The 57,671-nt window shown below is 47.0% G+C and carries 28 protein-coding genes, 4 tRNA genes and 1 riboswitch (2 of these 33 cut by a window edge); of the genes, 14 read left to right on the forward strand and 18 right to left on the reverse strand.

Annotation, left to right across the window (positions count from 1 at the left end; genetic code table 11):
* The 4 genes from ACOJUN_RS18680 to ACOJUN_RS18695 all read right to left on the reverse strand — a co-directional run.
* Positions 1-1,726 carry the beginning of a hypothetical protein gene (locus tag ACOJUN_RS18680; protein ID WP_422133410.1) on the reverse strand. 4,799 nt of this gene lie to the left of the window's left edge, so 1,726 of the gene's 6,525 nt are visible here — the first part of the coding sequence; it begins with the start codon at positions 1,724-1,726; its stop codon lies off the left edge, out of view.
* A 370-nt stretch (positions 1,727-2,096) separates the two neighbouring features.
* Complete coding sequence (locus ACOJUN_RS18685; RefSeq protein ID WP_422133411.1) at positions 2,097-3,077, reverse strand: IS1595 family transposase; 981 nt, start codon at positions 3,075-3,077, stop codon at positions 2,097-2,099.
* Positions 3,078-3,163: 86 nt separating this feature from the next.
* Positions 3,164-11,677 (reverse strand): hypothetical protein, encoded by an 8,514-nt coding sequence (locus ACOJUN_RS18690; protein WP_422133412.1) that lies wholly within the window; start codon positions 11,675-11,677, stop codon positions 3,164-3,166.
* A 395-nt stretch (positions 11,678-12,072) separates the two neighbouring features.
* Positions 12,073-20,481 (reverse strand): hypothetical protein, encoded by an 8,409-nt coding sequence (locus ACOJUN_RS18695; protein WP_422133413.1) that lies wholly within the window; start codon positions 20,479-20,481, stop codon positions 12,073-12,075.
* A 1,404-nt stretch (positions 20,482-21,885) separates the two neighbouring features.
* Here ACOJUN_RS18695 and guaB point away from each other — a divergent pair.
* The 8 genes from guaB to ACOJUN_RS18735 all read left to right on the forward strand — a co-directional run bounded on the left by guaB (position 21,886) and on the right by ACOJUN_RS18735 (position 33,011).
* The gene (gene guaB / locus ACOJUN_RS18700) at positions 21,886-23,355 is read left to right on the forward strand and encodes an IMP dehydrogenase (RefSeq protein WP_422133414.1); all 1,470 of its coding nucleotides are present in this window, start codon (positions 21,886-21,888) and stop codon (positions 23,353-23,355) included.
* A 130-nt stretch (positions 23,356-23,485) separates the two neighbouring features.
* Entirely contained in the window at positions 23,486-25,063 is a 1,578-nt protein-coding gene (guaA, locus tag ACOJUN_RS18705; protein WP_422133415.1) for a glutamine-hydrolyzing GMP synthase, read from the forward strand.
* Positions 25,064-25,289: 226 nt separating this feature from the next.
* Positions 25,290-25,469, forward strand: a complete 180-nt coding sequence (locus tag ACOJUN_RS18710) for a hypothetical protein (RefSeq protein ID WP_422133416.1) — start codon at positions 25,290-25,292, stop codon at positions 25,467-25,469.
* Entirely contained in the window at positions 25,450-25,818 is a 369-nt protein-coding gene (locus ACOJUN_RS18715) for a hypothetical protein (protein ID WP_422133417.1), read from the forward strand. The genes ACOJUN_RS18710 and ACOJUN_RS18715 overlap by 20 nt, the downstream gene beginning before the upstream one ends.
* A 440-nt stretch (positions 25,819-26,258) precedes the next feature.
* Positions 26,259-26,768, forward strand: a complete 510-nt coding sequence (locus ACOJUN_RS18720) for a GNAT family N-acetyltransferase (protein WP_422133418.1) — start codon at positions 26,259-26,261, stop codon at positions 26,766-26,768.
* Positions 26,769-27,077: 309 nt separating this feature from the next.
* Positions 27,078-27,270, forward strand: a riboswitch (Lysine riboswitch).
* Positions 27,271-27,451: 181 nt separating this feature from the next.
* A complete protein-coding gene (locus ACOJUN_RS18725) occupies positions 27,452-29,047 on the forward strand; it encodes a Na+/H+ antiporter NhaC family protein (protein WP_422133419.1) in 1,596 nt (531 codons plus the stop codon).
* Between the two features lie 131 nt (positions 29,048-29,178).
* Entirely contained in the window at positions 29,179-29,607 is a 429-nt protein-coding gene (locus ACOJUN_RS18730) for a CesT family type III secretion system chaperone (protein ID WP_422133420.1), read from the forward strand.
* The gene (locus ACOJUN_RS18735; protein ID WP_422133421.1) at positions 29,604-33,011 is read left to right on the forward strand and encodes a DUF4135 domain-containing protein; all 3,408 of its coding nucleotides are present in this window, start codon (positions 29,604-29,606) and stop codon (positions 33,009-33,011) included. Before ACOJUN_RS18730 ends, ACOJUN_RS18735 begins: the two co-directional genes overlap by 4 nt.
* Here the strand turns inward: ACOJUN_RS18735 and ACOJUN_RS18740 are convergent.
* The 4 genes from ACOJUN_RS18740 to sctD are packed head-to-tail and all read right to left on the reverse strand — an operon-like array spanning position 33,008 to position 35,417.
* Entirely contained in the window at positions 33,008-33,382 is a 375-nt protein-coding gene (locus tag ACOJUN_RS18740) for a tetratricopeptide repeat protein (protein ID WP_422133422.1), read from the reverse strand. The genes ACOJUN_RS18735 and ACOJUN_RS18740 overlap by 4 nt on opposite strands.
* A gap of 28 nt (positions 33,383-33,410) precedes the next feature.
* Positions 33,411-33,650 carry a type III secretion system needle filament subunit SctF gene (gene sctF / locus ACOJUN_RS18745; protein WP_422133423.1) on the reverse strand — a complete coding sequence of 80 codons (240 nt, stop codon included), beginning with the start codon at positions 33,648-33,650 and terminating at the stop codon, positions 33,411-33,413.
* A 38-nt stretch (positions 33,651-33,688) separates the two neighbouring features.
* On the reverse strand, positions 33,689-33,949 hold the full coding sequence (locus tag ACOJUN_RS18750; protein WP_422133424.1) for a hypothetical protein: 261 nt from the start codon (positions 33,947-33,949) through the stop codon (positions 33,689-33,691).
* A complete protein-coding gene (gene sctD, locus ACOJUN_RS18755; RefSeq protein WP_422133425.1) occupies positions 33,924-35,417 on the reverse strand; it encodes a type III secretion system inner membrane ring subunit SctD in 1,494 nt (497 codons plus the stop codon). Before sctD ends, ACOJUN_RS18750 begins: the two co-directional genes overlap by 26 nt.
* Positions 35,418-35,915: 498 nt before the next feature.
* Between sctD and ACOJUN_RS18760 the strand changes: the two genes are divergently transcribed.
* Positions 35,916-37,652, forward strand: coding sequence for an AMP-binding protein (locus ACOJUN_RS18760; RefSeq protein WP_422133426.1), 1,737 nt, complete (start codon positions 35,916-35,918; stop codon positions 37,650-37,652).
* Positions 37,653-37,735: 83 nt separating this feature from the next.
* On the opposite strand, the gene ACOJUN_RS18765 is transcribed toward ACOJUN_RS18760, so the two are convergent.
* From ACOJUN_RS18765 to ACOJUN_RS18810, 10 genes are all read right to left on the reverse strand, one after another.
* Positions 37,736-38,152, reverse strand: a complete 417-nt coding sequence (locus ACOJUN_RS18765; protein WP_422133427.1) for a hypothetical protein — start codon at positions 38,150-38,152, stop codon at positions 37,736-37,738.
* Between the two features lie 385 nt (positions 38,153-38,537).
* Positions 38,538-39,983: a hypothetical protein gene (locus ACOJUN_RS18770; protein ID WP_422133428.1), complete on the reverse strand. Its 1,446-nt coding sequence runs from the start codon at positions 39,981-39,983 to the stop codon at positions 38,538-38,540.
* Positions 39,984-40,265: 282 nt separating this feature from the next.
* Positions 40,266-40,844, reverse strand: coding sequence for a DJ-1 family glyoxalase III (locus tag ACOJUN_RS18775; RefSeq protein ID WP_422133429.1), 579 nt, complete (start codon positions 40,842-40,844; stop codon positions 40,266-40,268).
* Between the two features lie 208 nt (positions 40,845-41,052).
* Positions 41,053-41,934 (reverse strand): patatin-like phospholipase family protein, encoded by an 882-nt coding sequence (locus ACOJUN_RS18780; RefSeq protein WP_422133430.1) that lies wholly within the window; start codon positions 41,932-41,934, stop codon positions 41,053-41,055.
* A 110-nt stretch (positions 41,935-42,044) separates the two neighbouring features.
* Positions 42,045-42,121 (reverse strand) — tRNA-Met (locus ACOJUN_RS18785).
* 47 nt (positions 42,122-42,168) lie between these two features.
* Positions 42,169-42,245: transfer RNA gene (locus tag ACOJUN_RS18790), tRNA-Met, on the reverse strand.
* 47 nt (positions 42,246-42,292) lie between these two features.
* A tRNA-Met gene (locus ACOJUN_RS18795) sits at positions 42,293-42,369 on the reverse strand.
* Positions 42,370-42,415: 46 nt separating this feature from the next.
* Positions 42,416-42,492, reverse strand: a tRNA-Met gene (locus ACOJUN_RS18800).
* Between the two features lie 147 nt (positions 42,493-42,639).
* Positions 42,640-44,592 carry an acetate--CoA ligase gene (gene acs, locus ACOJUN_RS18805; protein ID WP_422133431.1) on the reverse strand — a complete coding sequence of 651 codons (1,953 nt, stop codon included), beginning with the start codon at positions 44,590-44,592 and terminating at the stop codon, positions 42,640-42,642.
* A 206-nt stretch (positions 44,593-44,798) separates the two neighbouring features.
* Positions 44,799-45,479: a response regulator transcription factor gene (locus tag ACOJUN_RS18810; RefSeq protein WP_422133432.1), complete on the reverse strand. Its 681-nt coding sequence runs from the start codon at positions 45,477-45,479 to the stop codon at positions 44,799-44,801.
* Positions 45,480-45,814: 335 nt separating this feature from the next.
* Between ACOJUN_RS18810 and ACOJUN_RS18815 the strand changes: the two genes are divergently transcribed.
* The 5 genes from ACOJUN_RS18815 to ACOJUN_RS18835 all read left to right on the forward strand — a co-directional run.
* Positions 45,815-49,591, forward strand: a complete 3,777-nt coding sequence (locus ACOJUN_RS18815; RefSeq protein ID WP_422133433.1) for a PEP/pyruvate-binding domain-containing protein — start codon at positions 45,815-45,817, stop codon at positions 49,589-49,591.
* Between the two features lie 74 nt (positions 49,592-49,665).
* Positions 49,666-52,899 (forward strand): PEP/pyruvate-binding domain-containing protein, encoded by a 3,234-nt coding sequence (locus tag ACOJUN_RS18820; protein ID WP_422133434.1) that lies wholly within the window; start codon positions 49,666-49,668, stop codon positions 52,897-52,899.
* Positions 52,900-53,195: 296 nt separating this feature from the next.
* Positions 53,196-53,690, forward strand: a complete 495-nt coding sequence (locus ACOJUN_RS18825; RefSeq protein ID WP_422133435.1) for a hypothetical protein — start codon at positions 53,196-53,198, stop codon at positions 53,688-53,690.
* A 77-nt stretch (positions 53,691-53,767) separates the two neighbouring features.
* Complete coding sequence (locus ACOJUN_RS18830) at positions 53,768-57,463, forward strand: PEP/pyruvate-binding domain-containing protein (protein WP_422133436.1); 3,696 nt, start codon at positions 53,768-53,770, stop codon at positions 57,461-57,463.
* Between the two features lie 121 nt (positions 57,464-57,584).
* A protein-coding gene (locus tag ACOJUN_RS18835) for a DUF4116 domain-containing protein (RefSeq protein ID WP_422133437.1) crosses the window boundary here: on the forward strand, positions 57,585-57,671 show its 5' portion. The gene runs 3,576 nt beyond the window's last position; only the first 87 of its 3,663 coding nucleotides appear in the window; its start codon is at positions 57,585-57,587; its stop codon lies beyond the right edge, outside the window.

Consider the following 57,671-nt stretch of genomic DNA (forward strand, 5'->3'; position numbering starts at 1 on the left):
TGCCGCCCGGTGGTGGCTCATTGTCGTCAATATTGTTCTCACCATTTGATTTAGCACTTCGTTGACTTCTGTTGCTGCTTTGTTGCGCTTTTTGTTCAGAGGAAAAAGCCGGGCAGGATTGGAATTCAGGCAGTCCATTATTCCCCTGGACACCAGAAGCAGTCATTATGCCTGATGCAAACCCAATAGAGGGGAGTGACATATCTGGTTGATGAGGGATGGCAGGAGGATGAAAACCGTCGAATGCGTTGCTTGTTTCGGGCACCAAAGCCAATGGGTTTCCGTTTGTTTGATGGCTAAAAAAAGGTGATACACGACCGGAAAAGTATGAGTGGACAGGGTGGCCCGGAAACTCACGGTTTAAATAGGTCAACACATTGTTCAGTAACTCAGGCCGCCGTTTAACAAACTGGTAAAGTGAACCAGGGTCGCTCAGAATCTGCTCCCTTACCAGGGCACTGAGGCTTTTCGGGATGGGTGATGTGAACCCTGAGAGAATTCCCCGCCACTGATAGAGATTAAAGGGCGTATTGGTCACCGTGCTCATAAGCAGGGCAGCCAGGTTGAGATGCTCACTTTCTACCAGGGTGCCAATCTCTGGTCCATCCCAACCGGCGTAATGATCCTCGACATTATAAGGGGCATCAGCGAACCGCATCAGCAGCACCGGGTCACCTGCTCCCCAGAAATGGTATTTCCGATGTCTGTCGTTGCGGGCGATGAACAAAGAAGATCTCGACCAGGCCGGGTAGGTATCATTGCCGGGCGATACCTTTTCCAGTGCCCAGAGGTTAAAGTACTTCCCGGTCATGAGTGCCGGACCGGGGTTTATTGCAGTCTCGGGAATGCCAGGTTGATAAACCCAGTTTTGATCTGACCACTGATAAAGCCAGTGATTATTTTGGCAAGCGTGTATTTTTTCTTTGTCAGCTGGCTTGCTTTTATTGGGTTCTCCAAACAACTTATCGTGGGAAGAGAGGCAATCAATAGCCTGATTGACCCGCTTGATATAACTACTGTTCAAAGCGGTTTGCCCGTCAGCGCTGATACTGTCTTTTCTAGCCAGTTCGGGCAATAGCCAGGGTTTTGCGTGATTCAGCGGGAAATCAATAAGAACGCTCTGACACTTTTTATGCTCTGTAAGCGGATTGGTCTGGCAGATAATGGCCTGCAGGCGATTCTGCTGACTTTCTCGCCAGGGACGCAGGAAAAGGGTACTGGTATGGGTGTCGTTTAGCAGTTTCCAAAGCGACAGCCAGGCAGACAGAGAATCACCCTCGACGGCCTGAGTCTCTGACGATGATGTCGAGGGTGAGGCCGTAATCTGCCAGACAGGATGATTTTCGATACAAGTGGTTTGTATTGACAGTTGGCCTTTCAGCAAAGAGTGATCGATCATCACCGGATGAGGGTTGCAATCGGGGGCATCACCAAAAGCCCGGGACAGTGAGGGAAATCCGCGACTGAAATAAGGGTAGGGTACGGTTGAAGGAGGAAGCAGCTTTGCTAACAGAAACCCGGGCAGATGACTCAACCATTGATTCTGGAAAAAAAGGGACAGCTTTTTGGGGCTGCCAACGTCGTGTATTACGTGATAATGGTTACCCAGCTTGAGGTGGAAATTATTGGCTTTAAATCCGGCGTAGAGACCCAAAAAGCGGATTTCTGGTGCCTTGTGCCCGGGTTCATTCTGGTGGCCGGAGGTATGACCTGATTGTACGTTCATTTCAATCGCGAATAGCAGCGCAATTAAGTGAAGTTTTAACAGTCTTCTGTGACAAACAGGCATAGAGCTGCCGTAGACCCCATTTGATAATTTGTTAATCAGAGTTGACCTGTTAAATAACAGCTTTTATTGATACTGATTGAATAAATTGTTCTGATCTCTACGGAGACTGAGAAAAAATAGCAGTGGGACCAAAATGTAGCAAGAGTGGCTTTGTATCTGCGTGAATAGCTTTTAATGGGGTTTATGTAATTCTGCCGAACGCTGGGTTGTAGATCCCTTATTTGACTGGTTAGAAAACTATCGCCGTTTATAGAAAATAATGAGCGTAAACTGAACCCAAGTCTTCAATTTACACATTTGGTCTTGGCTAAGTTGCTTTTATCTGTTGTTTGAACCAGTGTCCCGCAATTTTTTCAGAAAGCCGTTCACCTGTTAGCTCGGTAGCCTCTGTCAGCACTCGCCGCCAGCCCAGATAATGTTTCAAGTATTTGGTCGCAATCCCGTGAAAAACACCATGAATCCATCCTTTCAAGTGGCTGTGGTAAGCATTCACATGCTGGATGTGGAACACACCTTCAATGACGTGCTGGCCGGCTGAGGTCACTAACTCTTTCAACGGCAGCTCCATGTCTCTGGCCAGCTTTTCGTGAGCCAGGCTGGCTTCAGCGCACAGAATGACTTTTGAAGACAGATGGCCTTCGAGGTGCTGCTGCATCTCCGATGCACTTTCATTGGCGAGGATGCCATCAACTGTTCGTGAGGAATGATCTCTTGCGACCAAAACGGGAATTTTGCGGCAATCCGTTTTTTTATCATTACCTCTTTGTCTTGCTGGTCTTGGTAGCTCTGATCTCTGCCCTTTGAAGGACTCACGCAAAAATGTTTCATCCAGTTCAACAATATCACCCAGATCATTTCCTTGGTCATCCTCCAGCACGACAAGGAAGCGGTGTCGCCAGCGGAAAGAGGTGCGCAGAGTGACGCCACATTCAGATGCTGCCACTCGCAGGGTAGTGGAGTGGCTCATTCCATTCAGATAAGTCTGCCACTTTTCAGGATGTCGAAGCCGGGCTAACGGGGTTGCTGTTAATGCATTAAATGTTTTGTGGCATGACTTGCAACGGTAGCGCTGCTTGCCATCACTGCTACCCCAGCGTTTTATCTGATCACTTTCACAATGAGGGCACCTCGGGTGCTCAGAGAATTTCTGTTGAATGGTGGTGCTCGGGTTCGGCTGATGCGTCTTGGTCTCAACCTCTGGAGAAAGAGCTTTGTTAAGAATATTCTTCTGATGGCTGGTCAATGTCGAAATGGCATCAAGAAATGACTTGAAGAGAGCATATTGCATAACGGCATCCCTTACAGCAGGAGACCGTTGTATTATAGTTCAAACAACAGATAAGGCTAACTTAGCCTTTGGTCTTTCTGGTAATCTTACGGGTCAGGTACTGAATAAAGTAATATTGCTTTTTGGTTATCATAATGCTTTTGATGGAAATCTGCTTTTTGTGTCTCTCCCAGAATAAAGGCGGAATTGGCCGAGATCCTGTGAAAAAAGGCCAGCCAGGAGGCAAGATCTCTATTATACGTTTGAAATGCAATGTTCATGGCCTCCCGGTTTTTATCGTACATAACCGTTAAGTCGGACGTTGCCAGAACTGCCAGGAAAGCACGTTTCATTGGTTCATTTTCGTCAATCTTCTTTGTCATTATCTCATCCCAGAACAGATCCCGTTCGTTATCAAAGTGATCATTAAGGGTCTCGTAAGCCCATAAGTAATAATGAACCAGGGCTGACTTTGTGCGATGTTTCTTCAAAAGAGCATTACTTATAGCCTCATAATTTGGGTGAGATTCCAGCCGGGGAAGGTTATAAACGAACTCATCGAAATAGGTTTCAGGTTTTGGTGTTTCCCGCAGTACTTCAAACGATGTTGCATAATCATATCGGCTTAGCTCATAGCTTGCAGTATTTTCTGAGAGTTGTTCAACATCAGAAGCTGCTGCCTCTGATGATATATCCAGTGCGTCTGATTCACCCAATACAAAAGATTTGACAAGTCTTAAATACTTTTTAATATTTTCTGACCTGCCACCACTTTTGATTTCACCATCCAGCCAAATACCATAGTGTTTCGGTCTTTTTTTAATGGAAAAATGCTTTGTTTTTTCCAGTGGTTTCAGAAGTATTCCTTCAATACTGTCTGGATCAATTATCCTGGGAAATAACGCTTTTTCAACTTCAGTGCCATCATTATTGAACACAAATTGGAGGTTATGGTTTACGGGGGTAATCAAAAATTGCTTTGTGATCAGTGCTGACCAACCAGCCTGAGGAATATGCAGAAGATTAAACCGTTCATTAGTAAATACTCTTATGGCTGCTTCGGCAGCAAAACTCACACCCATTAGAGAGCTTGATAACAATCCGGGCAATGTGTCCGTAACAATTTTGCCCGCTTCAATAAAGAGCTTTTCCCCTGGTTTTATGGTCGATGCGTATTGAATGACAAGCCCATTGGTCGAGTCTTTTTGCAGGGCTTCTGATGTTTCGGTCTGATAATGCTGGTAGTTGTTTAGCCGCATACTCACCAGTGATTCCAGATAACCACCATAAGGGAAGCCAAGTTGACGTGCTTTCCTGAAATGATCATGTGCACTGGGCAGAACTCTTTTGCGACTGGTTAATACTATCGGCTCTTGGAAAGATCTTAATTCTGCCTCCAGAAGCGTCAATCCAGCCAGGCAATGAAGCCAGCCTGACATCTGCAATGATTCGGAATCCATTTTATCTTCATACAGACTTAACTTCTGTTTTAATTTCTGATAGCCAGCTTGTTTGGCTTGTTCAATGGCAAGAAAAAAAGCACTTTCGTCTCCATCTGCGAACCTTTTCAAATTTTCACTGTTAAAGACAAAGTAGTCGATGAATTTTGATTGAACATTACGTGCAACAGCCTTTACTGGCTTATGCCATATAAAGAGCTTAAATATTTTGCGTAATTCTTCCCAATCACCTGAATCAATCTGGAGTTTTCGTGCATTTTCTGCATTTCCACCGATGAGCGTGATGATATGCTGATGTATCAGCGAAAGGGTGTTATAACAATACGACGTGTTATCCTCGGTAACCAGTTCACGAGAAAAACCAATTAACTTTGTCAGATGTTGTACATCATGACCAAAATGAAGGGATGTTAAGCGAGCCTGGTTAACGAAGGGGAGGGCTTTAAGATGGGGGAGAGTCGGCTCTGCTTCTGTTGATGCACCAACCAGATAAAAAGCAAGTTCTATAATATCTGCCAATGCCCGATTATGACGGTCAATATCTTTAGAGAGCGTCCTCTGAGCTTTTCTAAGGAATATGGGAATCTCCGGGTTTGCTTCAGAGCCGAATATAGAAAAGTTAATGATGTACAGAGATAAATCCAGGCAACCAAAATCCAACAGTTCCATTCGACCGGTTGCGAAGTACAGTATCAATCTTATTGTTGCTTCCGCCCTCTCTGCCGCTTTCACTTTAGTTGCCTCTTCAGCTGCCGCTGCCTCTTCAGCTGCCGCTGCCTCTTCAGCTGCCGCTGCCTCTTCAGCTGCCGCTATCGCTTTCTTTGTCGCTGCCTCTTCAGCTGCCGCTATCGCTTTCTTTGCTGCTGTCAGTTTTGCTTTTGCTTCCTGTGCTGCTTTTTGAGCTGCTTTTTTTGCTGTTAGTACTTGCACTTTCGCTGTTAAATCCACTGCCGATAAGGTTTTTGCTTTCACTTCCTCTAACTCTTTCGCTTCCTTGAACGCTCTCGCTTTCGTTTGCTCTTCATTTACGGCTAATTCTGCCGCTGCATTAGCCTCTTTTGCGGTAAGCACAGCTGCAGTTGATTCCGGTTTTACTAACACTCGTTCATACTGTATTTTTGAAAAATGTCGGGTATTTTTAAATTTCTGGCTCATTCGATTCAAAACAAAATCAACTGCTCCATCAGAGCCTTTTATTGAAAGCTGCTCCAGAAACTCTCTGAGTACACTTATGGAAGGTGTTACCCTTCCCGGCATCTGGCTATGGGGGTTTTTCAGGTATGTGTCTGGATCAAAGGCCAGTTTCAGTTCGAAAGTCCTTGGAATCAGCACCAGCCACTTGAGTAACATTCCGGCCTGAACCGCTGAGTCTGAGTCCGATTCGAATAAAATCTCAATAGACTGAGATACCCCCGAGAATGCAGAGAGATGAGCTTGCGTGACTGCGCTGGGGTTGCCTTCCATACCATGTTCAAAAAATAGCAAGAGTATCGGGGCATAAGGGAAAAAATGACTATTAGACAATACAATAGCCTCTTTTATCTTTTTGGCGTTGAGCTTGACTTCGGGACTAAAGGACAACTCAATAGTTTTGTTGTCATCCGACATTTTGGCCCCTAACATGGCCAGTGCTTTCAGAAAATAGTAATAACCCATTCCAAGCTTGTTTGTTGTATGGTCATGATTTCTTAATAAAACTTTTCTGAATGCAGTAATGTGCTTTTCCACCTGTTGCAAAAAAACTTCCGGGTTCTCATGAATACATTTGACTTCCTGAATAATATTGTTATCCAGTTGCAACAAATACTGTGTATGTAGTTGTTCATTGACTTGTTCTGTAGAGGGTCTGATGCCTGGCTTCAGCTCCGTTCGTCGTCTGGTGGCATTTATTGTTTTTTTTGCTTTTTCAGTATTTGTAACTGTTGCCGAAGTGAGTTGAGTTGAAGTGGCTGGTTTAGTGGCAGCCGGAACCGTCACCTCTTTGGTTTGAATGAAATCTCTTGACAGCAGCAAAGATCGAGCTAGAACCCAGTCTTTTATTAAATCAGATCTGGACTTTTCAATCGCTTTATTCCTTATTTTTTCATGATATTCGTAGAGCATTTCCTTTTCATTGTTTCTGTCCTTGCTCAATGAAGCTTTGAGATAGCCTTCCCAAAAGCTCATTTTCCAAAAAGCTATGAATTTGGGTTGATGACTTCTGAACGATTGTCCGGTACGCTCAGTGCCCATGAATACTTTCAGGTCAGTCATCGCCAGCACCTGCGGGAAACTCGTTATATCAATGAACTGAGATTTTTTCCTGGGGGCACCCTGAATCTGCAGGGTGTTGAGGGTGTAGATCCAAAGCTCACTATGTATCTGACCTGCCGCTGGTTCTTTTTTTCTTTCCAGAATCAGTTTCAGTGAAGCGATGGTTTGTTGCAGTTCCCGAGACCCGGGACGAACAGCTTTCAGGGCTGTTAATGTGGAGGGTGTATCCGGTTCTCTCAGGGCATTGAGTATGGCCTTCACTTCTCTGCCTTTGCCTGAGAGTTCTGACTCTTTGGCTAAACCCTGCTCAATCTTTGACAGGGCGGTAACATCTGTATCCTGATAGAGCTGTTCGAGAAATCCACCATTCAACAGGCCTTCAATCTTTACCTGGTTCAAGCTTGTCTCTCTGGAAGTCATACTACGCAACAATCGATTTACAGGTTCTATCTGAGGCCAGCCCGCCGGATGGTGGCTGTGCAATTGCATTGCGATTAATAATTGATAGGCAAGTGGTATACCGGCAATAGCTGCCGGTAACAATAGCTCGAAGGCATGTTCATAGATCTGAAGTGCTTCTGATTTTCCAGAGGGTAATTTTTTGTTCAAAATGAACAACGCCTGAACCAGTTGGGCATAGGGGAAGTGGTCCTCATAAGCCGCCTGCTCTAAACGCCTGCGTTGCTGACTGTCCGGGATATTAGTCAGATTGATGGTAATGACCGGCTGGTCTCCGGATGTATCAGCAGAAGCTCCGGAACTGGCCAGTATTTGCAGTGTTTTTGTCTTTCCTTCCTTCAGTTGTTTTTGTAGTGTATCGAGTTCTGTTTCGAGCGCAGGATTTTCTGTAGTGGCTTTGTTTTCTTCAGTGGCATCGCAATTTTGTGTCTTTATTGCTCTATTCAGCTCTCCTGAAAAGTTATAATCCACCTCCTTAAGCCAGTTTGATATTTCTACGGACCTGGACAATGCCGTTTCGAAATCGATCAGATTCGAGATTGGCTTTTGGGCGGTGGTTTCCTTCTTTCTTTTGTTTGAGCGTTCAGCATTATCACGTGCTGTTGTCTTGCTGTTATGAACTACTGTAGTGCTTTGATTATCAGGGCTGGCTTCTACTTTGATATCGCCCTCGTCTGGCGTAGTTGCAGTGTCGCCTGCTTTTGGTTGAACCGTTTTTTTCAGCTTTTGTCTCTGTTTCTTTTTCTTCTTACGGGAATTTAAAGCCGAATCATGGGTTATCGATTCTGCACCTTTGACATTAGCAGTACTGGCAAATGCAGCATGTGCGGCAATAGTTGTCTGTCCTGGTGCATTGTCTTTCAGAGGCTCATCGACAGTGGGCGTTGTTGTTTTGGCTTTGGCAGCAACTAAAGGATGTTGATTATTCGTATCATTTTCTGCCTTATTCTCTACCTTAATAGTGCTTTTCTGTTCATTGTCAGGTTTACGCCTGATATAAGGATGCAGAAATTCCGGTAACCTGGACGACTCTGAAAAACGGCTGAATACTGACTTTTGAATAATTGTCTGTATCTGTTGCTCAGTGTCACTTGATAGCAATATTTTTAATGCATTTTGAGCACTTTGCATCCGTCGCTTTGAATCAATACCCGGGTAGGTTTGATCAAGTTGTGTATCCTGCAACAGTTTTTCAACCATTGCGGGCAGGCTTTGCATAACCATTTTGGAGCCCGTGGCAAAAGGTTCTACACGTATGAAATCGAAATATCCTTCAGGACCGGCAGAAATATCGATCGATAAGATTCGCCATTTTTTTGCCTCGTAACTGGCGAACCGGATGGTATTTTCTTCATTTGTATCGGGAAAACAATTGATCTTTAAGGTGTGCAGGAGCCCTCCGTGCTGCAATTCTCCCGAGCTGGCTAGAACTAAGGTGTGAATGTTGTTGCGTCTAACAGCAGTGCCAGGCAGGACGCCTCTTAGCTTTTTCTCTATAGAAGCCGAAATGTTTTCCAGGCTTTTGATATCCGTGACTGCCAGGTCAATATCATTGGTAACAGGTACTTTGCCCAGTTCGGAGGGTTTAAGCGATGACGTAAGGTGTTGCCACCTGGCTAAACCACCGTAAACGAGAGCATCTTCAGTATCGGATATAATTTTTTCGGCTTCTGTATAGGTTTTTCTAAAAACAGGTGCGAGCACTATCAGTGCAGGAATTACATAGCGGATATCCTGTTTTTTTACTAAAAATGCACCCTCGGAATAATCTTTTAAATGAGTATCCAAAGACTGTATTTTGTCGTTTATTGCTGATGTGGAGAGATCCGGCGCTATAAAGGTAATATATTTGCTGGCAGAGTCTTCCCAGAAAAAAATCACTGCTCCAAGCACGTTTTTACTAATGTAAAACATTCCATCGGGGTTCTCTGTATCCTCGAAGGGGTAGCAAACAAGGCCTAATTTATTGTAAAACCTGAACTGGTTATTTTCGTGTCCTCCCCGCATGAATTCAGCAGGTGAAGTAAATGCCCGTTTTAGTGCTTCGCTGGCAAATTTTATGGATGGGTTTTCAAGACTTTCCCGGCATAATAAGACATCTTTCTGCCATTGTGGAAACAGATCCCATAAAGCCTTTTCAACCCAATTGGCTGCCAGCCAGTCACTTTCCTCAGTATTTAAGCGGGAGTTGGTCAGGAAGTGAGTGAACCATAGTTTGTTGTCACTGTGAGAAGACAGTTTTACAGCGTGATTGTTGTGAAACAGGAAGATATGGCGATCTTCAAGCCTTTCCAGAAGCCGACGAGGAGTATGATCGTGGTTTTTATCATGGTCATAGCAGCGATATTCCTGACCATCATGAACGATGACTTGTATCGAATTTTGCAAAGCTTTTGATGCCAGCATCATGTGTTGTTGGTCTTTCGGGTCAAAACCCCGGAGCATCTGGTTATATAATGTTTCACTTCCACAATCGGACGGTTTGCACAGACGGAGCAGGGTTTCAAATTTTTCCCTGGATGTGACACCAAGCTGTTCTGAAAGAAAGTCTGATCTATGGGCCATTCTTTCAGGCCGAAGTCCGGAGCGCCTGTACAAATAGAATAGATGTTTAAGCAAGGAGGCTGAGTACACTGCGTCTGCTGGTGTGACCGGATGCTTGCCGCCCGGTGGTGGTGGCTCATTGTCGTCAATATTGTTCCTACCGACAGAGCTGGCAGTTCGTTTACTTTTGTTGCCACTTTGTTCGGCTTTTTGTGCAGAGGGATTACTCGGGGAGGACTGAGATTCAGGCGGTCCATTATTCCCCTGGACACCAGAAGCAGTCATTATGCCTGATGCAAACCCTATAGAGGGGAGTGACATATCTGGCTGATGAGGGATGGCAGGAGGATGAAAACCGTCGAATGCGTTGCTTGTTTGGGGCACCAAAGCCAGTGGGTTTCCGTTTGTTTGACGGGTAAAATAAGGTGATACACGACCGGAAAAGTGTGAGTGGACAGGGTGCCCCGGAAACTCCCGGTTTAAATAGGTCAACACATTGTTCATTAACTCAGGCCGCCGTTTAACAAACTGGTAAAGTGAACCGGGGTCGCTCAGAATCTGCTCCCTTACCCGGGCACTGAGGCTTTTGGGGATGGGGGATATGAACCCTGAGAGAATTCCCCGCCATTGATAGAGATTAAAGGGCGTACTGGTCACCGTGCTCATAAGCAGGGCGGCCAGGTTAAGGTGCTCACTTTCTACCAGGGTGCCAATTTCAGGTCCGTCCCAACCGGCGTAGTGATCCTCGACATTATAAGGGGCATCAGCGAACCGCATCAGCAGCACCGGATCACCTGCTCCCCAGAAATGGTATTTCCGATGTCTGTCGTTGCGGGCGATGAATAAAGAAGATCTTGACCAGGCTGGACAGGTATCATTGCCAGGCGATACTTTTTCCAGTGCCCAGAGGTTAAAGTACTTCCCGTTCATGAGTGCCGGGCTGGGTTCTACCGCAGTCTCGGGAATACCCGGTTGGTAAAGCCAGCTTTGATCCGACCATTGATAAAGCCAGTGATTATTCTGGCAGGCGTGAATTTTTTCTTTGTCAGTTGTCTTGCTTTTATTGGATTCTCCAAACAACTTATTGTGGGAAGAGAGACAGTGAATAGCCTGATTGACCCGCTTGATATAGCCACTGTCTAAAGCGGTTTGCCCGTCAGTGCTGATGATGTCTTTTTTAGCCAGTTCGGGCAATAGCCAGGGTTTTGCGTGGTTCAGCGGGAAGTCAATAAGAACGCTCTGACACTTTTTATGCTCTGTAAGCGGATTAGTCTGGCAGATAATGGCCTGCAGGCGATTCTGCTGACTTTCCCGCCAGGGACGCAGGAAAAGGGTACTGGTATGGGTGTCGTTTAGTAGTTTCCAAAGCGACAGCCAGGCAGACAGAGAATCACCCTCGACGGCCTGAGTCTCTGACGATGATGTCGAGGGTGAGGTCGTAATCTGCCAGACAGGATGATTTTCGATACAAGCGGTTTGTACTGACAGTCGGCCTTTCAGCAAAGAGTGATCGATCATCACCGGATGAGAGTTGCAATCGGGGGCATCACCAAAAGCCCGGGACAGTGAGGGGAAGCCGCGACTGAAAGAAGGGTAGGGTATGATTGAAGGCGGAAGCAGTTTTGCAAACAGAAACCCGGGCAGATGACTCAACCATTGATTCTGGAAAAAAAGGGACAGCTTTTTGGGGGTGCCAACGTCGTGTATTACGTGATAATGGTTACCTAGCTTGAGGTGGAAATTATTGGCTTTAAATCCCGCGTAGAGACCCAAAAAGCGGATTTCTGGTGCCTTGTGCTCTTCATTCTGGTAGCCGGAGGTATGACCTGATTGTACGTTCGTTTCAATTATGAATAGCAGGGCAATTAAGAGAAGTTTTAACAGTCTTCTGTGACAAACAAGCATAGAATTGCCGTAGATCCCATTTGATAATTATTAATTTGTCAATCAAAGTTGACCTGTTAAATAACAGTTTTTATTTTTACCGACTGTATTGTTTTGATATCCATGGAGTCTGAGAAAAAATAGCAGTGGGTTCAGGATGTAGCAAGGATGGCTCTGAATGTAGTTTGGGTGTTGGTTTTGAACCGGAGATATTCACCATCCCGGTCAGTCAACGCTGGTAGTTCTTGAAAAGTCGGAGAATAAATATCTCCGGTCAGTTTATAAGCTATGAACCTGATGGTTTTGTACCTGTGCGAATAGACTCTTAGAGGTGATACGTTAATCTGCCGGATGCCCGGTGCCGGGTTGTCGAACCGAAGCATTTGGCCTTATTGGTACTCTTACTGGTTAGGTACTTAATATATTAATCCGGTTTGAGGTAATATTTCTTTTTGTATTGAAAAACGCTTGAAATGGAAATCTGCTTTTTGCTTCTCTCCCAGAAGGAAGGCGGAAGTGGCTGTAATCGAGTGTAAAAAGGCCAACCAGGAAGCAATATCTATATTGTATCGTTTGAATGCGGTAATCATGGCTTCCCGCTTCTCTTCATACATAACAGTTAGATCGGCAGTTGCCAGAAGTGCAAGAAAAGCTCTTTTCATTGGTTCATTTTTTTCAATCTCCTGTGTCATTATCCCATCCCAGAACAGGTCTCGCTCGTTATCACTGTTATCATTGAGGGTCTCATAAGCCCATAAATAATAGTGAACCAAGGCTGACTTTGTGCGATGTTTCTTCAAAAGAGCATTGCTTATAGCCTCATAATTTGGGTGAGATTCCAGCTGGGGCAGGTTATAAACGAATTCATCAAAACCGGTTTCAGGATGTGGTGTTTCCTGAAGTGCTTCAAACAATTTTGTATAGTCATAACGGCTTAACTCATAGCTTGCAATATTCTCTGAGAATTGATCACTATCAGAGGCTGTTGCCTCGGATGCTGTATTCAGAACCTCTGGTTTATCCAATACAAAAGCCTTGACAAGACTTAAATACTTTTTAATATTTTCTGGCCTGTTGCTATTTTCGATTTCATTGTCCAGGAAAATACCATAATCTTTCAGTCTTTCATGAATGGTTACCTGCCTTGTTTCCTCCAGTGGTTTCATAAGTATTCCTTCAATACTGTCTGGGTCACTTATCATGGGAAATAACGCTTTTTCAGCTTCAGACTCACCATTGCTGAACAGAAACTGGAGGTGATGATTTACAGGGGTAACCAGAAGATGTCTTATGATCATTGCCGGCCAGCCAGCCTGTGGGATATGCAGAAGATTAAAGCGTTTGTCAGTAAATATTCTGATGGCTGTTTCAGCGGCAAAACGTACACCAAATATAGAGCTTGATAACAAGCCAGGCAAAACTTCCGTAACAATCTTATCCGCTTCAATAAAGATTTTTTCCTCCGGTCTTTTGGTCGATGCATATTCAGTAACAGGCTTGTTGATCGAGTCAGTTTGCCAGGCTTCGGATGTCTCGTCCTGATAATGCTGGTAGTGGTTTATTAGTCGCATAAGTACCAGTGATTCCAGATAACCAGCATATTGAAAGCCAATTTTACGTGACTTGAAGAAATGATCATAAGCAATGCGCAGGACTCTTTTGTGGCCGTTTAGTATTACCCGCTGGTGATCAGAACTTATTTCCGCCTCCAGAAGTGTCAAGCCAGCCAGGCAATGAAGCCAGCTTAAAATATCTACTGATTCAGGGTCATTTTTATCTTTATATTGGTTTATCCGTTGTGACAATTTCTGATAGCCAACTCTGCTGCTTTGCTCAATAGCAAAAATAAAAGCTCTTTCGTCCCCACTTTTGAACTCTTTAATCAAAGTAGTGTCAAAAATAGCATAGTCGACGTTCTTTGGTGTAAAATAAGTATCACCCGTTTGGAATGGCTTATACCATATATGGTTTTCAAGCCATTTACGTGTTTTTTTCCAATCTTCTGAATCATTCTGCAGTTGTTTTACCTGTTCTGCATTGCCACCGAACTGCCTGATCGTGTACTCGTGAATCAGCAAATAAATATTGTACCATTGTAGCTTATTCTCGGCAGCCAGTTCAGGGAATAAGCTAATTAATTTTTTTAGAAGTTGTATGTCATGGCCAAAATGATTAGCGGTTAAGTTGACTTGGGTATCGAGGGGAAGGGCTTCAAGATGAGGAAAAACGGGCTCTACTTCTTCAGGTGAACCGATCAGATGAAAAGCAAGTTTAATGATGTCTGCAATTGCCCGCTTCTCTGGATTAATATCTTCAGCGAGTTGCGCCTTTTTTTTGGTGAGGAATGCGGATCCCAATGAGGTTGCGTAAAGAATGCCTGGCACAGTAAGACGCAAGATAACTGAGGATAAATCCAGGCTATTAAAGTGAAGCAAGTCTATTCGATCAGTGGCAAAGTGCAGCACCAATTTTAATATTGCTTCCTTTTTCGCTTCCTCTTGCATTACTTTTTCTGCTTCCACTGCTTTCTCCGATGCCACTTCCAGTCTCAATATTGCCGCTGTTGACAGTTCCGATTGAGCTGCCACTGATGCTGCCGCTTTAGAACCATCTCCTACCTCTATTTCCATTCGCATTTCCACTTCTGCTATAGCCTCCGATGCCTCTTTTGCTGCTGCTTTCGCTACCACAAATGCCAACGCTGCTTCATTGATTTTGATTGTATCTGCACGCTTCTGTGCTTCCTCATGCGCTTTCATTGCCGCCGATTCCATTTGCGCTGCTTCCGTTGCCGCTAAACATGCCGCTACCGCCAGCATTTGTTCGTGCTGTCCTTTTGGCAGCTGTTGGATATTCAGAAACATCTCGCTTATTCGCTTCAAGGCAAGATCAACTGCGTCATCAGTGCTTTTTAGCGGAAGCTGATCCAAAAACTCTCTGATTATAAGTATGGAAGGTGTTATCCTGCCCGGAATCTTGCTTTGCGGGTTTTTCAGGTTAATATCTGCAGCAAGGGCCAGTCTCAGTTCGAAAGGCTTTGGAATCAGCAGTAGCCACTTGAGTAAGATTCCGGCCAGAGCTGCTGAATCTGATTCCATTTCTAATAAAATCTCAATAGACTGTGACACCCCGGAGAATGCAGAGATACAGGCTTGTAATTTAACGTCAGGCTCTCCTTTAATAGCATAATCGAAAAACAGCATGAGCATCCTTGCATAAGGGAAGTAGAAATGTTGAGAGTGTATAATAGTTTCCTTTATGTTTTTGGCGTTGAGCCTGACTTCCGGGCTAAAGGACAATTCAATGGTTCTGTTATCACCTGACACTTTTGCCCTCATCAGTGCGAGTGCCTTTAGAAAATAGTAATATCCTATTCCCAGCTCGTTTGTTGGATTTTTGTTTTTTAGTAAAGACCTTCTGAATGCAGAGATCTGCTTTTCTACCTGTTGCAAAAAATTTTCCGGGTTTTCCTGAATAAATCTGACTTCCTGAATAATATTTATATCCAGCTGTAATAAATACTGGATGTGAGCGTGTTCATTGAATTGGTCTTTTGATATTCTGATGCCTGGCTTTGGTCCTTTTGACGGTCTGGCTGAGTTTTTTGTTTTTCCAGAATTTGTGCCTGATCCAGAAGTTACTTGCTTCGAAATGACTGGTGGAGTGGAGGAGATCGAAACCGGAACTTCTCTGGTTTGAACAAAGCTCCTTGAAAACAGAAAAGATCGGGCAAGAATCCAGTCGTTAATTAAATAGGGCCTGAATTTATCAGTCGCTTTATGGCCTATTTTGTCATGATACTCCTCAAATACTTCCCTTTCATTCTTCCTGTCTTTGCTCAACGAAGCTTTGAGATAGTCCTCCCAAAAACTCATTTTCCAAAAAGCTATGAATTTGGGTTGATTACTTCTGAACGATTGTCCGGTACGCTCAGCGCCCGTGAATACTTTCAGGTCAGTCATCGCCAGCACCTGCGGGAAACTCGTTATATCAATGAACTGAGTTTTTTTCCTGGAGGCTCCCTGGATCTGCAGGGTGTTGAGGGTGCAGGCCCAAAGCTCACTATGTATCTGACCTGCCGCTGGTTCTTTTTTTCTTTCCAGAATCAGTTTCAGTGAAGCGATGGTTTGTTGCAGTTCCCGGGTTCCGGGGCGGACAGCTTTCAGGGCTTTTAATGTAGAGGGGGTATCCGGTTCTCTCAGGGCATTGAGTATGGCCTTCACTTCTCTGCCTCTGCCTGAGAGGTCTGACGCTTTGGCGAAACCCTGCTCAATCTTTAACAGGGCGGTAACATCTGTATCCTGATAGAGCTGTTCCAGAAATCCACCATTCAACAAGCCTTCAATCTTTACCTGGTTCAAGCTTGTCTCTCTGGAAGTCATACTACGTAACAATCGGTTTACAGGTTCTATCTGGGGCCAGCCCGCCGGATGGTGGCTGTGCAATTGCATTGCGATTAATAATTGATAGGCAAGTGGTATACCGGCAATAGCTGCCGGTAACAATAGCTCGAAGGCATGTTCATAGATCTGAAGTGCTTCTGATTTTCCAGAGGGTAATTTTTTGTTCAAAATGAACAACGCCTGAACCAGCTGGGCATAGGGAAAGTGGTCCTCATAAGCTGCCTGTTTTAACTCTATGTGCTGCTCTCTACTCAGGGTATTAGTCAGATTGATGGTGATGAAAGGTTGATATCCGGATGTATCAGCAGAGGCCCCGGTACAGGCCAGTATTTTCAAGATTTTTGCTTTTCCCTCCTGCAGTTGATTTTGCAGTGTATCCAGTTCTGTATTGGTGGCAGGTTTTTCTGCTGTGGCTTTGTTTTCATCAGAGGCTTCCCTTTCTTCAGTGGGACCACAATGTCGTGTCTTTATTGCCTTGTTTAGCTCTCCCGAAAAGTTATATTCCATCTCCTTAAGCCAGTTTGATATTTCTACGGACCAGGACAGTGCCGTTTCTAAGTCGATCAGATTCGAGATTGGCTTTTGGGCGACGGTTTCCTTCTTTCTTTTGTTTGAGCGTTCAGTAGTATCAGGGGCTGTTGTCTTGCTGTTATGAACTACTGTAGCGCTTTGATTATCAGGGCTGGCTTCTACTTTGATATCGCCCTCGTCTGTCGCAGTTGCAATGTTGCCTGCTTTTGGCTGAACCGTTTTTTTCAGCTTTTGTCTCTGTTTCTTTTTCTTCCTACGGGAATTTAAAGTCGGATCATGAGTTATCGATTCTGTACCTTTGACATTAGCAGTACTGGCAATTGCAGCATGTGCGGCAATAGTTGTCTGTCCCGGTACATTGTCTTTCAGAGGCTCATTGACAGCGGGAGTTGTTGTTTTGGTTTTGGCAGCAACTAAAGGATGTTGATTATTCGCATCATTCTCTGCCTTATTCTCTAACTCAATAGTGCTTTTCTGTTCATTTTCGGGTTCAGGCTTGATATACGGATGCAGAAATTCCGGTAACCCGGATGACTCTGAAGAGCTGCTGAATACCGACTTTTGAATCATTGTCTGTACCTGTTGCTCAGTGTCACTTGATAGCAATATTTTTAATGCATTTTGAGCATTTTTCATCCGTCGCTTTGAATCAATACCCGGGTAGGTTTGATCGAGTTGGGTATCCTGCAACAGTTTTTCAACCATTGTGGGCAGGTTTGGCATAGCCAGTCTGGAGCCTGTGGCAAAAGGTTCTACATGTATGAAATCGAAATACCCTTCAGGACCGGCAGAAATATCGATTGATAAGATTCGCCATTTTTTCGCCTCGTAACTGGCGAACCCGATGGTGTTTTCTTCGTTCGTATCGGGAAAGCAATTGATCTTTAAGGTGTGCAGTAGCCCTTGGCGCTGCAAGATCTTTGGGCTGTCTAAAACCGTACCGTAAATGTTGTTGCGTCTAACGGTAGTGCCAGGCAGGACACCTCTTAGCTTTGCCTCCATAGAAGCCGAAATGTTTTCCAGGCTTGTGGTATCTTTGACTGCCAGGTCAATATCATTGGTAACAGGTACCTTGCCCAGTTCAGTGGGTTTAACCGATGACCTGAGGTGTTGCCACCTGGCTAAACCACCGTAAACGAGAGCACCTTCAGTATCGGATATAATTTTTTCGGCTTCTGTATAGGTTTTTCTAAAAACAGGTGCGAGCACTATCAGTGCAGGAATTACATAGCGGATATCCTGTTTTTTTACTAAAAATGCACCCTCGGAATAATCTTTTAAATGAGTATCCAAAGACTGTATTTTGTCGTTTATTGCTGATGTGGAGAGATCCGGCGCTATAAAGGAAATATATTTGCTGGCAGAGTCTTCCCAGAAAAAAATCACTGCTCCAAGCACGTTTTTACTAATGTAAAACATTCCATCGGGGTTCTCTGTATCCTCGAAGGGGTAGCAAACAAGGCCTAATTTATTGTAAAACCTGAACTGGTTATTTTCGTGTCCTCCCCGCATGAATTCAGCAGGTGAAGTAAATGCCCGTTTTAGTGCTTCGCTGGCAAATTTTATGGATGGTTTTTCAAGACTTTCCCGGCATAATAAGACATCTTTCTGCCATTGTGGAAACAGATCCCATAAAGCCTTTTCAACCCAATTGGCTGCCAGCCAGTCACTTTCCTCAGTATTTAAGCGGGAGTTGGTCAGGAAGTGAGTGAACCATAGTTTGTTGTCACTGTGAGAAGACAGTTTTACAGCGTGATTGTTGTGAAACAGGAAGATATAGCGATCTTCAAGCCTTTCCAGAAGCCGACGAGGAGCATGATCGTGGTTTTTATCATGGTCATAGCAGCGATATTCCTGACCATCATGAACGATGACTTGTATCGAATTTTGCAAAGCTTTTGATGCCAGCATCATGTGTTGTTGGTCTTTTGGGTCAAAACCCCGGAGCATCTGGTTATATAATGTTTCACTTCCACAATCGGGTGGTTGGCACAGACGGAGCAGGGTTTCAAATTTTTCCCTGGATGTGACACCAAGCTGTTCTGAAAGAAAGTCTGATCTTTGAGTCACTCTTTCAGGCCGAAGACCGGAGCACCTGTATAAATACAATAGACGTTTAAGCAGGGAGGCTGAGTACACTGCGTCTGCTGGTGTGACCGGATGGTTGCCGTCCGGTGGTGGCGGCTCATTATCGTTATTTTTCCTGGCGTCCGATTTAGCACTTCGTTGACTTCTGTTGCCGCCTTGTTGCGCTTTTTGGTCAGAGCAAAAAGCTGGGCAGGCTTGGGCTACAGGCGGCTCACTACTCCCTTGAATACCAGAAACAGTCATTATGCCCGAAGCAAACTCTGTTGAAGGGAGTGATGCATCTGATTGATGAGGGGGGGCAAGGGTAAGAAAACGGTCGAACGCGTTGCTTGTTTCGGGCACCAAAGCCAATGGGTTTCCGTTTGTTTGATGGCTAAAAAAAGGTGATACACGACCGGAAAAGTATGAGTGGACAGGGTGGCCCGGAAACTCACGGTTTAAATAGGTCAACACATTGTTCAGTAACTCAGGCCGCCGTTTAACAAACTGGTAAAGTGAACCAGGGTCGCTCAGAATCTGCTCCCTTACCAGGGCACTGAGGCTTTTCGGGATGGGTGATGTGAACCCTGAGAGAATTCCCCGCCACTGATAGAGATTAAAGGGCGTATTGGTCACCGTGCTCATAAGCAGGGCAGCCAGGTTGAGATGCTCACTTTCTACCAGGGTGCCAACCTCTGGTCCATCCCAACCGGCGTAATGATCCTCGACATTATAAGGGGCATCAGCGAACCGCATCAGCAGCACCGGGTCACCTGCTCCCCAGAAATGGTATTTCCGATGTCTGTCGTTGCGGGCGATGAACAAAGAAGATCTCGACCAGGCCGGGTAGGTATCATTGCCGGGCGATACCTTTTCCAGTGCCCAGAGGTTAAAGTACTTCCCGGTCATGAGTGCCGGGCCGGGGTTTATTGCAGTCTCGGGAATGCCAGGTTGATAAACCCAGTTTTGATCTGACCACTGATAAAGCCAGTGCTTATTTTGGCAAGCGTGTATTTTTTCTTTGTCAGCTGGCTTGCTTTTATTGGGTTCTCCAAACAACTTATCGTGGGAAGAGAGGCAATCAATAGCCTGATTGACCCGCTTGATATAACTACTGTCCAAAGCGGTTTGCCCGTCAGCGCTGATACTGTCTTTTCTAGCCAGTTCGGGCAATAGCCAGGGTTTTGCGTGATTCAGCGGGAAATCAATAAGAACGCTCTGACACTTTTTATGCTCTGTAAGCGGATTGGTCTGGCAGATAATGGCCTGCAGGCGATTCTGCTGACTTTCTCGCCAGGGACGCAGGAAAAGGGTACTGGTATGGGTGTCGTTTAGTAGTTTCCAAAGCGACAGCCAGGCAGACAGAGAATCACCCTCAACGGCCTGAGTCTCTGACGATGATGTCGAGGGTGAGGCCGTAATCTGCCAGACAGGATGATTTTCGATACAAGTGGTTTGTATTGACAGTTGGCCTTTCAGCAAAGAGTGATCGATCATCACCGGATGAGGGTTGCAATCGGGGGCATCACCAAAAGCCCGGGACAGTGAGGGAAATCCGCGACTGAAAGAAGGGTAGGGTACGGTTGAAGGAGGAAGCAGCTTTGCTAACAGAAACCCGGGCAGATGACTCAACCATTGATTCTGGAAAAAAAGGGACAGCTTTTTGGGGCTGCCAACGTCGTGTATTACGTGATAATGGTTACCCAGCTTGAGGTGGAAATTATTGGCTTTAAATCCGGCGTAGAGACCCAAAAAGCGGATTTCTGGTGCCTTGTGCCCGGGTTCATTCTGGTGGCCGGAGGTATGACCTGATTGTACGTTCATTTCAATTATGAATAGCAGGGCAATTAAGAGAAGTTTTAACAGTCTTCTGTGACAAACAAGCATAGAATTGCCGTAGATCCCATTTGATAATTATTAATTTGTCAATCAAAGTTGACCTGTTAAATAACAGTTTTTATTTTTACCGACTGTATTGTTTTGATATCCATGGAGTCTGAGAAAAAATAGCAGTGGGTTCAGGATGTAGCAAGATTGGCTCTGTATGTAGTTTGGGTGTTGGTTTTGAACCGGTGATATTCACCATCCCGATCAGGAATAAATCGATTGATGTCAGAACGGCTAGTGAATGCCGGTAGTCATAGAAAAGCCGGAGGAGGATATTTTTTCTTTAACAGTTTGTAATCTATTAACCTGATGGCTTGATAAAATTATTTTTTTCAGGGCTGCGTGTTTTTCTAATGTTTACAAGTTTTGGAGATACATGGATTACCTTCTCAATATTCAAGTTCGTAAGGTCAAGGAAGTCATTATGATGGGTATCCTGAATAATGAGTCCCTGCGGAACGTTAAAACCAAGTTAATGACGGCATCAACGACATCAAAACCAGCTAACTTGATTTTTCCAGCCAGTCATCGGCTTTGATTGGCACTGGCTACATCTGAATAAGTACCACTTATTACTGGCATAAATTGGTTTCAAGTCAGGACTGATAAGAACAGTTTTCATTGTCTGGTTCATTACTTTTTGTGGTTCTCTATTTGAATAAAGAAAACTAATCAGCTCGATAGATGGGAAGTTCTTTTTGATCTGCTTAACAAAATTTTCAATGCAATTAGTAGCAGACGAAATGCAGGTATTGCGAAAAATAATGGCTAACTTGTCTGATCTCTAATGATCTCAGCTAAGGTTTCAAGGGCCATTGGTCCTGTCTTTTTATTGTGAGCTGCGATACATGTTTTTGGAATATCAGAATTAACATCAGAGTCAAAAGTAACCAAAGGGATGTCCACTGAGTCTGCTTTTTCCAGAATGGGGTTAACGCATTGATGACACTTTTCAATTTAGGCAACAGTCAGTCGTTTAGCCTTGCAAAAATCCTGATGAAAATACCAAACGTTTCTTGAAACAACACCTTCGGGTGATGATCAATAATCGTAAACTCATGTACTGTGTCGGTTATCTTGTTTAGCAGACCAGCCGATAGTCCGGATTCTCAAAATCTGAGTCGGTGTACGTTTGTGTACTGTTCGCGGCTGATATTGCCGGGGTGCTACCCTCTTATACCCTGATTTCTCAAGGGAAAAAGATCTTGAGCCGCCTCTTGGTATTTTTGTATGCGCATTCAAACTATTTGAATGGATTTTCTGTTTTATTGATAATGATCTTGATGTATAATCCTCTGGATTCTTTCCATCCACTCAATACACTCGGATCGGTAACAGGTAATGCTGAGAATCGCCCAAGAAGCCCTCACTTTCGATGACGTCCTGCTTCTGCCCGGATATTCAGAAGTTCTCCCCAAAGATGTTTCTCTGACCACAAAACTGACTCGCGAAATCGAGCTGAAAATCCCCCTGATCTCGGCAGCCATGGATACCGTGACTGAAGCTCGTCTGGCCATTGCCATGGCTCAGGAGGGTGGGATTGGCATCATTCACAAGAATATGACTGTTGCTCAACAGGCTAATGAAGTTCGCAAGGTTAAAAAGCATGAAAGTGGTGTGGTCAAGGACCCTATTACGATTGACTCGGCAGCGTCGGTCAGAGATCTTCTTGAACTGACCGGTCGTCATAAGATATCCGGAGTTCCTGTCCTGGATGGCAGTGATCTGGTCGGTATTGTCACCAGCCGTGACGTTCGTTTTGTCTCCAATCTGGACAAGATTGTGGCTGATATCATGACCCCTAAAGAGAGACTGGTCACTGTGAAGGAAGGGACTGACCAGGAGGCCGTTCGCAAGCTGCTTCATAAACATCGTATCGAGAAAGTGCTGGTGGTTAATGAGGCGTTTAATCTGGTCGGTATGATGACCGTAAAAGATATCAAGAAAGCCCAGGACTACCCTAACGCCAGTAAAGATTCCCATGGTCAGCTGAGAGTGGGTGCGGCAGTTGGTACCGGACCTGAAACCCCGGAGCGAGTCGCTGCTCTGGTCGATGCTGGTGTTGACGTTGTGATCGTTGATACCGCTCACGGTCACTCCAAAGGGGTTATCGAGAGGGTTCGCTGGGTTAAGGAAACCTATCCACAGGTTCAGGTTGTTGGCGGTAATATTGCTACCGGTGCAGCAGCCAGGGCCCTGGCTGATGCAGGTGCCGATGGTGTGAAAGTGGGTATCGGTCCCGGCTCAATCTGTACTACTCGCATCGTGACCGGTATCGGTGTACCGCAGATTTCTGCGGTAGCCAACGTTGTGGCAGCCTTGGAAGGAACGGGTATTCCGGTGATTGCCGACGGCGGGATTCGCTTCTCCGGTGATCTGGCTAAAGCCATCGTAGCGGGTGCCAGTGCGGTCATGCTGGGAAGTATGCTGGCAGGTACCGAGGAAGCTCCCGGCGAAGTTGAACTGTATCAGGGCAGAAGTTACAAAGCCTATCGTGGCATGGGTTCCCTGGGTGCCATGGCTCAGGCTTCCGGCTCCAGTGATCGTTACTTCCAGAGTGCGGAAGCCGGTGCCGAGAAGCTGGTCCCTGAAGGTATTGAAGGTCGTGTACCCTACAAAGGGCCGCTGAATGCCATTGTCCATCAGATGGTAGGCGGTCTGCGTGCTGCCATGGGATACACCGGCTCGGCAGATATGAAGACCATGCGCACGGTGCCTGAGTTCGTTCGGGTGACCAATGCGGGTATGAAAGAGTCTCATGTCCATGATGTAACCATTACCAAAGAAGCACCCAATTACCGGGTGGGTTAATTTGATCATCCCTTGAACTGTTGGCTCTATCATCCGCAGTTTAACGAATGTCGTATCAGTAACAGGCCTTCATCCACCTCGAAGACCGCTTGTTGCTTGTCGTAGCAGTTATCTAATTTTGAGAAGACACATGTTAGAGGATATCCACGCCGAACGAATTCTGATTCTGGATTTTGGTTCCCAGTACACACAGCTGATCGCCCGTCGTGTACGTGAGATAGGCGTTTATTGTGAGCTGCATCCCTATGATATGGATGAGCAGGCTATTGTCGAGTTTGCCCCCAGGGCGGTGATTCTTTCCGGTGGGCCTGAATCTGTGACCGGTGATGCTTCGCCTCGCGCGCCGAAGACTGTTTTTGATCTGGGGGTTCCTGTGTTGGGTATCTGCTATGGCATGCAGACTATGGCAGGGCAGATGGGTGGCAAGGTATCGACCTCAAATCTGCGTGAATTCGGTTATGCCAAAGTGAATCTGGAAAACAAGGTCAGACTGTTCGATGGCATTGAAGACCATGTGAATGAGCAGGGTCGTCTGAGTCTGGATGTCTGGATGAGTCACGGCGACAAGGTTTCCCAGTTGCCTGAAGGCTTTGTGGTCGCGGCTTCTACCGATTCCTGTCCTTTTGCAGCCATAGCCTGTGAAGAGAAGCAATACTACGGTGTCCAGTTTCACCCCGAAGTGACTCACACCAAACAGGGCGGTCGCATCCTGGAACGTTTTGTCATTGATATTGCCGGCTGCCAAAAGCTTTGGACTCCGGGACAAATTATTGAGGATGCCATTGCCCGCGTTCGGGAACAGGTGGGTGATAAAACCGTACTGCTGGGTCTTTCTGGCGGTGTGGATTCCAGTGTCGTGGCAGCGCTGTTGCACAAGGCTATCGGTGATCAGCTGGTTTGTGTCTTTGTCGATAATGGTCTGCTGCGTCTGAATGAAGGTGATCAGGTGATGGCCATGTTCGCTGAGAACATGGGGGTACGTGTTATTCGCGCTGATGCTGAAGAGCTTTTTCTGGACAAGCTAAGAGGTGTTCAGGACCCTGAGGCCAAGCGAAAAATTATCGGTAACACCTTTATTGAAGTCTTTGATCAGCAGGCTGCGGCTCTGGATAATGTCCAGTTCCTGGCTCAGGGCACTATCTATCCTGATGTAATCGAATCGGCAGGCGCCAAGTCTGGCAAGGCCCATGTCATCAAGTCACACCACAATGTGGGTGGTTTACCTGAAGATATGGCGATGGAGCTGGTTGAGCCTCTGCGTGAACTGTTCAAGGATGAGGTGCGCAAGATTGGTCTTGAGCTTGGACTGCCCTATGACATGGTTTATCGTCACCCATTCCCCGGCCCGGGTCTGGGCGTAAGGGTACTGGCAGAGGTCAGGAAAGAGTACTGCGATATTCTCCGTGAGGCAGATGCCATTTTTATTGAAGAACTGCATAAAGCCGACTGGTATCACAAGACCAGTCAGGCCTTTGCTGTCTTCCTGCCGGTTAAATCCGTAGGTGTGGTTGGTGACGGTCGCCGTTACGAGTATGTGGTGGCTTTACGCGCGGTAGAAACCATCGACTTTATGACGGCTCGTTGGGCCCACCTGCCTTATGAACTGTTGGAGAAGGTTTCCAGCCGGATCATCAACGAGATAGAGCATGTTTCCCGGGTGACTTACGACGTATCCAGCAAGCCACCTGCGACGATTGAGTGGGAATAGCATCGGATTGACCGGTTAAGTGAAATGGAGCGGCTTGTCGAAGGATGAGCCGTTTTTTTTGAGTTGTTCTCACGCTCCACAGGGGGCCGAAAAACTCTGGTTTTCACACTAAGTGTGTTATGCGAAACTGAGTCGGCAAGTAAGCTGTTACATGGCCAAATCAAACATTTGGCTCGTTCCCACGCTCCAGAGGGTGTCGCAAAACCCTCTCCAGCGAGGGAACGAGTTGACTCCGTTCATTCCTGACTTCATTCTCGTCATTCCCGCGAAGGCGGGAATCCACACTGACTCACCACCAGAACCATACTGCCTGGTTCCCCCCTGGCCTTGTCATCCCCGAGAAGGCAGAGATCCACCGTTGGCGCTGGATTCCCGCCTTCGCGGGAATGACGACTTCAGAGCGTGAGAACGAGCTGTTGAAGTTTTGCGACACCCTCTCCAGTGGGTGTCGCAAAGCTCTAACAACTCGTTCCCACGCTCTGAGAGGGTGTCGCAAAACTCTGGTTCCCGCCTTCACCCCCGTCATTCCCAACTTCATTCTCGTCATTCCCGATTTCATTCTCGTCATTCCCGATTTCATTCTCGTCATTCCCGATTTCATTCTCGTCATTCCCGCGAAGGCGGGAATCCACACTGACTCACCACCAGAACCGTACTGCCCGGTGCTCCCCTGGCCTTGTCATCCCCGAGAAGGCGGAGATCCACCGTTGGCGCTGGATTCCCGCCTTCGCGGGAATGACGACTTCAGAGCGTGAGAAAGAGCTGTTGAAATTTTGCGACACCCTCTCCAGCGTGGGAATGCATACCTGACTGACAAATCACTCGGAATTAAACACGGGTAGAAGTCGATAGAAATTCACGCAGCCAGACCAAAGTTGATTACATTCATAAAAAACCGGTGAAAAGAGGTTATGTCGATAGCGCTGAGTATCGGCATTACTCTAGCGCATGAAATTACCATGGCGATGGTGAGGGTGTTGGAGTTGGATTTGTTATGGTGAGTTCAGGTATACATTCCCACGCTGGAGCATGGGAACGAGTCATACCTCCCTTGAAAAAAGGCTCTAGAACTTGATATAACGTATGGGTTTCTGACACAGGGGCATGGGAACCAGAGATTTGTTACACCCACTCCAGAGAGGGAGCGAGTTGTACTAGCCAACCACAATCAACATCACAGTGAACATCAAGAAAAATGATAAGAATTGCAGAAACTAAAGACAGTTCTGATATCGCAGCACTTTCAATACAGATTTGGCTCGATACCTACGCAAAACGAGGGGTTAGAAAATCCATTTCTCAGTACGTATTGAGTGAGTTCACAGAGCAAAATATTGAGATCAAGCTCAGCTCTGAAAATGAAGTCTACTTTATAGCCATCGAAGATGATCATTTGGTAGGATATCTCTCTTTGAACGTTTCTGCTAGATGCCCTGTTACAGGTAGCAAAAAACCTGAACTTGACAGGTTGTATATTCAGGAGAGCTTCACTGGAAAGGGTTTGGGCTCCAAGCTTCTGCAAGAAGCCTTAACATTTTGCAGCTCGGCTGGGCTCGAACAATTGTGGCTAACTGTATTTCATGAAAATACACGAGCACTGAAGTTTTATGAGAAACACGGGTTCAAAGAAATTGGCTTGACCTATTTTGAGCTTGAGAACGAAAAACATAAAAATTATGTTCTAAGCACATCAATTGCTGTATAGGTGGAATGCCTGACAGGCTAAATAACCGGAAAATATTTTTTGTAGAGAGCAAAAACTTCATTAGCTAAATCTCACAATTGTCAATCATCCAGCGATGTGCATAATTACCGCCCATCAGCAGGAGTGACGTGACAGGATGCTGTCGCTACACTTCTGCCTGTGATCCTCTTAATAAACACCATAAGCCGGGTTCGTTTCAGGTTACAGAGCCTGTAAGAGAGCGGTTATGAGTGAAAGGGTGTTTCTCTGCAAATGGCAGAGGAATTTCCCACAATAATCAGCCTTGATCTCTGGAATCCATGGATCAAGACTAAAAGTAGAGGCGCACCGTTTATCAGTAATCCGTAGCAGGGTGACTCCGTATGTCCTGGATTGACCAGGACAGAGAGCCGGATGAAAGGAAAAGGTGCCGAAGCAGAGTCGTCGTCAAACTCATCTGCTGGTGGTACATCGAAGAGGTGTATCACTGTCACAGTTTTTACTGTGGAGCGCTACTGGACAATCGTTTCTGAAGGACTTTGCCCTAAAGGCAGGTTGCTCAGCAACAGGCAGATACGGGATCTATCCGGTCGTATTCTGCTTCAATCCATTGCCCTCCTGATCCTGTCTCGTGAATTAAGCTTAAAGTCGGCAGTCATGAATATTCTGCCCTCCGGACGTGTTCACCCAAAAGATCAGTATTTATGGAATTACTCAGTTACAGCACATCATCCCTGTCATTAGTCGCTCCGGCAGTGGCTATTATCCTGGCGATTCTGACTCGTCACGTCCTGTTTTCTCTTGGCGCAGGTATCCTTGCCGGTACGCTGCTGCTGACTGACTTCAGCGCCGGCAGAACGTTTTCTTACCTGCTTAACAGTTTTGCCGGGATATTTTGGGATAATGGTCTCAATACAGGCACTGTCTTTATTCTGTTCTTTCTGGTGATACTTGGCATCATTACCACTCTGATAGATGTTTCTGGTGGCGCCAGAGCCTTTGGTGACTGGGCTCGTCAGAGAGTAAAATCCCGGCAGGGATCACAACTGGTGACTGTGCTGCTGGGTATCATTATCTTTATTGATGATTACTTCAATGCACTGGCCGTTGGCAATATTGGTCGTCCCATGACAGATCGTCAGGGTGTCTCCAGAGCCAAGCTGGCTTACCTGATTGACTCAACGGCGGCACCGGTCTGTGTCATTACACCTGTCTCCAGCTGGGGTGCCTACATCATTGCCCTGATTGGCACTATTCTGGTGGCCCATGAAGTGACCGATGTCACTGCTATTGGTGCTTTTGTCAGTATGGTGCCGATGAATCTCTACGCTGTCTTTGCTCTGGCACTGGTGTTTTGTACTGCGGCCATGGATTTAAACATTGGTCCCATGCGGACCCATGAGCGCCGTGCCCGAGCCGGTGAACTGTATGACAGCCGAAAAGGGACACCTCCGGGATCTTCTGAGGCCATCAGTAGCAGTGAAAAAGGAACGGTTGCCGATCTTGTGATTCCTGTTCTCTCTCTGGTGATCGCGACGACCGCTTTCCTGATTGCTACGGGCGCTTCTGCGCTTCAGGAAGCCGGTACGCCATTCTCTATTCTGGGCGCTTTTGAAAACACCAATGTGGTCAATTCGCTTATCTATGGTGGTCTTGCTGGCCTTCTGGTCACGGCGATCAGAATGCTCAGCCATAATCTGGATGCCTCCACCTGGGGTAAGGCGATTGTGGAAGGTACGCGCTCCATGCTGCCTGCCATTTACATTCTGGTGCTGGCCTGGGTGCTGGTGGATATCATCAGCTCTCTGGAAACCGGCAAGTACCTGGCTCACCTGGTCAGCAGCTCGAAGATTGATACTGGCTATTTACCTCTGATCCTGTTTGTGGTTTCCGGCGCTATGGCTTTCTCAACCGGCACCAGCTGGGGCACTTTCGGCATCATGTTGCCCATAGCGGGAGATATGGCTGCAGCAGCAGATATTGCCATGATTCTGCCAATGTTGGCCGCTGTTCTGGCCGGTGCGGTGTTTGGCGATCACTGCTCACCGATTTCCGATACCACGATTCTGTCGTCTACAGGGGCCTCCTGTCACCACATTGATCATGTGATGACTCAGCTTCCTTATGCCCTCAGTATTGCTGTTGTGGCTATGCTGGGCTATCTGGTGATGGGGCTGACGGATTCTTCAATCATGGGCTTTCTTGCTTCCGGAGCCGGTTTTATTTTGCTTGTGCTTGTCTTTCGCAAGATGTCCCCCGGGCAGATGGCCAAATCTGAAGATCACCTGGTGGCAGAATAAGCCCAGACGGTATTTACAAGTTATAATCCCGGGAGATTTTTTCCGCTACCTGCCGAAACAGTATTTCATAGTAAACTGTAATTAATACCCCATCAGAAGGCATGGATGCCTTCACCCGGAGCAGGGAAGCTATGAGTTTCGACAATCTTATGAAAGCCGTTGCCCGCAATAATCAGCTGGGTGAACTGGACTTTCGCGATAACCGCTATTACCTCACCATCGACAGCCGCATTGAGTTCACCTGTTTTCAGGCCAATGGGCGATTCTTTATCCATGGCGTCATTGCCCAGCTGCCACCTGGTGAAAAAGATCGGGAAAATATCCTCCGAAATCTGATGACCAAAACTGTGGGTCTGGCGACTACCCAGCGGGTTATTTTGTCCATAGAGCCTGAGAAAGATGCGTTAGCTTTACATTACTCCCGCCCGCTTCAGGGGATGGATGACAACCTCCTTGAGGAAGCTCTGGCTGAGTTTGCCAATAACTTTGAGTATTACCTCAAAGAAGTCGGTCAGGAGCAGACTGTTATGCCGACCATGCCAACGATGATCATGCCATGATGAGTCCGATTTCTAATCATTCTTTATTCGGTTGTCTTGTCACCTGGGCAGAGAACTCAATCGATGGGTATAACGGACTCCGTAAGGCCAATGAAGCCTTTTTGAAGGCGGTGATTCGATACAGCCGTTTTAACGAACTGCATCTGTTTCTTCATGAAGGGCAGATTCCTGCTTTCAGGCAAGACTGGAAAGAATACCTGCACCAGTACGGGGCGGGTAAAAATATCAATATTCTGCCGGTTCATGACCTGCCTTCCTGTTTTCAGAGGCATGCTTATAGCGTTTTTCATTGCGGCGATCCCTACATATCAGACCTGGCCGCTCTGCGAGAAAGACATGCGTCCAGTATATTTCCTATCACTGGCAGGGCTCACAGTCTCAGTGATGATGCCCGTTTATCCCGGGTCAGGGATTTGATCTTCTCTCCCGTTAAACCTTGTGACTCCATCCTCTGTAGTTCCACAGCTCAGAAAACCGTGATGAAGCGTCTGATCTCTTCGGCCAGTGCCAGTGTCAGTGATACTGTGGGCAGGGCTGTTCCTTATCGTGGGCAGGTCAGTCTTATTCCGCTGGGTATTGAGCCGGCCAGACAAGAGGCTGTCCCTTCCAGAGAAGGTAATGTGCTTCAGATACTCTGTCTTGGCAGGCTATCAGCAGCCGATAAAATGGACCTTCATCCATTATTACTGGCATTGAATGATCTGTTTGAGGAAGGAACCGTTTCCCGGTTTCAGTTGGTGATTGCTGGGGCTGGTGATGCCTCCGGCGAATATGTTCGCTCATTACTGGCTCAGGCCTATGAGTTCAATCTTGAAGATTGTATTCGCTTTGAACTCTCCGTTGATGATGAGAAGCGGGAGCAGTTGCTGGCTGAAGCGGATGTGTTTGTTTCTCTTGCAGATAATGTTCAGGAGAGCTTTGGGCTGGCTCCGTTAGAAGCAATGAGGGCAGGTATTCCGGTGATTCTTTCAGACTGGAATGGCTATCGAGACTTGATTGTTTCCGGGCAGGAAGGTTTCCTGATCAAAACCACATCGGCTGACCATGATGATATTTCCCGCTCTCTCAGCATTGTCAGCAAAACTCAGGCTCAGCTGATTCAGGCTCAGGGAGTCGCTGTAGATATAGAAGCGTTGAAAACAGCCTTGTCGACATTATTAATGGATGAATCTATCCGGAAAGAGATGTCCGGTGCGGCCATCCGGAGGGTGAATGAAACCTTCAGCTGGCCTTTGCTGATTGATCAGTATCATAATCTGGTAGACGATCTAAGGCAGGAAGCATCAAGAATACGACATCATCAGGGTAGGGCAGTAGGTATGCCTTACCAGGACGTGTTTGGGCATTATGCGTCTGTAGCTCTGCAGGAAACGGACTTCCTTGTAGCCACCGACAGAGGTCTCCGGGTTTTATTGATGTCGGAGAAAGGTTTCTTTTTCAATCAGCTGAGTCATCTCCTTGATAAAAACGAGATAAGAAAGGTGATCAGGAAACTGGTGACACCTCAAAGCGTCAGCAGCATGCAGAAGCTGTTTCCTGAAAGGCAAACCTTATTATTTTTATTATCCTGGATGTTGAAGTATCAGCTGATCTCTTTTTCCGATGAGGCAAAGGGAAGCAAGCCCTCTTTCGCCGGTTTGCCGGACTGGTTCAAGGTTGAAGATCCCTGCCAGGTGTGTGGGCTGGTCTTTCCCGAGCAGCTGAGATCCAGATGGATCAAGCCCGTTATCACTCAATACGTCCAACTCATTCAGAGTTATGTGAATGACATTGATAGTTCTGAAGAGGGTTCAGAAAGTAGCTTGATTCAATCCATTGCCCAGTCAGTCATTGAATGGATGGATGACAGGTTGCTGCAGGCCATTGGCTGGTTTGCAGAAGATCACACATTGACCAGCTACGGTGAAGTGCTAAAGCTACTGGAATCCAAAGGGATGGAGACACTGATTGAAGCCTATCCTCACTGGTATCGAAACATTCAGAAGGAGTTTTTCCAGCAAGTCAGAGTGATTCGTACTCTGTTGAGTCGGGTAAAGCAGGACTTGTCAGAGATCAATCATTACTTTTTTTCAGGGAGCCCTCAGCTTGGAGAGAGCCGTAAACTGGCTTCTGGTCTGATTTCTATTCGTCATTTGCAATCAGACTCTGGATCGCCCGTTTACCAGTTGGCGTTTAACAATGGTGAGCACCTGGTATACAAACTCAGGGATCTTGCCATTGACCAGTTATTACTGGGTGATAAGCGGAGCATGGCCCAGTCACTGAATGGCTGGTTGCAGGACTCGGAAGCTCTGGGTGTATTCAGGATATTGAATAAGTCTTCCTACGGTTATGTTGAGTTTATTGCTCCGGAAACTCTTTCTGAGTGTGATGATCCAGAAACTTACCATCGTCGCATGGGTGTGGCGGGCGGCTTCTGTCTTATGTCGGGTCTGGCAGATATTCACAGCAAAAATCTTCATGTCAATGGTAACAAGCCTTACCTTATTGATGCTGAGACAGCACTGCACAGTGCTGTGATTATGCAATTGCAGGCAGAGTTGCAAAATCCCGAGCTGGGTTTTTTAAGAGGCATTCGGGATTCCAGCCTGGGCCAGACCGGTTTGATGAAAATCTGGGAAAATTTCCATACCTGTCAGACTCATTACCGTTCCGTCAAACTGGAAAATGGTGAGCTGGTGGCGGAACAACCGCAAAAAATCACCCCTTTTCTGGATCACCTGCTGATGGAAGAGGGTCGACACTCTCTGGATAATCGTCATCCGTCAGTGGCCTCTCAATATAGCAAGGCGTTTGTGGAAGGCTTTCGATGTTCAGTGTCTGCTATTTCTCAACATTCACAGCAGTGGTGTGATTACCTGAAGTCGATGGCAGGCTGTGAGGTGAGGTATCAGCCGCGCTGGAATCTCAATGAGGCTCGCAAACAGTTTCGTGACCTTCATGTCGCCAGAGAGTTGCAGGATATTTCCAGAGAGCGCCGCAGAGGTTATTTTCTGCGTCTGGCAAGGCGCATCACGCTGGCCGCCGAGGTCAGTCAGCGCTGGCTTGATGCTCCGTGGCAGGAGCCGGTCAGTGCTCTGGCTGAGTCGGTGACCGATGGGTGGCTGGCTCTGGAGCAGCGTGAATTTGTCAGAAAGCTTGGAGAGACCGGGGTATTTGTCCAGCGATACGATGGAACTTTGGATGAAATAAGTCGTCATTACTTTTCTGTAAATACCATAGAAAAACAGTCAGAGTTGATTGCCAGCCTGACGGATCACAAGCTCAGGGATCGATTCCTGAATGCCTTTCAGCAGATGATTGAAGGTTGGTTTGAGCAACATATCAATGCGGGAGAAGGAATGCCTGAAGAGCTCAGGCATGGGGTTTTGGAAGCGTTGGCTGACAGGGAGAGAAAGACTTAACCCTTTCTGATGTTCTCCAATAGCTCTTTGGCCATGATGGTGGTCTCTTGGTCACCTTCTTTGTTGGCCGTGGTCAGGTAATCTTCACTTTCCTTATTTCTTCCTTCCATCATCAGAGCCATACCGATAAAGGCTTTAACCGTCGGGTTGTCAGGATCTTTTGGGATGGCTTCCTTATGAAGAATCTCGAGGGCTTCCTGATTCATCTTTTTATTAATGAAGGTCAAGGCAAAGCCCAGAGTAGGCAGGATGCTCTCAGGTCTGGCTTTCTCCAGAGCGCTGAAAATACCGAAAGCATGTTTTGACATACCCACGCTGGAGGCCATAAAGCCTACATCTGCCAGGGTTTTGATTATTTTTTCATCGGTCATGTTTCAGGCCTCTTGCTGTTTACCCGGCTTACAACTTCTGGATAATACTCTGGAGTGTGTCTTTGATGGATTTGATGATGCTGGATCTCAAACCCTCAATAATCATGTATTTATTGAACTCAACCTGAAACTCCACCATGTCTTTGGTATTGTTCGGGTCCATGCTCGATATTTTGCTTTTCAGGGCCTGATCAAGATTTTCGGCCGTTTTACCAAATACGTTCTGTACATGATCGAAGTTTAAATGGTTGGCTCTCTGCTCTGCCATGATCCCTCTCCCTGTCGGACGTAGCTGTCAGAAGGTGTTTAATCAGCGCGTTTCTTGTGATGAGTATTCCAGGTCTTGTCAACGACTTCAGCAGCGGCGATCAGGGCAGTGATCATCTTGTCGTTGATTTCAAACTCATCAGGAGAAAGCCCTTTGTCCCGTTCCGACTTCAGGCGCAAGGCTTCATCCACCAATTCCTTCAGAACCTGCTCCTTGAGCTCACCGTCAGTGTCCTGAATCAGGCGATCTTCGAGGTCGGAGAGATGGACTTTCTCATTGTCGGTTTGTGGGTCCTTCACTGTTGCCTCCAAGACGATATTTGATCCGATCTGTGCCTTTTGATAATAAAAGATAGTCAAGATTAATATCTTCAATTATATACCCGTTGGCCAGCTTTGCGCCGATCAGGTATTTGGCACCATCTTCCATGGTTACAAAGGGCACCCTTCCCATACTCACTGACCGAATCTTCAGAGAAGGGGCCAGTGGGGTGTTTAATACTTTGGCAGGTGCTCCAGCTGTTTTGGTAGCGAGTTTCAGCTGGGGCTGATTGCCATACTGTTTTCTGAATCGTGTGACCACATCGTTCAGGTTATATACTTGTTCATCGTCCAAGAGGTGGCCTTCTAAAGTGATTTGATTAGGTTTTTGTATCAAATGTATGCGGGGGCTAAGGCCTTTCTCCCTGAGCATGGACTTGAGCGTGTTAAGACGACCTGCCTGATTTTCTACCTGATCGACAATGGAAACCAGTCCGTGAACCTCCTGTTTCAGAGCGGCAGTGATTTTCTGAAGCTCTTCTGAGGAGGCAACATAACCGGTCATAACCAGTGAACCAGGCGAGTTATCCAGCTCCAGACTGAGAGACGTATGCCCCTGATTCTTTAAAAGCACATCGGCATTAGCCCTTAATTCACTCATGACCACCAGCTGTGAGCTGAAAGGAATCCCCTGCTCACGAAGTTCACGCTGGATTGTCTGTTTATCACTCATTGTCAGGGTGTAGCCAGAGATCAGGATGCTCTGGTCAGGAAGCTCTTTCAGTTTGATGTTTTTCTGGTTCAGTCGATTGCGGATCTCTTTGGCCTGATCAAGATGGCTTATTTCAGGAGGCGCTTCGTCAGAGCCACCTGAAAGTAAAATAATAAGAAGCAGGAAAAGTGCAAATATGCCTGCCGGGATTCCTATCAGCCATTTCCGGTCAATATTTTTCAGGGGGTTCTCAAACTCCTCTGATTCGTCTTCAGCCTCTTCGTCATCTGCCAGAGAGTCGTCAATGTCATCCAGATCATTGTTCAGGTTATTGAGGTCATCACTGTCAAGCTCTTCATCCCCATCCTCCGTCAGGATGTCTGGAGCATCGGGGAATTCATCATCTTCATCTTGCTCAGAGCCTTTGTTCTGATGTTCTTCCGGTTCCGGGTCAGGTCTCTGAAGCTCTGGCAGTGGTTGATCGGGCCAGTCCGCATCTACAGGACCCAGAGAAAAAAACAGTTGACTGGAGGTTATGATGTCAAAATGACTGGCGTTTAGCTCTGAGCCCCGGGGCAGGCCGTTACTATAGAGTAATCCGTCTTTAGACTGGCTGGATATTTTGATTTGACCCTGCGGGCTGATGTTTATTATAAGTTCCAGATCACTGAGTGATTCATCGGTCAGGACCAGATCAGACTGATCGCTTTTGCCCAGAGAGTAGCTTCCGGGTTCAAGTGGAATTTCAGCCCCCTGGTGATTGCCAGAGAGTATTTTAAGGTAAAACTCGATCATGGCCGTCTACCCGAAATGCTTTCCTTAGCTGATGGTTCTGCGTGGGCTAATGGTTATTTTCACTTTCCCAGAGCCTATCTCATTTCATCGTTCTTAAGTTTAAAAAATGAAATGGTTTTTTTGGGCTATCTTTCCCCTGATAAAGATTTTATAAACTTTGATTTTCAGGTGATTTAAATCCTAGGTTAAGTGAAACTACCTATCTTTTCCAGAGTTCTTTATTTGGTCTACATCTTCGAACAAAGTGCTGATAAGGTTAGTATCAACCACGAAAAGCTGGTAAAACTCCCTTAGCGGCTATATGAGTGCAGGTGCATTTTTAGCGTATTTACCCTACAAATGCACCAAAGCGGCTGTAAGAGCAAAGAGCCTATGGGGCTGGTAGTTGACGGTTGACGACAGAAGTCGGCCAGACCCAAAAGTGCGAACACTCTTATATAAATGGTGATGTATGCGGCAGCAGGCGAACGATCACTTGTGTGCGCCAGAAGTCGTCGCATGATAACAAGAAGAGAGCAGGTACTTATGGAAGCATCTTTCTGGAGCGATAAGCGTCCGGCTGGCGTTGCTGAAACTATTGATCCCGATCGCTACCCCAATCTTTTGGCGATTATAGAGGAGCTTCTTGAAAAAAATGCTTCCCGACCGGCATTTACAGGTATTGGGTATACTCTGACTTACGGTGATCTGGACCGCTACAGTCAGCAGTTTGCCAACTATCTTCGTGAGCACACATCCCTGAAGCCTGGTGACAGAATTGCCATCCAGATGCCGAATCTGCTTCAGTATCCTATAGCCGTCTACGGAGCCATCAGAGCAGGTCTTGTCATAGTTAATACCAACCCTCTTTACACCGATCGGGAAATGTTGCATCAGTTCAATGATTCCGGTGCCAAAGCTTTGGTGTTTATGGACAACTTTGGCCATCTGGTTGAAGAGGTTGTAGAAAAAACCGGCATTGAGCACCTGATTGTAACCCGCGTGGCCGACATGCTGCCATTTGCAAAACGTACCCTGATTAACTTTGCTGCAAAACATGTCAAGAAGATGGTGGAGCCTTTTAATCTGCCAAAGGCGGTGTCTTTCAGGGATGCACTGGCAAAAGGCGAAGCCTTTCAGGCTGTACCTCTTGAAAATCCTCCTGCACCTGAGGACCCTGCTGTTTTCCAGTACACGGGCGGAACCACAGGGGTTGCGAAGGGGGCGGTACTGACTCAACGCAACCTGATTGCCAATATGCTTCAGGCCGCGTCAGCTCTCTCACAGCTGGATGAAAGTGGTCAGCGGGTACAGCAGCTCGGCAATGAAATTCTCGTGGCGCCACTGCCTCTTTATCATATTTATGCGTTTACCGTGCATCTGCTCTGCATGCCGTATATGGGAAATCAGAATGTCCTGATTGCCAATCCCAGGGATACCAAAACCTTTATCAAATTTATTAAGCCCTGGCAGTTTACTGGCTTCATTGGTTTGAATACGCTGTTTGTCAGTTTGCTCAATCACCCAGACTTCAGGGGGTGCGATTTCAGTAAACTAAAACTTACCCTTTCCGGTGGTACGGCTTTGCAGAAAGAAACCGGAATTCGCTGGCGGAAATTTACCGGATGTTATGTCTCGGAAGCCTATGGTTTGACGGAGTGCTCTCCAGCAGTTTGCATGAATCCTTTTGGCGATACTGCCCAGCTGGGCACTGCCGGGCTGCCATTGCCCAGTACTGAACTGAAAGTGATTAATGATGGCGGCGAAGCTCAAGCCGTAGGAGAGAGGGGGGAACTGTGTGTGCGAGGACCCCAGGTCATGCAGGGGTACTGGAAAAGGGCAGAAGCCACTGCCGAGGTGCTGTCTGAGGATGGCTGGCTGAGAACCGGTGACGTGGCTGTCATTAAAGAAGACGGCTTTGTTGAAATTGTCGACAGAATCAAGGATATGATCCTGGTTTCCGGCTTTAACGTCTACCCTAACGAGATTGAGGATATAGTGGCCAGCTTTGACCGGGTAGAGAATTGTGCCGCCATCGGCATTCCTGATGACGTCACCGGAGAGAGAATCAAGTTGTTTGTGGTTCCTGCAGACGACGAATTGAAGAAAGAAGATGTGGTGGCTTATTGCAGGGATCATCTGACTGCATACAAAGTGCCCAAGGATATAGAATTCCGTCAGGAGCTACCCATGACACCGGTCGGAAAAATTCTGAGGAAAGATTTGCGTAAGGAAGAGCTGGAAAAAAACTCCTGATATCCATTCAGGTACTCATAAAAAAACCGGCTTTACGCTGGTTTTTTTATGAGTACCTGAAAATATTTTGAGTAGATAGTTTATCAGGTACTTGTCTCAGCCTTGGATTCGTTGTCTTTATTCTCCGGAAAATACTGGCTGAGTACCTCTGGATCATTGCTAAGTGCATCGCAGGCTTCTGGTTGTGAAACAGGAGTGATGCTGGTCGAGTAGAGCTTCATGTTGCGGATACTGGCATCAAACCAGAACCAGTTTTTATTCTCCGAATAACACAAGGCTCTGGCCGTGTAGTTAACAGATGGTACCAGGGGGACTGCAGGGAAGCCATGTAGTTGTTTTTTGACAACTGTAGAGTTCAGGCAGGAGTAGGTAATATCGTTGTAGCGTCGTTCAAACCGGTTAAACGTCTGAGCGATCAGCTGTTCAGCCATTTTGTCTTGTCTCAGGCTCAACTGATAGAGAGCCAGTCCACATAAGAACAGAATGATTACGCTTTCCATAATGAGTACCTCAAGGCTTTATTAATAAGTGCAAGCGTCCTTACCTGCTTTTTCTAACCTCTTTTTCAATCAAACCATATATCCCTGGCTTAGGGAAGCTTATGATTGATTATGTAATTAGTGTTTTCGATGACTTTCAGATTTACTTGAGGCATCAGAAGATACGGCTTCAGAGTAAAGTGTTGATAGATTGACAATTTTTGTAGCGAATCTGGTATAACTTGGTCAGCGTTGGGTTGAAGTGAATTTTATCAATGCTGAAGGCCAGCCTGAATTTCATACCATTGTCATAAATGAGGGTGCATATGAGAAAAACAAATCCGTAAAAATTCCGGCAGACAGTGCAAGTGGCTCTACTGCTGAATTTGGCGCTATGTAATCAACATTAATCCTGCACCATTGGGTCAGATCCTGAGCTGCCTGATGCTTTGTATTTTACCAAGTAGTCAGGTAAAGATGGTTTATCTTTAGATGCGCTGTTGTAGAGTGTTTTGTCTGAATATTTTTCAGTCCAGGTAGCTTGCCTTTCCCATTTCAGTAATTGCCCATCGTCATCATATATACAATCAGACATCCTGAAAAGTCTGGTTGTTGCAACAAGATGGGGTCTGTAATCCGCGTAAAAAGACAAGGTTCCATATGCGTCGCACATTGGGTAATCTGTTATTAAATCATTATTATCTTCATAAGTGGCAAGAAAGCTGTTAGGCACCATGCCACTAATAGAAAGCGATCCTTCAAAAAAAAATATTTTATCAAAAGTACCGTCTCTACAAATCTTTCTATAGGGATGATAAAATGATTTGAACGGGACAGGTATATAATCTACATCAAAATAAGCCCCCATAGTTGGAATTTGCTTTTCATGAATATGTGATTCCCTCATCGCAGATTTTATATAAGAACTTCCTTTTGATAAAAGCACAGGTCTTAAGCCATCTATAACTTGACTGAACGCTAGTTCCTTGTTGAAAACCAATGTTTCAGAAATTCTGGATTTTCCTATATGCCAGTAAGTATATCTTTCCTCATCACCCCAGTTGATATTATCAATATCCAGGATCAATATATTTTTAATTCCATCAGATAAAATATTCCTTTGAAAATCTGAGAATGTGTTTTTTTCTTCTTTTCGATATAACATTGATGAGCTGTACCATAAAACAACTAATTTATCATTATTGTGTTGAGCCCAGTCATAACATCTTTGTTTTACCGGGCAATCCGTTGTGTTTGGTAAAGCGAATGAGCTTTCATCTTTTTTAATCCAAATAAGAAAAATATATGATGTAAAGCAGCCTGATTTATCAGGAAAAGAATTTGTCTGGATTTTTTCTTGATTGTGTATTTCCCGAAATGGGTAAATTTTTTTGTTAAAATGCCCACTTCTTTCGATAGCATTAAAGATAGCTTCTGAATCCATATTTTTATCAATTTGTGCTTTTCGTATCATAGCTTCAATTAAAAAAACAAAGTCAGGCAGTTTAAAGTGAAGCTTGTTGTGATGAGATTCGGTTCCACGGAGATAGGTATACTGAAGTTCTTGAATTTCAGTATCAGTGAAACCTAAAGATGATGCCATTAACTGCCATTTGTTTCCGACAGAATACTTGATGAAATCAATGCAAGTATTACTCAAAGACAATTCAATTGAGCGATTGAACAAGCGGGTAGAGCGTTCGTGGTCTGGACAAAATGAAATATGTTTTTCTGTACAGTTTACTGTGCAAACAGGAATTCCATTCCACAATGGTTCATCTCTGTATGACCTGAGCAATGAGCTGTTCATGACTCCGACTTGAAAATCAGTTCCTTTTCCTATGCCATCCATATATCAAGACCCTTTAATCATTAGATATATGATTTAGACTCTGATCTCAAACCAAAGTTCATAAAGTGTGAGTTTTACTAACCACCTGGAAAGAACATAAAACACAAAATTCTACCTCAGAGCGCCTGCGGCGCAGCTGAAAGCCATTATGAGGTGTGGCTTACTCGGGAATACTTTTTCCGGACGAAAGAGGGCGCTGAGTTTTTTGAGTTCAGGCTTAACGAAATACACTGCTGTTCATGGCAGCTTAATGTCATAACATCCACTGTCTGGATGTTGTGCTCAGAGTGCCCAGTCTGCCAGCATCTGTTTGGCTATAGGACGGTAGGCGTCTTTACCGTATACCGCATCAATCAGAGCGAAGCTGAAATTCATGGCGCAGCCGGGCCCCTGAGCGGTAATTACCCGGTTTTTCTGATCGACGACCACCGGGCTTTCCGGTTGTGGCAGAGCCCCCTCAAGCTGATCAAAAAAAGTGGGGTAGCAGGTAGCACGCACATTATCGAGAAGTGAGTGATGAGCCAGTACAACGGCTGATGAGGCGCAGATAGCGGCGTACCAGCGTTGGGCTTTGTGTTGCCGTTGCAAAAGTTCCGTAAGGTGTGGGTTGTCTCTGAGGTTGGCTGCCCCGGGCATGCCCCCGGGCAGGGCTATCAGGTGGAAGTTTTTATTGAGAAATACTTCGATGTGGTCGTCGGCTATCAGCTTGATACCTCTGGATGCCTCAATTTCCAGATTGCCATCGGAAGTGCAGGCAGCGACAGAGACCTGGGCTCCGGCCCTGCGAAGGGTATCGATAATAGTGACGGCTTCAATTTCCTCACAGCCATGAGCAACCGGAACGAGAATCTGCCTTGGCATAATGAAACCTCTATGGTTGAACCTTCGGAATGCAAGTATACAACCTGCTCTGAATCTGGCGGTTTTAGAACAGGCACTGCTGAGCCTGTCGAGCTGATTGAGACAATCGTCAGTTCCACAGATTCATAAGCCTAGTAGGGATGGTTAATAAAGCCAGAGAGTATGTTACAGAGTTTGTAAATCGGCATGATCACCAGGATCAGGTCAGTCAGGCCTGATTGAGCTGTTGGAGGAACGAAAACCCTGCGGAATAGCCTTTGTGGTAGTCGGAAACCAGTCTGGCACGGTCTCGCGTGCTTCTGGTTGAACTCAGGGAAGTATCCGGAGCAATTTCTGTAATGGATATACCATTACGTTTTAACTGATCAAAGCTGTCCAGAGTTTCGTTATAGATTGAGTACTGCTGGCGAATCAGCTCGGCCACTTCAGGTTGCTTTCGGAATTGCCAGGCCAGCAATCTATTGCTCGACGAAGCCTTCTTGCGATAATGGCTTTCGCGACTCCTCAACACAACTATGTGTTCATAGCCATCCTCGGCAGCTTTCATAACTGGCAGGGGGTCGGCAAGACTTCCATCTACATGATTTCTTTCATTAATGGTTATGGTACTACGATAAATCATGGGAAGTGCGCTGGAGGCCTTCAGAACTGTGAACAGTTGTTCCAGTTCAAAGTATTCATCGAACTTGTGGTAGATAGGGTAACCTGAACTTGCGCAGCTGGTAACAACCGTGAATGTTTTGTCTCGAAGATGGTTTCGAAACTTGTCAATATTCATGTGCTGTCTCTGGATGCGATCAAACAGCCAGTCGAGGTCAAACAGATTACCGCCTTTCATGTGGCGCTTGAGGCTGATGAAATGGGTTTCCAGACAGGCGCCTGTGTAGATGTCGAGGTTACGACCCCGTTGACCGGCAATAAAGGAAACCAGGTTGAGCGCACCGGCCGAAGCTCCATAGAAGCCATTGAACTGCCGATGGCGTTTGTCCATGAAGGCGTCCAGAATGCCGGCGGAGTATATACCACGCATTCCTCCGCCCTCAACGACAAGTGCCGTTTTTGTGAGTGAGCTGGCCTCTTTTTTCTGCATTGAGATCCCAAACAGTCACGAACGGAAGAGAAATCTTTTATCCCTGCCTGATGCAGGCATTAAAAGTTTTTTCTGCAAAAAAAATAAAGCCGGAAAATCCGGCTTGTATTTGGTAGCGGGAGCCGGATTCGAACCGACGACCTTCGGGTTATGAGCCCGACGAGCTACCAGGCTGCTCCATCCCGCATCGAAATCTGTGCAACAGTTGTCTGGTGGTCAACTGTCGTTGTAAGTTGGTAGCGGGAGCCGGATTCGAACCGACGACCTTCGGGTTATGAGCCCGACGAGCTACCAGGCTGCTCCATCCCGCACCGAAATCTGTGCAACAGTTGTCTGGTGGTCAACTGTCGTTGTAAGTTGGTAGCGGGAGCCGGATTCGAACCGACGACCTTCGGGTTATGAGCCCGACGAGCTACCAGGCTGCTCCATCCCGCACCGAAATCTGTCCGACAGTTTTCTGGTAATCAACTGTCGTTGTTGTTGGTAGCGGGGGCCGGATTCGAACCGACGACCTTCGGGTTATGAGCCCGACGAGCTACCAGGCTGCTCCACCCCGCATCAACGAGGAGCGCATAGTATGGACGATGATCCCTAAAGTCAATAAAAGATTAAAATGCTGCGGTTAATAACTATACCAAGGGTGAGACAAAGAGCTCCGGAATGCAGAGCTCTCTGTGGGTTTAAAATCTCAGTCCGGGAACAAGGTCAGCCCGCTAATGCGCGGTCCCTGATGAGCGTTTCTACAACAGAAGGATCCGCCAGTGTCGATGTATCTCCCAGACTTTCATACTCGCCTGAGGCAATTTTGCGCAGGATTCGGCGCATAATCTTGCCGGATCGGGTTTTGGGGAGTCCCGGAGCCCACTGGATGATATCCGGTGAGGCTATAGGGCCGATTTCCTTGCGAACCCACTGTCTTAATTCACTCTGTAGCTCTTCTGAATACTCAGACTCGGCTATCAGTGTTACGTAGACGTATATTCCCTGCCCCTTGATATCGTGTGGGAAGCCAACAACAGCAGCTTCGGCAATATCATGATGAGAAACCAGAGCGGACTCAATTTCAGCAGTACCCATGCGGTGACCGGAGACATTGAGAACGTCATCAACACGCCCCGTGATCCAGTAATAGCCATCATCATCCCTGCGGGCGCCATCACCCGTGGTGTACATACCCTTAAAGCTGGAGAAGTAGGTTTGAACAAAGCGCTCATGATCATTAAAGACGGTCCGGGCTTGTCCGGGCCAGCTATCGAGAATAACCAGGTTACCTTCCTGTTCGCCTTCGAGAATACGACCATCGTTATCAACCAGGGCGGGTCTGATACCGAAGAATGGGCGAGTTGCAGAACCGGGTTTCAGATCGGTGGCGCCGGGGAGAGGTGTCAGCATGGCCCCTCCCGTTTCTGTCTGCCACCAGGTATCTACTATGGGGCAGTTTTCATTGCCGATGGTTTTGTAGTACCAGTTCCATGCCTCGGGGTTGATCGGTTCTCCTACAGTGCCCAGAAGTCTGAGACTGGAGCGATGAGTGTCTGCAACAGCCGCATCACCTTCAGCCATTAGCGCCCGTATTGCCGTGGGGGCGGTGTAAAGAATATTAACCTGATGTTTGTCGATGACCTTGCTGACTCTGTTGCAGGCCGGGTAGTTGGGTACACCTTCGTGCATAACCATGGTGGCGCCATTCAGAAGTGGGCCATAGGTGACATAGGTATGGCCTGTAATCCAGCCAATGTCAGCGTTACACCAGAATACTTCACCCTCCCGATAGTCAAAGACATACTGATGGGTCATGGATGCATAAACCAGATAACCGCCAGTGGTGTGAAGAATGCCTTTAGGTTTGCCCGTGGAGCCGGAAGTGTAGAGTATAAACAGTGGGTCTTCGGCGTTCATCGCTTCAGGCGTGCAGTGAGGTGAAGCCATGGTCGTCAGATCCTGCCAGCTCAGATCACGACCATCCTGCCAGTAAACCGTTTCACCGGTGTGTCGCAAAACAATGACCTTTTCAACGCTGGTCACTTCCGGGTTTTCGAGAGCTTGATCAACGTTCTTTTTGAGAGGGACTTTTCGTCCACCCCGAATGCCTTCATCAGCGGTAATAACCAGCCTGGCGTTGGCGTCGATTATTCTCCCCGCCAGGGCTTCGGGTGAAAAGCCACCGAAGATGACTGAGTGAATGGCGCCAATGCGTGAACAGGCCAGCATCGCCACTGTGGCCTCTATGACCATTGGCATGTATATGGCGACAACATCACCTTTGCCAATGCCCTGACTCTTAAGCCCATTGGCTAACCGACAAACTTGTTCGTGAAGCTCCTGGTATGTCACTTTTCTGGGGGCATCGCCTTCTTCATCCGGTTCCCAGATGATGGCAACCTGATCGGCTTTTTTGTTGAGGTGACGATCCAGACAGTTGAAAGAGGCGTTCGTGGTGCCGTCGAAGAACCATTTGATATCGACATTTTCATGATCGAACGACACCTTCCTGATCTGAGTGTATGGAGTGAACCAGTCGATTCTCTTGCCATGCTCTCGCCAAAACTTTTCGGGGCTGACGACAGATTGCTGGTACATCTCAAGATAACGTTTGTTATCTGCCAATGTATTCTCTCGTTGAACCTCAGTTACCGGGTACACACGCACTTCGTTCATAATGAATCCCTGGTTTATTTTAATTGTTCTTGTGATTGTTCTTCTGGCAGTGTATTGATACGGTGTTTGTAGTTTTTAGCATTGTGGTGTCTGAATGTCATCTTAAGGCGATACTTCCATAAAGAAATCAGACTTTGTCACCATAATTCTATTCTCATCGCTCACAGCGCCTGTATCCGTCAGGGCTATATTTGACCGTGAGTTGATTAAGCAGGAGGAGGGACAGCAGACGAGCCGTTGTCACCTGCGAAAGGCTGATCAATTTCCAGCTCGTTCATGGCAATCACAGCCTGGGTTCTGCTGCGAACGCCCAGTTTTTTGAAAATAGCTGTGATATGTGCCTTTATCGTGGCTTCTGATACTTCCAGTTCGTAAGCAATTTGTTTGTTCAACAGACCTTCACTAATCATGCCCAGAACTCTGAATTGTTGTGGCGTCAGTGTGGCGAGCTTTTCTTCCAGTTCGGACAGCCGTCCCTGTTCTGGCAGTTCGGGTAGCGATTCTGGCAGCCAGGTATTCCCCTCAAGCACCTGAGACACGGCATTCTTCAGAACATCCAGAGGTGAGGATTTCGGGATAAAACCCTGAGCGCCATGATGCAGTGAGCGATGGATGATCTGGGCATCCTCAGTAGCGGAAACAATAACAACAGGGACCTGCGGATACTGTCCCCTGAGAAAGATCAGACCAGAAAGGCCATGAGCACCCGGCATGTTGAGATCAAGAAGGATCAAGTCAGGCGATGGCACCTGTTCAAGGATATTCTGCAGGGCTGCGATGGACCCGGCTTCATAAATTTCAGGATTTTCCAGCCCCTGACGCAGAGCTGCCTGTAATGCGGCCCTGAACAGAGGGTGGTCGTCTGCAATGATGATCTTGTATTCCATGGACTCAGAGTGCCAATTACCTGGTCAGTGATGGAGGCTGACCGTTGTTATTGTTTTGCAAGCCGACCCTGACATCACGTCCCGGCTGTGTCCTGAACAATGTTTGTATCGGCCGCAGTTGTTTGGATCTTTGGTTTTTGGAACCTGTCGGGATTTTCTCAAGAGTCTTTTCATTGGCATTCAGAAGACTGGATTCTTTATCCTGATCAAATTGCGTACTTCAGGATGACGGGTGAACTTTATAAAAAAATCATTGTCAGAAGTTATATGAGTAAGCGTTCTTTGCAGTGGCGAATAAATCATGGAAGAACAATAACATAGGGGGGGGGATCCTGATGCAACTATCTACCTTTACTTGTGGCCTGTTAAATCGTCAAAGCCCGACAACTCAATCCGATCAGGTTGCTGAGGCTGATCGTGCACCTGCTAAAAAGTATTTCAGTGCTCTTGATCCCGGTGGTGTACCCGATCCAAAGTCACTCACCAGGCGCACCTGCCGCTCACGTCAGGCTGCTGACCGTTCTCCTGGCAACCGGGAACAGCTCGGCGGCAAGGGTATGTTTTTGCAGCGCATGAAAGAAGCCGGTCTGTCTGTTCCCCCCTTCAAATGTGTTACTGCTCAGGTTATGAATGCTCTGGAACAACACCCTGTGGATACCCATCGTTTAGCCCGTTATCTCCCCGGGATCGACCCTCAATGGGGCACAGAGACCAGCCTGACGAACATCCGGGATTACCTCAATACCTTGCCGCCTTCAGAGCAAACCAAAAGGAATAACTGGTTGGCAGGTCTGGCACAATTTATTGTCAGTGATGACTATTACGAACAGGTTAAAGATTCTGACGCGGCCCAACACATCAGAGAGCTGCGCCGACAGTTGGACCGATCCTCCAAATCAAAGCCCGTTATTGTCCGCAGTTCCGGCATCAATGAAGATAACTACGGCGATGCCCAGGCGGGCAAATACCTCTCCAAAGTTCAGAATGAAGACGATGTTTTGCGTACCTGTCTTGAGGTTATGGCCTCGGGTTACCGGCCTGAAGTCTGCCCCGAAGGTGTACCGCAACCCATGGCGCTGATTATCCAGGACTGTATTGACTGCCTGTATGGCGGGGTTGGCACGAGTTTTCAATCCTTTCAGAATAAAACCATCAGGCTTGAGTACACGCGCGGTCAACCCAGAGGCGCAGTGGCAGGGCAGTCTGGTAACACACCACACCGCATCGATATTTTTCGCGGGGATCGCAAAAAAGAGGCTGGCCGCTCTCAATACTTTCCCGGGACGATCTCAAGCCACTTTATCCTGGAAAAGAACAATAACGGCTATTCGGAAAAAAGAATTGATGATGCCGATGTCCAATCAAACCAAGGTGGACAGCGACTCACTGATAAAATGGTTTCTAAACTCAGAAAGGCGCTGACAACGCTGGAAAATCTGTTGCTCTGCCCTGTGGATGCAGAGTTTGCTATCGACCCTGAGGGTCGCTGTTTCGTGGTGCAGGTGCGCCCTGTTACCGAACTTTCTGGTGATATGGTTTTTGCCATGCCCATACCTGAAGAGGCTCTGGCCATTGGTGAGGGCATCAGCGAAGGCTTCTGCACCGGACCACTCTGGCTGGCCAAACGACAAGCGGCAGACTCTATGCCGAAGGGAGCCATTGTCGTAGCTGACCACGCTGAAGATTGGATGCTTGAGCGCAAATTCCTGGAACGGGCAGGGGGGGTTGTCCTGGCCGAAGCAGGATTCAATGATCATGTAGCGATCGTCCTGAAACAGGAAAAAGTACCCTTAATGCGGGCCGGTGAACAGTTTGCGGCATTGGCCACTCAGGATGGCCAACAGGCGACGCTGGCCTGCGCCCGTTTTAACGGTGAGCCCGGAGCCTTTATCGTTGCGGGTGACCTTTCCGGAAAGCTGGCCAGTCACAGAAGCCTGTCTACTGCATTTTCTGATGAACCTTCAGCAGAGGCCGTCCCCTCAAGGGATGATTTGACCCCACCTGAAGGCACATTCCTTCAGGTGGCCAGTGCTTTTCAATGGCTTTCGGATCAAAATGCCCGCCTGCTGGCATTGTTTGCCCCCGGCGGCGGACTGGATTGCCTGGCAAACCCGGTAAAACTGAGCATGTCGCCACAACGATCAGAGCTACTCGCAAAGACTCAGGACAGCGTAATTCGACTGGTTGGTGGGGCTGAAGCACTGCTGGATGGGTATGGGGCTTTCCTCAGTCTGGCGGGTAACGATGATCTATCTCAGCTTAAGCCACAGAAGGAAGAATTCAAGCAACTGATCAACCGGTTCGAAATGCTGAAACGGACCATTCAACCAGTGCTAAAGAGAATCATTCGGCCAATGCAAGCCGCTGAAAAAGGGCAGGCATGCCCGGGAGATTTTCGTCAGTGGTTGGCAGACTGTCATCAGCTGCGATCCTGTCTTCAGGCATTGGAGCCTGACAAGGCCAGACTGGTCCGAAGTGTCCATGAGTTGATTTTTGCTCTGCATCAGCGCTTCGTAGCGGCCCTGGCACCGGTCACTTTGGCGTCGGGTCAGGGCAGGCTATCTATAGAGTGTGTTAGTAAAGGGCCAGGTTCCAGAGGACGCATCACCTATGTTGATTGCACAACTCCGGACATGTCGGGTGAAAGGGCACCATTACTGAGTATGTCCGTCAAGGAATCCATCGAACAATTGGCGCGTGACACGACTGTCATCAGTATGGATGCTGCATTGATCGTTAATCTGATATTAGGGGGAGGGAATCATGTGGGCCTTGTCGAATTACTTGAAAACGCAGAGGGTGGAAAAGGACGAACCTTGCGGCTGAAATTTTCTGACAACTTCGATGCAGCTTTTGATAATGGCAAGTTTCAGCGTGTGTGGTTTCTGGCACAGCTTCTGAAAGCGATCAAACTGGATGAAAATGCTGCTGGCATGAAACTCGCCTGCAACCCCGTGGCGCGACAATTAATTGTCGAATATCCGGGAATGAAAACACGTGAAGATATGCAGGCTGCCTTTAAAAAACTGATGATTGTCCTGGAAGCTATCTTTGGTTTCGATTTAGCCTTTCATAAAGCAGCTATTCTGGAGGAAACTCGTTGGGATTTTAACCTGCTTGCGCAACGCCTTAATCCCGATGTTACAATAGACACTGATGCATTCAATTTTCAACACTGCATTTTCGCAATACCTTATCTGAAGGTTGACCGCCTTACTATTAGTCCCGCTTGCTGCCAGTTATTAAACAACCACCTTCAACAGATTGTTCATTTTGCTGAGCAGTTACATGAGTGTCGGAAATTAGTCGTTCGCGGGGAAAAACCGCAGGACAGTCTGAGGGAGATATTCAGAAGTGATGAGTTGAGTGAGAGCACCCGCAGGCAGCTGATACATCATTTTTTTTTGTTAGAAGCCCATTACTCTATTCCACCGTTTGAGGATTTTTATGACCGTTATAGAGATCAATACTATATTCTCAAACCAACACGCGATTTCAAGCCGACGTTTGCTGTGCCACCGAGTCAGTCTCTTTCGGATATTAAAGAAGAGGTCAGCAAAGCCCTGGTGAAGAATGGGCTGAAAGACGTCAGCCAAAGGATTCGAGGTGATAAAGAACTTGTATTGGAAGCCATTATAACAAGTCCGGAAAAACAGAAGCATTTTAGTGAAGAACTGAAGGAAGATAAAGATGTCGCCATCGCCTTAGTGTCTAATTATGATTTTCAATTGGCATTCCTCCGACCGAAATTCAAGGATGATTATGGTGTTGTCAAGGCTGCTGTCAAAAAAAAATCAAGATCTCTGCAGTTTGCCAGTGAAAGAATCCGAAGCGATAAAGACTTTATTAAAGAGCTGGTTGCTATAGATGTTGAATGTTTAATGGATGTCGGGGAAAGCCTGTTGAGTGATCGCGAGTATATGCTCGACTTAATTGCAGTGGATCCTGGTGCTATCGAATATGCAGCTCTCGAGCTTATATATGATCAGACTTTTATCGATGCAGCAAAGCTAAGAAATCCCAAAGTTATTAGATACATCGGGGGCCGTTTGGAGAATATCAGATTGACTCTGACAACTTGGGTCGATGAAATGCGTTGTGGTATTTCTTAAGGCCGATGGGTGAACTTTATAAAAAAACCGTTGTCGAAAGTTAAGTAATCGATTTATTTAATGGCGGTGTGTTGATGTTAGATACAACTGTTTTAAAAAAAACGGATCCTCAAAGCCCGGCAACTCATTCCAATCAGAATAACGGGGCTAATAGTTCACCCAAAAGACATTTCGGTAATGTTGGTCCCGGAGTTGTTGTCGATCCAACGCCAATGGCTGAACGCAGTTGCCGTTCACCGGCTGCTGACTGTTCTCCCTGCGACCGGGAGCAACTTGGGGGCAAGGGAATGTTTTTGTGGCGCATGAAGAAAGCCGGTCTGTCTGTTCCAGCATTTGAGTGTGTTACTGCTCAAGTCATGAATGCCCTTGAACAACAGCCTCTGGATAGCCATCGTTTAGACCGCTATCTCCCTGAGATTGGCTGTGTACTGACGGCAGAGCCCAGCCTGACGAGCATCAGGCAATGCCTCAATGCCTTGCCACCTTCAGAGCAAACCAAAAGGAATCACTGGCTGGCGGGTCTGGAACAATTTATTGCCAGTGATGACTATTACCAACAGGTTAAAGATTCTGAAGCGGCCCAACACATCAGGGGGCTGTGCCGACAGTTGCACCGAACCTCCGAATCAAAGCCCGTTATTGTCCGCAGTTCCGGTATCAATGAAGATAACTACGGCGATGCCCAGGCGGGCAAATACCGCTCAGAAGTTCAGGGAGAAGAGGATATTGTGCGTACCTGCCTCAAGATTATGGCTTCAGCTTACCGGCCTGAAGTCTGTTCCGAAGGCATACCCTCCCCCATGCCACTGGTCATCCAACAATGCATTGACTGCAAATACGGTGGGGTCGCCATGAGCTTTCAATCCTTTGAGGATGGCACCATCAGGGTTGAGTACACAAAGGGTCAGCCCAAAGGCGTAGTAGCAGGGCAGTCCGGCAACACGCCCCACCGCATCGATATTTATCGCGGGGATAGCAAAGAAGAAACTAAAAGCTTTCAATTCTTTCCCGGGAAGATCTCGAGTCACTTTATCCTGCATAAGGACAATAACGGCTACTCGGAAATCAGAATTGATGATGGCGATAGCCAATCAAACGACGTTGAACAACAACTTACTGATGGCATGATTTCAGACCTGAAGGAGATGGTGACAAAGCTGGAAAAACTGTTGCTCTGCCCCGTGGATGTGGAGTTTGCCATAGACCATCAGGGCCGCCTGCTCCTGCTGCAGGTGCGTCCTGTCACCCGACTCTCCGGCGGCCTCGACTTTGCCATGCCCATACCCGAAGAGACCCTGGCCATCGGCGAAGGTGTCAGCGAAGGCTACTGCACCGGATCACTCTGGCTGGCTCAAGAATCAGCGGCAGACTCCATGCCAGAGGGAGCCATTGTCGTGGCCCGACACGCTCAAGACTGGATGCTTGAGCCCGGGTTCCTGAAGCGGGCAGGAGGCTTTGTTACTGCCACAGGAGGCTTCAATGATCATGTAGCGATCCTGATGAAACAGCAACGAAAAACCCTGATGCTGGCGGCTGGCCAGTTTGAGGCTGTGGTCGCTCAGGTTGGCCAACAGGCGACGCTGGCCTGTGCCCGCTTTAACGGCAAACCCGGAGCCTTTATTGTTGTCGATGACATGACCGGGAAACTGGTGAGTCGCCAAAGTCTATCCTCTGCTGTTTCTGATGTGCCGCCAGCAAAGGCCATCCCTTCATGGGATGATTTGTCCCTCCCGGAAGGCGCACTCCGTCAGGTCGCGAGCGGTTTTCAATGGCTCACGGATCAAAATGCCCGCCTGTTGGCATTTTTTGCCTCCGGCGGCGGACTGGATTGTCTGGCAAACCCGGTAAAACTGAGCATGTCGCCGCAAAGATCAAAGCGACTGGCAGAGACCTGTGACAGCGTAAATCTACTGGTTCATGGGGCTGAAGCGCTGCTGGATGGGTACGGTGTATTCTTGCAACTGGCTGGAGAGAGACGTTCACACAGTGTCGTGTCATTGCAGGATGAAGTACCGCAACTGATCAATCGGTTCGAGAAGCTGAAAAAGACCATTCAATCCGGGTTGAAGCGTATCACTCTTCCCATGCAAGCCTCCGACAAAGGACAGCTATCCCCGGGAATATTTCATCAGTGGGTGGCAGACTGTTATCAGCTACAATCCTGTCTTCAGGCACTCAGTCCTGGTAAGGCTGAGTGGGTCCGGAGTGTCCATGAGCTGATTTTTGCTTTGCATCAGCGCTTCGTAAAGGCGTTGGGACAGGTTACTCTGGACTCGGGTCAGGGCAGGCTATCTAAAATAAATGACATCACCTATGCTGATTGCACGACCTGGGGTGAAGAGGCTCCGCTATTGAGCCCGACCGTTGCATCCATCAATGAGTTAAAGTCTGAAGCGACTGTCGTCAGTATGGATGATGCCTTTATTGTTACCCTGGATCTTGGTGATCATAAGACTGTTATCGAGCTATTCGAGCATGCAGAGGGGGGAAAAGGTCGAACCGTTCGGCTAAAATTCTCTGACAAATTTTATAGCCCTGATGGCAGTGATGCACCTGGGAAGTTAAAACGTATGTGGTTTCTGGCGCGGTTACTGAAAGCAATCGAACTGGATAAAAATGCTGATGCTATGAAGCTAAGCTGCAATGTCGTAGTGGGAGAAATTATTGTCGAATGCGCTCGAATGCCACTGGTTAAAACCAGGCAGGATATTATTTTAGAACTGATGACGACATTAAAGGTCATTAGCAATCTGGATTTATATTTAAATGGAAAAGTCATTTTTGAAAGAGATCAGTGGAACTTTAACTTGCTTGAACAACGCCTTAATGGCGATGTTACGACAGAAGCTGATAGATTCGTCTTTCAACAATGCCTCTTCGTACTGGTTCATGGTACACGAAATTACATCACTGAAGATTGCTACCGATTATTAGCCAACCCCTACCAACAGTTTATTGATCAAGCTCGCCGCTTGGCAGAGTATGATTGTAAACCAGTGCGCCAGCTTCGGGAAATTTTAATGAATGACAAGATTGCTGATGACACGCGCAGGAAACTCTTTCACCATCTTTTAACGTTTAAGCCCAGCATCGCTAGTCAATTGACTGAGGATGTGTATCCCCATTTGAGAGATAAATACTTTGTTGTCGAACCATCACAAGGTTACGAACTGAGGTTTGCTGTTTCACCGGATCAGCCGCTTTGGCGGCAAAATAGAGAAAAAGTCGAAAAAGCCTTGCTGAAGCATGAGATCGAACATGCCAGTCAAAGGGTGCGAAAAGAATACTGGTTTTTATTTGATCGGTGAATTTGCAAACTCTACCGGTGCAAACCCTGTTGCCAGCCTGTTGTTGTTTTTACTACTGCGTGCCTGAAGCTGTCGGGGGAACTTTATAAAAACATGATTGTCAAATTAAAGTAATGCCAATCGTGCTTTCTGACGCCCGTGATGAGCATGGAGATTTGAGCCTTAAGGCAAGGCGACGATCGCCAACGCAGGATTAAGGCTCAAATCTTCAGTGCAGCAGGGCGTTAGAAAGTTCGATGGGTATAGCGGCTCGCCATTGAGTCATGGATGAATATTAACCTGAGAGGGATGTCTTTATGTTCACTTTACCACCTGCAAACATTGTCAGATCAGATTCTGAAAGTCTGGCTACTGTCCCCGATCAGAATACCGGGGCTGATAGTTCACACAAAAGGCATTTCGGCGATCTTAAATCCACTGGTGTTCCCGAAGCAACGCCACTATCCAAGCGCAATATCCAGGGTCTGACACCACCTGTTGCCAGTGATGACTATTACGAACAGGTTAAACATTCCCAAGCGTCCCTGGCCATCGGCGAGGGGGGCAGCGAAGGCTTGTGCACCAGGCCAATCTGGTTGGCCAAAGAATGGGAGGCAGAATCTATGCCAGATGGTGCCATGGTCTCGGCCCCATACATTGAAGACTGGATGCTTGAGCCTGAGTTCCTGAAACGGGCAGGGGGCTTTGTCCTGGCCAAAGCAGAACTCATCACTGACACTGTAGCGACCCTCATGAAAGAGAAAGGAAAAATTTTGATGCTGGACCCTGACGCTGGTCTGCCCCCGTTTTAACGATGAGTCTGGTGCCTTCGATTCGGGTGCCAGTCAAAGGGTGCGAAATGAATACATAACATGAAAGGGATATCTTGATGTTACCTGCAACTAGATTTGACATTTCAAATTCTCAAAGCTTGGCAACCGTTCCCATTCAGAATACTGAGGTCAACAAATCACTGGAAAGATATTTCAGTGATCTTGATCCCAGTGACGTGCGCGACCCAACGTCGATTACCGGGCGCACCTGCCGTTCTCCTGCTTCAGATCAGGCTGTCGGCTATTCTCCCTCCAAACGGCAACAACTCGGGGGCAAGGGGATGTTTTTGTTGCGCATGAAAGAAGCCGGTCTGTCTGTTCCGCACTTCGAATGTGTTACGGCTCAAGTGATGCATGCGCTTGAACAACACCCTCTCGATCGCCATCTTTTAGAGCGCTATTTTCCCGGGTTTGTTTATGAACCGGCGACGGAGACCAGCCTGAAGAACATCCGGGAATACCTCAATACCCTGTTGCCTTCAGAGCAAACCAAAAGGGATGACTGGCTGGCGGGTCTGGTGCAACTTATTGTCAGTGATGACTATTACCAGCAGGTTAAGGGTTCTGAAGCGGCCCAACACATCAAGGGGCTGCGCCGACAGTTGGACCGATCCTCCAAATCGCAGCCCGTTATTGTCCGCAGTTCCGGCATTAATGAAGATAACTACGGCGATGCCCAGGCGGGTAAATACCTCTCGGAAGTTCAGGGAGATGAGGATGTTTTGCGTACCTGCCTCAGGGTTATGGCTTCAGCTTATCGACCTGAAGTCTGTTCCGAAGGCATATCATCCCCCATGGCGCTGGTCATCCAAGAGTGCATTGACTGCCAATACGGCGGGGTCGCCATGAGCTTTCAATCCTTTGAGGATGGTACCGTCAGGGTTGAGTACACAATGGGTCAGCCCAGAGGTGTAGTGGCAGGACAATCCGGTAACAGGCCCCACCGCATCGATATTTATCGCGGGGATAGCAAAGAAGAAACTAACAGCTTTCAATTCTTTCCCGGGACGATCTCGAGTCGTTACATCCTGCGCAAAGATAATAACGGCTATTCGGAAACAAAAATGGATGATGCCGATGCCCAATCAAACGACGTTGAGCAACAACTCACTGATGACATGGTTGCAGACCTCAGGCAGATGGTGACAGAGCTGGAAAAACTTTTGCTGTGCCCCGTGGATATGGAGTTTGCCATCGATCATCAGGGTCGTCTGTTCCTGTTGCAGGTGCGTCCTGTCACCCGACTCTCTGGCGGCCTGGATTTCGCCATGCCCATACCCGAAGAGACTCTGGCCACTGGCGAGGGCGTCAGCGAAGGCTATTGCACCGGACCACTCTGGCTGGCTGAAGAACCAGCGGCAGGCTCTATGCCAGAGGGAGCCATTGTCGTGGCCCGACACGCTCAAGACTGGATGCTTGAGCACGGGTTCCTGAAGCGGGCAGGAGGCTTTGTTACTGCCACAGGAGGATTCAATGATCATGTAGCGATCCTGATGAAACAGCAACGAAAAACCCTGATGCTGGCCGGTGACCAGTTTGAGTCCGTGGCCGCTCAGGTTGGCCAACAGGCGACGCTGGCCTGTGCCCGCTTTGAAGGTAAGCCCGGTGCCTTTATTGTTGCCGGTGACATGACCGGGAAACTGTTGAGTCACGGCATTCTATCCTCTGCTGCTTCTGATGAACCTTCAGCAAAAGCCATCCCTTCATGGGATGATTTGTCCCTCTCAGAAGGCGCACTCCGTCAGGTCGCCAGCGGATTTCAATGGCTCACGGATCAAAATGCCCGCCTGTTGGCATTTTTTGCCTCCGGCGGCGGACTGGATTGTCTGGCAAACCCGGTAAAACTGAGCATGTCGCCACAACGATCAAAGCGACTGGCAGAGACCTGTGACAGCATAAATCGACTGGTTTATGGGGCTAAAGCACTGCTGGATGGGTACAAGGCATTCCTGCAACTGGCTGTTGAGAGAAGTTCAGACCGCGTCGAGTCATTGCGGAATGAATTACCGCAGCTGAGCAACCGGTTCGAGAGGTTGAAACGGACCATTCAATTCGGGTTAGAGCGTATCACTCTTCCCATGCAAGCTGCCGAAGGAGAGAAGGTATCCCCCGTAACCTTTCGTCAGTGGGTGGCAGACTGTCATCAGCTACAATCCTGTCTTCAAGCACTTAACCCTGGAAAGGCTGAGCAGGTGCGAAGTGTCCATGAGCTGATTTTTGCCCTGCATCAGCGTTTTGTGGAGGCATTGGCACCGGTCACTCTGGCTTCGGGTCAGGGTGAGGTATCTACGGTAGATGACATCATCTTTGTCGATTGCACGACACCGGGTGCAGAGGCACCGCTATTGAGACCATCCGGCAAAGCGTACATAGAAGGTTTAGAGCTTTCAGGAACTGTCGTCAGTATGGATGATGCCTTGATTGTTAACCTGAAGCTTGGAAGTCATATGAGCCTTGTCGAGCTGCTTGAACACACAGAGGGGGGTAAGGGACGAACCTTGCGGCTGAAATTTTCTGACCGGTTTCGGAGCCCTGATGGCAGTGGTGAGCATGGTAAGTTAAAGCGTATGTGGTTTTTAGTGCAGCTACTGAAAGTGATCAACCTGGGTGAAAAGGCTGATAGCATGAAGCTGGGTTGTAACGCCGTGGCGGGTGAAATTATCGTCGAATACTCCGGTATGAAATCACGTAAAGCCATGCAGGATGCCTTTGAAAAACTGATGATTGTGTTAAATGGTATGGCTGAGCTTGATTTTTTCTTCAGGGATAGGCAAACATTTGCAGAAGATCATTGGGACTTTAGCTTGCTAGCGCAAAGCCTTAATCCCGAAGTTATGACAGAAGCCGACAGATTCACTTTTCAATATTGTCTTTTTACAATGTATTATCTGAGGGATTTTTGCCGTATTAATCCCGAATGCTGCCAGTTGTTAAGCAACCACCTTCAACAGTTTGTTTATTATGCTGAGCAGTTGGGGAAGTGTTGCGCGTTGGTCTATTCCGAGAAAAAACCGGAGGACAGTCTGAGGGAAATTTTAATGAGTGTTGAGATTAGTGAGGATATCCGCAGGGAACTCTTGCATCATTTTTTATTATCAGAACGCCATTACTCTATAGGACTGATTGAGTATTTTTATCCTGATTTGAGAGGTCAATACTTTATTATCAAACCATCACGCGATTACACGCTGACCTTTGATGTTCCACCGTCTCAGTCGCTGTTGGATATCAAAGGAACGCTGAAGGAAGCCTTGGTGAAGGGTGGGCTGGAATATGTCAGCCAAGGGATTCGAAGTGATAAAGAGCTTGTATTAGAAGCCCTGGCTGGGCATCCATCGGACGTGAAATATGCAGGTAAGGAGCTGAGGGGTGATAAACAAGTTGCCATAGCCGCAGTCACCCGGAGAGGCTGTCTCCTGTTTGACGTCAACTCGAAACTTCAGGATGATGATGACGTTATCAAAGCCGCTATCAAACAGAATCCAGGTGCTCTGGAGTTTGCCAGTGAAAGAATCCGAAGGGATAAAAGCATTATTAATAGTGTGATTAAACATGGCGTTTTTTACTTGCAAGATGCCAGTGAAACTTTGTTAAATGATCGCGAGTATATGCTTGACTTAATTGCAGAGTATCCTGAAGCATTCCAATATGTGGCTTCCGGGCTTAAAAGTGATCAGAATTTTATCGATTCAGTAATGCTTAGAAACCCCAAAGTTGATAAATACATCAGATATTTTTTAGATAGTGTCTGATCTGTTCTGACAGCAATGGCCAGTGCAAGCTGCGTTGCTAACTTATTGGTCGTAAGATCATAAAAAACTCCGGGGTCAGCTAATAAACAACAGAAAACATTAACATAAGAGAGATGTCATAATGTTAAATGCTGATTTTGGTACATCAAAGCCTCCAATCCTGAGAAGGATTCCCAATCAGAATAACCGAGCTGATAGTTCACCCGAA

The sequence above is a fragment of the Endozoicomonas sp. ALD040 genome, from assembly GCF_049275945.1.
GTDB lineage: Bacteria > Pseudomonadota > Gammaproteobacteria > Pseudomonadales > Endozoicomonadaceae > Endozoicomonas_A.

What these genes read in the sequence shown, in the direction of transcription:
- ACOJUN_RS18685 (WP_422133411.1), bottom strand. Translation starts at nt 3,077, where the DNA reads ATGCAATATGCTCTCTTCAAGTCATTTCTTGATGCCATTTCGACATTG.
- ACOJUN_RS18690 (WP_422133412.1), bottom strand. Translation starts at nt 11,677, where the DNA reads ATGCTTGTTTGTCACAGAAGACTGTTAAAACTTCTCTTAATTGCCCTG.
- ACOJUN_RS18695 (WP_422133413.1), bottom strand. Translation starts at nt 20,481, where the DNA reads ATGAACGTACAATCAGGTCATACCTCCGGCCACCAGAATGAACCCGGG.
- guaB (WP_422133414.1), top strand. Translation starts at nt 21,886, where the DNA reads ATGCTGAGAATCGCCCAAGAAGCCCTCACTTTCGATGACGTCCTGCTT.
- guaA (WP_422133415.1), top strand. Translation starts at nt 23,486, where the DNA reads ATGTTAGAGGATATCCACGCCGAACGAATTCTGATTCTGGATTTTGGT.
- ACOJUN_RS18715 (WP_422133417.1), top strand. Translation starts at nt 25,450, where the DNA reads ATGACGACTTCAGAGCGTGAGAACGAGCTGTTGAAGTTTTGCGACACC.
- ACOJUN_RS18720 (WP_422133418.1), top strand. Translation starts at nt 26,259, where the DNA reads ATGATAAGAATTGCAGAAACTAAAGACAGTTCTGATATCGCAGCACTT.
- ACOJUN_RS18725 (WP_422133419.1), top strand. Translation starts at nt 27,452, where the DNA reads ATGGAATTACTCAGTTACAGCACATCATCCCTGTCATTAGTCGCTCCG.
- ACOJUN_RS18730 (WP_422133420.1), top strand. Translation starts at nt 29,179, where the DNA reads ATGAGTTTCGACAATCTTATGAAAGCCGTTGCCCGCAATAATCAGCTG.
- ACOJUN_RS18735 (WP_422133421.1), top strand. Translation starts at nt 29,604, where the DNA reads ATGATGAGTCCGATTTCTAATCATTCTTTATTCGGTTGTCTTGTCACC.
- ACOJUN_RS18740 (WP_422133422.1), bottom strand. Translation starts at nt 33,382, where the DNA reads ATGACCGATGAAAAAATAATCAAAACCCTGGCAGATGTAGGCTTTATG.
- sctF (WP_422133423.1), bottom strand. Translation starts at nt 33,650, where the DNA reads ATGGCAGAGCAGAGAGCCAACCATTTAAACTTCGATCATGTACAGAAC.
- sctD (WP_422133425.1), bottom strand. Translation starts at nt 35,417, where the DNA reads ATGATCGAGTTTTACCTTAAAATACTCTCTGGCAATCACCAGGGGGCT.
- ACOJUN_RS18760 (WP_422133426.1), top strand. Translation starts at nt 35,916, where the DNA reads ATGATAACAAGAAGAGAGCAGGTACTTATGGAAGCATCTTTCTGGAGC.
- ACOJUN_RS18765 (WP_422133427.1), bottom strand. Translation starts at nt 38,152, where the DNA reads ATGGAAAGCGTAATCATTCTGTTCTTATGTGGACTGGCTCTCTATCAG.
- ACOJUN_RS18770 (WP_422133428.1), bottom strand. Translation starts at nt 39,983, where the DNA reads ATGGATGGCATAGGAAAAGGAACTGATTTTCAAGTCGGAGTCATGAAC.
- ACOJUN_RS18775 (WP_422133429.1), bottom strand. Translation starts at nt 40,844, where the DNA reads ATGCCAAGGCAGATTCTCGTTCCGGTTGCTCATGGCTGTGAGGAAATT.
- ACOJUN_RS18780 (WP_422133430.1), bottom strand. Translation starts at nt 41,934, where the DNA reads ATGCAGAAAAAAGAGGCCAGCTCACTCACAAAAACGGCACTTGTCGTT.
- acs (WP_422133431.1), bottom strand. Translation starts at nt 44,592, where the DNA reads ATGAACGAAGTGCGTGTGTACCCGGTAACTGAGGTTCAACGAGAGAAT.
- ACOJUN_RS18810 (WP_422133432.1), bottom strand. Translation starts at nt 45,479, where the DNA reads ATGGAATACAAGATCATCATTGCAGACGACCACCCTCTGTTCAGGGCC.
- ACOJUN_RS18815 (WP_422133433.1), top strand. Translation starts at nt 45,815, where the DNA reads ATGCAACTATCTACCTTTACTTGTGGCCTGTTAAATCGTCAAAGCCCG.
- ACOJUN_RS18820 (WP_422133434.1), top strand. Translation starts at nt 49,666, where the DNA reads ATGTTAGATACAACTGTTTTAAAAAAAACGGATCCTCAAAGCCCGGCA.
- ACOJUN_RS18825 (WP_422133435.1), top strand. Translation starts at nt 53,196, where the DNA reads ATGTTCACTTTACCACCTGCAAACATTGTCAGATCAGATTCTGAAAGT.
- ACOJUN_RS18830 (WP_422133436.1), top strand. Translation starts at nt 53,768, where the DNA reads ATGTTACCTGCAACTAGATTTGACATTTCAAATTCTCAAAGCTTGGCA.